The sequence below is a fragment of the Herbaspirillum sp. ST 5-3 genome (assembly GCF_004804275.1).
Lineage (GTDB): Bacteria > Pseudomonadota > Gammaproteobacteria > Burkholderiales > Burkholderiaceae_D > Noviherbaspirillum.
In genome coordinates this window covers 1-56,836 of record NZ_STGI01000010.1, presented here as the reverse complement: position 1 = coordinate 56,836, position 56,836 = coordinate 1, and the positions used below count along the sequence as shown (strand labels likewise).

Annotated in this window: 52 protein-coding genes and 3 pseudogenes (1 of these 55 cut by a window edge); 13 read left to right on the top strand and 42 right to left on the bottom strand. The window is 58.8% G+C overall.

Going from position 1 to position 56,836, the window contains the following annotated elements; all coding sequences use genetic code 11:
- From E6W33_RS18540 to ruvA, 3 genes are all read right to left on the bottom strand, one after another.
- Window positions 1-689: the 5' portion of a fumarylacetoacetate hydrolase family protein gene (locus tag E6W33_RS18540; RefSeq protein WP_211097380.1), read on the bottom strand. The gene continues 142 nt to the left of window position 1, outside the view; the window shows 689 of its 831 coding nt (coding positions 1-689); it begins with the start codon at window positions 687-689; the stop codon falls past the left edge of the window.
- Window positions 690-1,001: 312 nt separating this feature from the next.
- Entirely contained in the window at window positions 1,002-2,057 is a 1,056-nt protein-coding gene (gene ruvB / locus E6W33_RS18535; RefSeq protein WP_136418808.1) for a Holliday junction branch migration DNA helicase RuvB, read from the bottom strand.
- 15 nt (window positions 2,058-2,072) lie between these two features.
- Window positions 2,073-2,651 carry a Holliday junction branch migration protein RuvA gene (gene ruvA, locus E6W33_RS18530; RefSeq protein WP_136418807.1) on the bottom strand — a complete coding sequence of 193 codons (579 nt, stop codon included), beginning with the start codon at window positions 2,649-2,651 and terminating at the stop codon, window positions 2,073-2,075.
- 198 nt (window positions 2,652-2,849) lie between these two features.
- Between ruvA and E6W33_RS18525 the strand changes: the two genes are divergently transcribed.
- Window positions 2,850-3,416 carry a hypothetical protein gene (locus E6W33_RS18525; RefSeq protein WP_136418806.1) on the top strand — a complete coding sequence of 189 codons (567 nt, stop codon included), beginning with the start codon at window positions 2,850-2,852 and terminating at the stop codon, window positions 3,414-3,416.
- On the opposite strand, the gene ruvC is transcribed toward E6W33_RS18525, so the two are convergent.
- From ruvC to tyrS, 8 genes are all read right to left on the bottom strand, one after another.
- Window positions 3,413-3,955 (bottom strand): crossover junction endodeoxyribonuclease RuvC, encoded by a 543-nt coding sequence (gene ruvC, locus E6W33_RS18520; RefSeq protein WP_136418805.1) that lies wholly within the window; start codon window positions 3,953-3,955, stop codon window positions 3,413-3,415. The genes E6W33_RS18525 and ruvC overlap by 4 nt on opposite strands.
- Window positions 3,956-3,998: 43 nt before the next feature.
- Complete coding sequence (gene purH / locus E6W33_RS18515; RefSeq protein WP_136418804.1) at window positions 3,999-5,576, bottom strand: bifunctional phosphoribosylaminoimidazolecarboxamide formyltransferase/IMP cyclohydrolase; 1,578 nt, start codon at window positions 5,574-5,576, stop codon at window positions 3,999-4,001.
- A 79-nt stretch (window positions 5,577-5,655) separates the two neighbouring features.
- Window positions 5,656-5,889 (bottom strand): Fis family transcriptional regulator, encoded by a 234-nt coding sequence (locus E6W33_RS18510; protein ID WP_119740369.1) that lies wholly within the window; start codon window positions 5,887-5,889, stop codon window positions 5,656-5,658.
- Window positions 5,890-5,918: 29 nt separating this feature from the next.
- Complete coding sequence (gene dusB, locus E6W33_RS18505; RefSeq protein ID WP_136418803.1) at window positions 5,919-6,935, bottom strand: tRNA dihydrouridine synthase DusB; 1,017 nt, start codon at window positions 6,933-6,935, stop codon at window positions 5,919-5,921.
- A 123-nt stretch (window positions 6,936-7,058) separates the two neighbouring features.
- Entirely contained in the window at window positions 7,059-7,709 is a 651-nt protein-coding gene (locus E6W33_RS18500; protein WP_136418802.1) for a histidine phosphatase family protein, read from the bottom strand.
- A 26-nt stretch (window positions 7,710-7,735) separates the two neighbouring features.
- On the bottom strand, window positions 7,736-8,377 hold the full coding sequence (locus tag E6W33_RS18495) for a YbhB/YbcL family Raf kinase inhibitor-like protein (protein ID WP_136418801.1): 642 nt from the start codon (window positions 8,375-8,377) through the stop codon (window positions 7,736-7,738).
- 84 nt (window positions 8,378-8,461) lie between these two features.
- Window positions 8,462-8,917, bottom strand: coding sequence for a D-aminoacyl-tRNA deacylase (gene dtd, locus E6W33_RS18490; RefSeq protein WP_136418800.1), 456 nt, complete (start codon window positions 8,915-8,917; stop codon window positions 8,462-8,464).
- 6 nt (window positions 8,918-8,923) lie between these two features.
- The gene (tyrS, locus tag E6W33_RS18485; protein WP_136418799.1) at window positions 8,924-10,180 is read right to left on the bottom strand and encodes a tyrosine--tRNA ligase; all 1,257 of its coding nucleotides are present in this window, start codon (window positions 10,178-10,180) and stop codon (window positions 8,924-8,926) included.
- A gap of 271 nt (window positions 10,181-10,451) precedes the next feature.
- Here tyrS and E6W33_RS18480 point away from each other — a divergent pair, with 271 nt between their 5' ends.
- Together E6W33_RS18480 and E6W33_RS18475 are read left to right on the top strand one after the other, a co-directional pair.
- Window positions 10,452-11,819, top strand: coding sequence for a peptidoglycan DD-metalloendopeptidase family protein (locus tag E6W33_RS18480; RefSeq protein ID WP_136418798.1), 1,368 nt, complete (start codon window positions 10,452-10,454; stop codon window positions 11,817-11,819).
- A gap of 60 nt (window positions 11,820-11,879) precedes the next feature.
- Entirely contained in the window at window positions 11,880-13,013 is a 1,134-nt protein-coding gene (locus tag E6W33_RS18475; RefSeq protein WP_136418932.1) for an anhydro-N-acetylmuramic acid kinase, read from the top strand.
- 69 nt (window positions 13,014-13,082) lie between these two features.
- Here the strand turns inward: E6W33_RS18475 and erpA are convergent, their stop codons facing one another.
- From erpA to rplM, 6 genes are all read right to left on the bottom strand, one after another.
- Complete coding sequence (gene erpA, locus E6W33_RS18470; RefSeq protein ID WP_136418797.1) at window positions 13,083-13,430, bottom strand: iron-sulfur cluster insertion protein ErpA; 348 nt, start codon at window positions 13,428-13,430, stop codon at window positions 13,083-13,085.
- Window positions 13,431-13,480: 50 nt separating this feature from the next.
- Entirely contained in the window at window positions 13,481-13,870 is a 390-nt protein-coding gene (locus E6W33_RS18465; protein WP_136418796.1) for a polymer-forming cytoskeletal protein, read from the bottom strand.
- Between the two features lie 12 nt (window positions 13,871-13,882).
- Window positions 13,883-14,641 (bottom strand): DUF6776 family protein, encoded by a 759-nt coding sequence (locus E6W33_RS18460; protein WP_247869691.1) that lies wholly within the window; start codon window positions 14,639-14,641, stop codon window positions 13,883-13,885.
- Window positions 14,642-14,658: 17 nt separating this feature from the next.
- On the bottom strand, window positions 14,659-15,702 hold the full coding sequence (gene argC, locus E6W33_RS18455) for an N-acetyl-gamma-glutamyl-phosphate reductase (protein ID WP_136418795.1): 1,044 nt from the start codon (window positions 15,700-15,702) through the stop codon (window positions 14,659-14,661).
- A gap of 162 nt (window positions 15,703-15,864) precedes the next feature.
- Entirely contained in the window at window positions 15,865-16,257 is a 393-nt protein-coding gene (gene rpsI / locus E6W33_RS18450; protein ID WP_136418794.1) for a 30S ribosomal protein S9, read from the bottom strand.
- 9 nt (window positions 16,258-16,266) lie between these two features.
- Window positions 16,267-16,695 carry a 50S ribosomal protein L13 gene (gene rplM / locus E6W33_RS18445; RefSeq protein ID WP_136418793.1) on the bottom strand — a complete coding sequence of 143 codons (429 nt, stop codon included), beginning with the start codon at window positions 16,693-16,695 and terminating at the stop codon, window positions 16,267-16,269.
- A gap of 666 nt (window positions 16,696-17,361) precedes the next feature.
- Between rplM and E6W33_RS18440 the strand changes: the two genes are divergently transcribed.
- A complete protein-coding gene (locus tag E6W33_RS18440) occupies window positions 17,362-17,811 on the top strand; it encodes an OsmC family protein (protein WP_136418930.1) in 450 nt (149 codons plus the stop codon).
- A gap of 48 nt (window positions 17,812-17,859) precedes the next feature.
- Here the strand turns inward: E6W33_RS18440 and coq7 are convergent, their stop codons facing one another.
- Window positions 17,860-18,486, bottom strand: coding sequence for a 2-polyprenyl-3-methyl-6-methoxy-1,4-benzoquinone monooxygenase (gene coq7, locus E6W33_RS18435; protein WP_136418792.1), 627 nt, complete (start codon window positions 18,484-18,486; stop codon window positions 17,860-17,862).
- A gap of 432 nt (window positions 18,487-18,918) precedes the next feature.
- Between coq7 and E6W33_RS18430 the strand changes: the two genes are divergently transcribed.
- The gene (locus E6W33_RS18430) at window positions 18,919-19,926 is read left to right on the top strand and encodes a porin (RefSeq protein WP_168798690.1); all 1,008 of its coding nucleotides are present in this window, start codon (window positions 18,919-18,921) and stop codon (window positions 19,924-19,926) included.
- 405 nt (window positions 19,927-20,331) lie between these two features.
- Complete coding sequence (locus E6W33_RS18425) at window positions 20,332-21,348, top strand: porin (RefSeq protein WP_136418790.1); 1,017 nt, start codon at window positions 20,332-20,334, stop codon at window positions 21,346-21,348.
- 121 nt (window positions 21,349-21,469) lie between these two features.
- Here E6W33_RS18425 and E6W33_RS18420 read toward each other — a convergent pair whose 3' ends face one another.
- From E6W33_RS18420 to E6W33_RS18375, 10 genes are all read right to left on the bottom strand, one after another.
- Window positions 21,470-22,201: a DUF3025 domain-containing protein gene (locus E6W33_RS18420; RefSeq protein WP_348983169.1), complete on the bottom strand. Its 732-nt coding sequence runs from the start codon at window positions 22,199-22,201 to the stop codon at window positions 21,470-21,472.
- A 137-nt stretch (window positions 22,202-22,338) separates the two neighbouring features.
- Window positions 22,339-23,397 carry a dihydroorotase gene (gene pyrC / locus E6W33_RS18415; RefSeq protein ID WP_136418788.1) on the bottom strand — a complete coding sequence of 353 codons (1,059 nt, stop codon included), beginning with the start codon at window positions 23,395-23,397 and terminating at the stop codon, window positions 22,339-22,341.
- Between the two features lie 126 nt (window positions 23,398-23,523).
- A complete protein-coding gene (locus tag E6W33_RS18410; protein ID WP_136418787.1) occupies window positions 23,524-24,249 on the bottom strand; it encodes an amino acid ABC transporter ATP-binding protein in 726 nt (241 codons plus the stop codon).
- A 10-nt stretch (window positions 24,250-24,259) separates the two neighbouring features.
- Window positions 24,260-24,946: an ABC transporter permease subunit gene (locus tag E6W33_RS18405; RefSeq protein WP_136418786.1), complete on the bottom strand. Its 687-nt coding sequence runs from the start codon at window positions 24,944-24,946 to the stop codon at window positions 24,260-24,262.
- Window positions 24,946-25,671 carry an amino acid ABC transporter permease gene (locus tag E6W33_RS18400; RefSeq protein WP_136418785.1) on the bottom strand — a complete coding sequence of 242 codons (726 nt, stop codon included), beginning with the start codon at window positions 25,669-25,671 and terminating at the stop codon, window positions 24,946-24,948. Before E6W33_RS18400 ends, E6W33_RS18405 begins: the two co-directional genes overlap by 1 nt.
- A 135-nt stretch (window positions 25,672-25,806) precedes the next feature.
- The gene (locus tag E6W33_RS18395) at window positions 25,807-26,700 is read right to left on the bottom strand and encodes a transporter substrate-binding domain-containing protein (protein ID WP_136418784.1); all 894 of its coding nucleotides are present in this window, start codon (window positions 26,698-26,700) and stop codon (window positions 25,807-25,809) included.
- Between the two features lie 162 nt (window positions 26,701-26,862).
- Window positions 26,863-27,762, bottom strand: coding sequence for an amino acid ABC transporter substrate-binding protein (locus tag E6W33_RS18390; RefSeq protein ID WP_136418929.1), 900 nt, complete (start codon window positions 27,760-27,762; stop codon window positions 26,863-26,865).
- A 164-nt stretch (window positions 27,763-27,926) separates the two neighbouring features.
- Window positions 27,927-29,213 (bottom strand): Glu/Leu/Phe/Val dehydrogenase, encoded by a 1,287-nt coding sequence (locus tag E6W33_RS18385; RefSeq protein ID WP_136418783.1) that lies wholly within the window; start codon window positions 29,211-29,213, stop codon window positions 27,927-27,929.
- A gap of 148 nt (window positions 29,214-29,361) precedes the next feature.
- On the bottom strand, window positions 29,362-30,339 hold the full coding sequence (locus E6W33_RS18380; protein ID WP_136418782.1) for a LysR family transcriptional regulator: 978 nt from the start codon (window positions 30,337-30,339) through the stop codon (window positions 29,362-29,364).
- A 54-nt stretch (window positions 30,340-30,393) separates the two neighbouring features.
- Entirely contained in the window at window positions 30,394-32,253 is a 1,860-nt protein-coding gene (locus tag E6W33_RS18375; protein WP_136418781.1) for an ABC transporter ATP-binding protein/permease, read from the bottom strand.
- Window positions 32,254-32,348: 95 nt separating this feature from the next.
- On the opposite strand from E6W33_RS18375, the gene E6W33_RS18370 reads away from it, so the two are divergent.
- Both E6W33_RS18370 and E6W33_RS18365 read left to right on the top strand, forming a co-directional pair.
- A complete protein-coding gene (locus E6W33_RS18370) occupies window positions 32,349-32,756 on the top strand; it encodes an acyl-CoA thioesterase (protein WP_136418780.1) in 408 nt (135 codons plus the stop codon).
- A 106-nt stretch (window positions 32,757-32,862) separates the two neighbouring features.
- Complete coding sequence (locus tag E6W33_RS18365) at window positions 32,863-34,449, top strand: alkaline phosphatase D family protein (RefSeq protein ID WP_136418779.1); 1,587 nt, start codon at window positions 32,863-32,865, stop codon at window positions 34,447-34,449.
- A gap of 103 nt (window positions 34,450-34,552) precedes the next feature.
- Here E6W33_RS18365 and E6W33_RS18360 read toward each other — a convergent pair whose 3' ends face one another.
- The 3 genes from E6W33_RS18360 to E6W33_RS18350 form a co-directional block, all read right to left on the bottom strand.
- Entirely contained in the window at window positions 34,553-36,238 is a 1,686-nt protein-coding gene (locus E6W33_RS18360; RefSeq protein WP_136418778.1) for a long-chain fatty acid--CoA ligase, read from the bottom strand.
- 271 nt (window positions 36,239-36,509) lie between these two features.
- Complete coding sequence (locus E6W33_RS18355) at window positions 36,510-37,601, bottom strand: aminopeptidase (RefSeq protein WP_136418777.1); 1,092 nt, start codon at window positions 37,599-37,601, stop codon at window positions 36,510-36,512.
- 7 nt (window positions 37,602-37,608) lie between these two features.
- Window positions 37,609-39,681: a molybdopterin oxidoreductase family protein gene (locus E6W33_RS18350; protein WP_136418776.1), complete on the bottom strand. Its 2,073-nt coding sequence runs from the start codon at window positions 39,679-39,681 to the stop codon at window positions 37,609-37,611.
- Between the two features lie 162 nt (window positions 39,682-39,843).
- Here E6W33_RS18350 and E6W33_RS18345 point away from each other — a divergent pair, with 162 nt between their 5' ends.
- Window positions 39,844-41,037 (top strand): M20 aminoacylase family protein, encoded by a 1,194-nt coding sequence (locus E6W33_RS18345; RefSeq protein WP_136418775.1) that lies wholly within the window; start codon window positions 39,844-39,846, stop codon window positions 41,035-41,037.
- 28 nt (window positions 41,038-41,065) lie between these two features.
- Here E6W33_RS18345 and E6W33_RS18340 read toward each other — a convergent pair whose 3' ends face one another.
- The 3 genes from E6W33_RS18340 to E6W33_RS18330 form a co-directional block, all read right to left on the bottom strand.
- The gene (locus E6W33_RS18340; protein ID WP_136418774.1) at window positions 41,066-41,872 is read right to left on the bottom strand and encodes a DUF3047 domain-containing protein; all 807 of its coding nucleotides are present in this window, start codon (window positions 41,870-41,872) and stop codon (window positions 41,066-41,068) included.
- Between the two features lie 57 nt (window positions 41,873-41,929).
- Window positions 41,930-43,726, bottom strand: a complete 1,797-nt coding sequence (locus tag E6W33_RS18335; RefSeq protein WP_136418773.1) for an ABC transporter ATP-binding protein/permease — start codon at window positions 43,724-43,726, stop codon at window positions 41,930-41,932.
- 88 nt (window positions 43,727-43,814) lie between these two features.
- The gene (locus tag E6W33_RS18330; RefSeq protein WP_136418928.1) at window positions 43,815-44,720 is read right to left on the bottom strand and encodes an NAD(P)-dependent oxidoreductase; all 906 of its coding nucleotides are present in this window, start codon (window positions 44,718-44,720) and stop codon (window positions 43,815-43,817) included.
- A gap of 74 nt (window positions 44,721-44,794) precedes the next feature.
- Between E6W33_RS18330 and E6W33_RS18325 the strand changes: the two genes are divergently transcribed.
- Together E6W33_RS18325 and E6W33_RS18320 are read left to right on the top strand one after the other, a co-directional pair.
- Entirely contained in the window at window positions 44,795-45,685 is an 891-nt protein-coding gene (locus E6W33_RS18325; protein ID WP_136418772.1) for an SMP-30/gluconolactonase/LRE family protein, read from the top strand.
- A gap of 79 nt (window positions 45,686-45,764) precedes the next feature.
- A complete protein-coding gene (locus tag E6W33_RS18320) occupies window positions 45,765-46,316 on the top strand; it encodes an acyloxyacyl hydrolase (RefSeq protein WP_136418771.1) in 552 nt (183 codons plus the stop codon).
- A gap of 34 nt (window positions 46,317-46,350) precedes the next feature.
- On the opposite strand, the gene gabD is transcribed toward E6W33_RS18320, so the two are convergent.
- The 6 genes from gabD to E6W33_RS18290 form a co-directional block, all read right to left on the bottom strand.
- Window positions 46,351-47,805: an NADP-dependent succinate-semialdehyde dehydrogenase gene (gene gabD, locus E6W33_RS18315; protein ID WP_136418770.1), complete on the bottom strand. Its 1,455-nt coding sequence runs from the start codon at window positions 47,803-47,805 to the stop codon at window positions 46,351-46,353.
- A gap of 18 nt (window positions 47,806-47,823) precedes the next feature.
- Window positions 47,824-48,660 (bottom strand): ABC transporter permease, encoded by an 837-nt coding sequence (locus E6W33_RS18310; RefSeq protein ID WP_136418769.1) that lies wholly within the window; start codon window positions 48,658-48,660, stop codon window positions 47,824-47,826.
- A gap of 54 nt (window positions 48,661-48,714) precedes the next feature.
- Window positions 48,715-49,998: an ABC transporter permease gene (locus E6W33_RS18305; RefSeq protein ID WP_136418768.1), complete on the bottom strand. Its 1,284-nt coding sequence runs from the start codon at window positions 49,996-49,998 to the stop codon at window positions 48,715-48,717.
- Between the two features lie 125 nt (window positions 49,999-50,123).
- Entirely contained in the window at window positions 50,124-51,155 is a 1,032-nt protein-coding gene (locus E6W33_RS18300; protein WP_136418767.1) for an ABC transporter substrate-binding protein, read from the bottom strand.
- 114 nt (window positions 51,156-51,269) lie between these two features.
- On the bottom strand, window positions 51,270-52,373 hold the full coding sequence (locus E6W33_RS18295; RefSeq protein WP_211097379.1) for an ABC transporter ATP-binding protein: 1,104 nt from the start codon (window positions 52,371-52,373) through the stop codon (window positions 51,270-51,272).
- Window positions 52,374-52,434: 61 nt separating this feature from the next.
- A complete protein-coding gene (locus E6W33_RS18290) occupies window positions 52,435-53,703 on the bottom strand; it encodes a 4-aminobutyrate--2-oxoglutarate transaminase (protein ID WP_136418765.1) in 1,269 nt (422 codons plus the stop codon).
- Window positions 53,704-53,799: 96 nt separating this feature from the next.
- On the opposite strand from E6W33_RS18290, the gene E6W33_RS18285 reads away from it, so the two are divergent.
- Entirely contained in the window at window positions 53,800-55,287 is a 1,488-nt protein-coding gene (locus tag E6W33_RS18285) for a PLP-dependent aminotransferase family protein (protein ID WP_136418764.1), read from the top strand.
- Between the two features lie 53 nt (window positions 55,288-55,340).
- A pseudogene (locus tag E6W33_RS18280) lies at window positions 55,341-55,598 on the top strand (transposase); the annotation flags it as partial.
- Window positions 55,599-55,650: 52 nt separating this feature from the next.
- On the opposite strand, the pseudogene E6W33_RS18275 reads toward E6W33_RS18280, so the two are convergent.
- A pseudogene (locus E6W33_RS18275) lies at window positions 55,651-56,073 on the bottom strand (integrase core domain-containing protein); the annotation flags it as partial.
- Window positions 56,074-56,162: 89 nt separating this feature from the next.
- Window positions 56,163-56,759: pseudogene (gene istB / locus E6W33_RS18270) on the bottom strand (IS21-like element helper ATPase IstB); the annotation flags it as partial.
- Window positions 56,760-56,836 lie beyond the last annotated feature (77 nt).

Genomic DNA, 56,836 nt, shown 5'->3' with positions numbered 1-56,836 from the left:
TGCGTCTTGAGCACCTCATGCAAATGCCACAAGGCGTGCAGCGGACTGCCGAGCACATCGCTGCCGAATCCGGCCGAACGCAGCTCGTCACCACATGACAGCGACAGGCTGGCATGCGCGAGGACATTGCCGAGGTTGCGCCGGCTGGCGGCGGACAAGACCTTCGGCTCGCCGATGATCAGGGATCCGTGCAGGCCGAATGCGGCGATCGAATCCACCATTTCAAACTTCCAGCCAGGGAACGGACACACCACGATTTCGAAGGCATGCGCCATCCATTCGATGCATTCCGCCAATTCCTCGATGGTTGCTTCGGCTGCCGGCGTTTTCCCGAGCCGGAAAACCAGCTCCGGACCGATGCGCGGCTGCAAGGCGCCCTGCAAGCTCTGGATGCCGCGGTTGTCTTCGGTGTAGCGCACCGTCGAATCGAACACCGGAGTCCAGATCGGCGTGCTGATAGGTGCGTTGACGCCGTACCTTGACCAGATCTTGCGATTGGTAAAACCGATCTTGCGTCCGATCATGGTCTCGCCCTGAGCGGTACGGATATCGGTCAGGCTCTTGACGATATCGTAGCTATCGTCCAGCGACAGCGTCGCAGTAGTCGACAGCGGCGGAATCAGCTGTGCCTTGGCACGCGCGTCGAGCAATTGGTGCGCAAAGCGGTTTGCTTGGGTGGACATCAGCATGGCGGGACTCGATTGGAAATGAAGTGTGCGCAGGGGATCACTTGCTCTGCGGTGTCAGCGCTGCCCCGGACACTTTACGCGGGTACCATACCGCAGGATTGCGTTTGGTCAAGCAAAAAAAGTGCGCCCGTACGAAAACAAACATTATAGGGGCATCTTTGCAGTTTTTTAAGAAGTTGGAATGACTACCGTATTTCTACGGATGTCAGGCAGACAACTCAGGGAAAAGGTTCCCGCACAATGCCCTGCCGGGCGATGCCTGTCCAGCGGCGGATTGCAGGAAAGCAAACCCGTTTCCGACCCGGACGGAACCTAATGCTGCTCCCACAAATCGCCGTTCTGGGCACGCGGCGCGGTTACGCCGAAGTGGGTATACGCCGTCGGCGTTGCGATTCTGCCGCGCGGAGTGCGTTGCAAATAGCCTTGCTGAATCAGGTAGGGTTCCAGCACATCCTCGATGGTGTCGCGCTCTTCGCCGATCGCGGCCGCGAGATTGTCGAGCCCGACCGGGCCGCCATTGAACTTGAACAACACCGCTTCCAGCAGCTTGCGGTCCATCACGTCGAATCCGACCGGATCGACGTCCAGCATTTTCAGTGCCGCATCCGCCATCATCTTGGTAATCTCGCCATTGCCCTTCACCTCCGCGTAGTCGCGCACGCGGCGCAGCAAGCGGTTGGCAATACGCGGTGTGCCGCGGCTGCGCTTGGCGATTTCCAATGCGCCCTCATCCACGATCACCGCGTTGAGCAGGGACGCGCTGCGCGTCACGATCCTGGCAAGTTCTGCGGGAGTATAGAACTCCAGCCGTGCGACGATGCCGAAGCGGTCACGCAAAGGGTTGGTCAGCATGCCGGCACGCGTGGTCGCGCCCACCAGCGTGAAGGGCTGCAAGTCCAGGCGCACCGAACGTGCCGCCGGCCCCTCGCCGATCATGATATCGATCTGATAATCTTCCAGCGCCGGATACAGGATTTCCTCGACCACCGGCGAAAGACGATGAATCTCATCGATGAACAACACATCGTTCGGCTCGAGGTTGGTCAGCAAGGCAGCCAGGTCGCCGGCACGTTCCAGTACCGGGCCGGAAGTCTGGCGCAGATTGACGCCCATCTCGCGCGCGATGATGTGCGCCAGCGTGGTCTTGCCGAGCCCGGGAGGACCGAACAGCAAGGTATGGTCCAGCGCTTCCCGGCGCTGCCGCGCTGCGGTGATGAAAATCTCCAGTTGCGCATGAATCTTTTCCTGCCCCACATACTCGTCCAGCTGTTTCGGGCGCAACGCACGCTCGATCGCCTCCTCGTTGGTCGAGGCCGGCGTGGCGGAGATGATCCGCTGTTCGGTGAAATTGTCAGTCTGGATACTCATAAAACCATTCCTTCATCATGCCTTGGACAGTGCCTTCAGCGCGAGCTTGATGCCCTCCGAAACGCCGGTTCCCGCCGGAACCTGCTTCAAGGCCAGCATCGCTTCCTTGTCCGAATAGCCAAGCGCGATCAATGCATTGAGGACATCGGAGGTCGCGTCGTGTTGCATGGCGCCGCTCACTGCCCCCAGGTCGGCGCCGAGCTTGCCCTTGAGCTCCAGCAGCAGACGCTCGGCGGTCTTCTTGCCGATGCCCGGAATCCTGGTCAGCCGCCCGGCCTCCTGCAGCGTGATCGCCTGCGACAGATCCGCGACCGACATGCCTGACAGGATCGACAAGGCTGTACGCGCGCCCACGCCGGAAATCTTGATCAATTGCTTGAACACGTTGCGCTCTTCCGCGGTGCCGAAACCGTACAGCAGATGCGCATCCTCGCGCACCGCCATATGCGTCAGCAACACCACCTTTTCACCCATCGCCGGCAAGTTGTAAAAGGTGCTCATCGGCACATCGATTTCATAGCCGACGCCACCGCAATCAACCAGCAATTGGGGCGGATTTTTCTCAAGCAGAGTTCCGGAAATGCGACCTATCATGGCAAATAGCGTATTGAAAAGTTGGCAGCTTGTAGGCAATTGCGGGGGGAGCCGAGCGCCTCGCCGCGGCACATCGCAGCCGAGAGTTTCTTCAACACCCTGTCAGATGAATCATACAGGACATTGATCGCTGCCCACATCGCCCATTGTGTATTTCCCGATTAACCGGGACTATTCGGCAGGCAAGGATTTTTTTCCATGGAAAAGGCTCCAACCGACAATGCAGAATCCACGGCCTCGTCCTTCGTCTTCAAGCGCAGGGCGGCGGTCTCGGGTGATTTGAGGCGATTCTTGAAACGACAGATGCGCTTGCGGCTACAACGCCTACTTCGCAGTAATCAGCTCAGGCTTTCGCTGTACTGGGCAGGTACGGTGCTCGGCATGATCTGGGCAGCACCGCTGACCTTGTTCGGGCTGCTGCTCGGCCTGCCGGTGGCTTTGTTTCGCGGTCATCTGCAACTGGTGCGCGGCCATACCATCGCGCTGCTGGCGCGCGGCCCGATCGCGGACTGGATTCTCAACCGCCATCCATTCGGCCCCATGAACGCGATGGCGCTCGGCCACGTCGTGATCGCGGAACGCCAGGGCTTGTCGTCGCGCGTACTCGTCCACGAACTCGCGCATGTCCGGCAAGCCTCGCGCTGGGGCCCGGTTTTTCCGTTTGCCTATCTGGCGTCCAGCTTCTGGGCATTCATGCGCGGACGCGATGCATACTGGCATAACCGGTTTGAAATCGCCGCGCGCAAAGCCGAGAAACACTTTTAACCGATAAGCCGCCCGCGCCGCACGCGCAATCCCTTCTTCGCGAGCGCCGGTGCCAGGCCGCCAAGCGTGGACAATGCCTCGCCGCTATGCGCGTGGCAGATGGCCACACCCAATGCGTCCGCCGCGTCGGTGCTTGGCATGCCGGACAACATCAGCAGACGTTGCACCATATCCTGCACCTGCTGCTTCTGCGCCTTGCCATGACCGACGACCGCCTGCTTGATTTGCAAAGCGGTGTATTCCGCTACCGCCAGGTCCGCACTCACCAACGCACAAATCGCCGCGCCGCGAGCCTGGCCGAGCAATAGCGTCGATTGCGGATTGACGTTGACGAACACCTTTTCAATCGCCGCACAATCGGGCGTATAGGTGCGAATGATTTCCGAAACGCCGCTGAGGATGGTCTTCAGTCGCTGCGGCAGGTCCGCATCGAGCGTCTTGATGGTGCCGGAAGCAATATAGCTGAGCTTGCTGCCCTGCTTGCTGATTACGCCGAAACCGGTGGTACGCAGGCCGGGGTCGATGCCGAGGATTTTCATGCATTAGCCATTCCCGCTTGCGCGGGAACGGCTCTCAAAGAGTTCAATGACGGAAATGACGCGTCCCCGTAAACAGCATCACCACGCCGCGCTCGTCGGCCGCGTCGATCACTTCCTGATCGCGCATCGAACCACCCGGATGAATCACGCTGGTTGCGCCGGCGTCGACCACCACGTCGAGACCGTCGCGGAACGGGAAGAAGGCATCCGAAGCCACGGCAGAACCGCTCAAGGACAAGCCGGCGTTCTGCGCCTTGATCGACGCAATGCGCGCCGAATCAACGCGGCTCATCTGGCCTGCGCCAACGCCCAGCGTCATGCCATTACCGCAGAATACGATGGCATTCGACTTCACGAACTTGGCAACACGCCACGCGAACATCAGGTCCTGCATCTGCTGCGGCGTCGGCTGCTTCTTGGTCACCACTTTCAACTCGGCGACGACAACGTTCTTTGCATCGGGCGACTGGATCAGCAAGCCGCCGCCGACGCGCTTGCAGTCGTAGGCATTGATGACACGGGCCAGCGGGATTTCAAGCAAGCGCACATTCTGACGTGCCGCGAAAACCTGCCTCGCTTCCGCGCTGAACGACGGCGCAATCAGCACTTCGACAAACTGCTTGGAGACTGCTTCTGCGGCCTTTCCGTCGAGTTCACGATTGAAGGCGATGATGCCACCGAAGGCCGAAGTCGGATCGGTCTGAAATGCCTTGGAATAGGCTTCCAGCGGATCGGCACCGATCGCGACGCCGCAAGGGTTGGCATGCTTGATGATCACGCAGGCCGCGCTGTTGTCAGATGCATCAAACGTCTTCACGCACTCCCACGCGGCGTCGGCATCAGCGATGTTGTTGTACGACAGTTCCTTGCCCTGCAATTGCTTGTAATTCGCGAGCGATCCGGCCACCGGCGCAAGGTCGCGGTAGAACGCCGCGGACTGATGCGGGTTTTCGCCGTAGCGCATCTCCTGCACTTTTTCAAAATGCAGGTTGAGCGTTTGCGGATAAGCGCTGCGCGTCGCGTGCTGCTTGTCTTCGCCCAACGCAGTCAGGTAATTGGTAATCGCACCATCGTACTGCGCGGTGTGCGCGAACACTTTTTTCGCCAATGCGAATTTGGTGTCGTAACCGACTTCGCCCTTGTTCGCCTTCATCTCGTCCAGCACGCGACCGTAGTCGGCCGGATCGCAAACCACCACGACGTCCTTGTGATTCTTGGCCGACGAGCGCAGCATGGTCGGGCCGCCGATATCGATGTTTTCAATGGCGTCTTCCAGCGTGCACTGATCCTTGGCGACCGTTTGCTGAAACGGATACAGGTTCACTACCACCATGTCGATGGTCGGGATGCCATGCTTCTGCAACGCCGCCACATGCTCCGGCAGATCGCGGCGCGCCAGGATGCCGCCATGCACTTTGGGATGCAGCGTCTTCACGCGACCATCGAGCATTTCGGGAAAGCCGGTGTAATCCGCAACCTCGGTCACCTTCACGCCGTTATCGGCCAGCAGTTTCGCCGTGCCGCCGGTGGACAGGATATTCACGCCCATGGCAGACAATGCCTTCGCAAAGTCCAGGACGCCGGTCTTGTCGGAGACCGAAATAAGAGCTTGTTTGATCATGATGAACGTGCAGGAAGTGATTGATAACGTAAAAACGGTGCCGCCGGCCTGCGCCGACTGACTGCCTTTACGTTATGGATCACAGCAATCCGTGTTGCTGCAGTTTCTTTCGCAATGTATTGCGATTAATGCCCAGCATTTCGGCGGCCAGCGACTGATTGCCATCAGCACGCTCCATCACCGCTTCGAGAATCGGTTTTTCCACGGTAAAGACCACCATTTCATAGACATTCGACGGCTGCTGTTCGCCCAGATCCTTGAAGTATTTCTCAAGACTTTTCTTGACGACGTCCTGGATGTTGTCTTTGCTCATGGAAGTAATGTATTGTAATTTTTATATTTTTACGCGGCCAGCTTTTGCTCGGCAAGGCCGTATTGTAACCGGTCGCCGAAGGTCGCCTGAGATTCGAAAAATGCATCAACGGCTGCGAGTTGTTCTTCACAGCTTTCGAGCCGGTTCATCTGCTGCCGGAACGCTTCGCCGCCTGACAAATCGCGCACATACCAACCGATATGTTTGCGAGCCGTGCGCAAGCCCATGTACTCGCCGTAAAACGCGTAATGCGCCTGCAGATGCTCGTTCATCAATGCGCGCACTTCCGCAACCAGCGGAGGCGGCAGGTATTGTCCGGTACGCAGGAAGTGATCGATCTCGCGGAAAATCCATGGCCTCCCTTGCGCAGCGCGGCCGATCATCACCGCATCGGCTCCAGTCACATCCAGCACATGCCTAGCTTTCTCCGGCGAGGTGATATCACCATTGGCCACCACCGGAATCGACACCGTGGCCTTTACCGCCGCGATCGTTTCATACTCCGCCTCGCCACCATAACCGTCAGCGCGTGTCCGGCCGTGCAAGGTCAGCATCGCGATGCCGCTTTCCTGCGCCATGCGCGCGATGGTCAACGCATTCTTGTTCTGGCGATTCCATCCGGTGCGAAATTTCAGCGTGACAGGTACATCGACGGCCGTCACCACCGCATCGAGAATCTCGCCGACCAGCTTCTCGTTCTGCAGCAGGGCCGATCCGCACCAGCTGCTGCAGACCTTCTTGACCGGGCAACCCATGTTGATATCGATGATCTGCGCACCGCGATCGACATTGAACTTGGCGCATGTCGCGAGTACGGACGGATCGGCACCTGCGATCTGCACCGCCTTCGGCTCCATCTCGCCATCGTGATTCGTGCGGCGCGCCGTCTTCTCGCTGTCCCACAGGCGCGGGTCCGACGCCGCCATTTCCGATACCGCATAGCCGGCGCCTAGCTGCTTGCACAGCTGACGGAAAGGCCGATCCGTCACTCCGGCCATGGGAGCGACGAAAACATTGTTTCGGAGGAAGTGAGGACCGATATTCACGGAATTGAGAGGTGGGCGCGGATACAAGCCGCTATTTTAGCCGCTCCGGGGCATCCATCAAATTGGCAATACCAATGATTGGACGCAACATATAGGCGAGAGCGACGCCGTCGCTCGAATTGCTTATTCCCGATCAATTTCATCAAGCGACTGTTGCGTCTCGAGATGACTCACATCGCCCCAGTGCAGAAGTTGCAGCTCTTTCCCGTTCCAAACGAAACGATTGATACTCGCATTGAAGATATCGAAGTCGCGTGCATGCTCGAATCCCACGTCCTGGGCGGCGCGATACGCGCATTCGAGCACGCCGCCGTGCGCAACCAGCGCAATCCTGCGATACTGGCCCTGAGACGCAATGCGGATGATGGTGCTGACCGCGCGCTGCGAAAACTCGCGCAAGGTCTCCGCTTCATGCACACCTTTCGGAAAGCGTGCGTCGATGTCGCGCGACTGCCAGGCAGCATACGCTTCCGGATAGCGCTGTTCGATTTCGGCGTACAACATGCCTTCGAACGCACCGTAGCATCGCTCGCGCAAACCGGGATCAAGCCCGACCGTCATGCCGCGCGGCGCAGCAATCGCTGTTGCAGTCTGCCGTGCCCGTTGCAAGTCGCTGGAGAAGATGGCATCCAGCGGCTCGCCCATCAGCGCATAGCCAAGCGCTGCCGCCTGCAGTTCACCTTCCGCATTGAGCGGAATATCGAGATGCCCCTGCAGGCGTTTCCTGGCGTTCCACGCAGTTTCACCGTGGCGTATCAACAAGATTTCTGTCACAAAAACTCCGGATTCCTCTACTGAACCTAACCAGCCTTTGCCAGTTTCGGGTTGAGCGTATAAGTGCCCGCTATTTTAGCTTCACCAAGAATATGGCCGCGCATCGCGTCGCGCACCTGCTGGCCGCTGAACTTGCCCTCGACCGGCAAGCGCTCGACGTCCAGCGCATACAAGGTGAAGACGTAGTGATGCATGATCGAGTCGTTCCATGGCGGGCAAGGGCCGTCATAACCGAAATAATCGCCAGCCATATCCTTGTCGCCGGCAAACCAGCCGGTGTAATCGTTGATGCCGTGACGACCGGGACGCCCGCCACCAATCTCCGGCCCGGGCTTCCCGCGCGGCGTCACTTCATTGCTGTACTGCCCCGCCGAGATGGACGACACGCTCGCCGGCAGATCGATCAAGACCCAATGAAAAAAATCGACACGCGGCAGATCAGCCGGCACCGTCTTGCCTTCCTGATTCACATCGTCGCCGCGCGACGGAACGTCATAGTCGTGACAGATCAGCGCCAGCGATTTGGTGCCTGCCGGCAGATCGCTCCAGGCCAAGTGAGGATTCCTGTTGGCCGACAGGGTCACATGCGTTGCCGGATCAATGACGCCAAAGGCGAATTCGCCGGGAATAGCGGTGCCATCCTTGAATGATTCGCTCCAGAGTTTCATCTTGACCTCCTGTGATTATTGGTTGACGGATAGTGTGTGATGCTGCTGGAACTCATCGATGAGATGAGTTTTTCCTATTGTGCTTTATGACACGGCCGGCGGTTTGATCTGCAACCAGAATGTCACCGGACCATCGTTGGTCAATGACACCTGCATGTGCGCACCGAACCGGCCTGTTTCGACGCATGAATGCTTCGCACGCGCCCGTCCTGCAAAAAAATCGAACAGGCGTCGGCCTTCATCGGGCGCCGCCGCCGGTGTGAATGAGGGTCGCGTTCCCGATTGCGTGTCGGCCGCCAGCGTGAATTGCGGCACCAGCAGCAATCCGCCTTGCGTGTCCACCACGCTGCGATTCATCTTGCCGGCATCGTCCGCAAATACCCGGTAAGACAGCAGCTTGACCAGCAAGGCATCGGCTTCCCTTTCGCTGTCGTTGCGCTCGGCGCAGACCAGCACCATCAAGCCCTTGCCGATCGCGCCGACGGTCTCGCCTTCCACCGTGACTTTTGCTTCGAGAACCCGCTGCAGCAGTGCGATCATGCCGACCTACGCCAGCGTGACGCGAGCAAACTTGCGCTTCCCGACCTGAAGTACAAAGGTGCCCGCTTCGACCTTCAATCCCTTGTCGCTGATCGTCGCGCCGTCTATGCGCACGCCGCCCTGCTCTACCATGCGCAAGGCCTCCGAGGCGGACGGGCAGAGATTGGCCTGCTTCAGCAACTGCCCGATGCCAAGCGGCGCTCCCGACAAGCTGACTTCGGGAATGTCATCGGGAATGCCGCCGCGAGCGCGGTTGTTGAAGTCCGCCAACGCATCTTCCGCTGCCTTCCCGGAATGAAAGCGCGCAACGATTTCCTGGGCGAACAAGACCTTGAGATCGCGGGGATTGCGGCCGCCTTCGACTTCCTTCTTGAACTGTTCGATTTCCGCAGTCGAGCGGAAAGACAGCAACTCGTAATACCGCCACATCATCGTGTCCGAAATGCTCATCAGCTTGCCGAACATCGTATTCGCCGGTTCGGTAATGCCGACGTAGTTGCCTTTCGACTTCGACATTTTCTCGACACCATCGAGGCCTTCGAGCAAGGGCATGGTCAGGATGCATTGCGGCTCCTGCCCGTAATGCTTTTGCAGTTCGCGGCCAACCAACAAATTGAATTTCTGATCCGTACCGCCGAGTTCCAGATCGGATTTGAGCGCCACTGAGTCGTAGCCTTGCATCAACGGGTACAGCAGTTCGTGCACTGAAATCGGCGTGCCGGCTTTGAAACGCTTTGTAAAATCTTCGCGTTCGAGAATACGCGCCACGGTATATTTTGCAGCGAGCTGAATCATGCCGCGCGCGCCAAGCGGATCCGACCACTCGGAGTTGTAGCGAATCTCGGTGCGTGCCGGATCAAGAACCAGGCTCGCCTGAGCGAAGTAGGTTTTGGCGTTTTCTTCAATCTGCTCGCGGGTCAGCGGCGGACGTGTGACATTGCGGCCGGACGGGTCGCCGATCATCGACGTGAAATCGCCGATAAGAAAAATCACCGTATGGCCCAGGTTTTGCAATTGCCGCATCTTGTTGAGCACGACCGTATGTCCGAGATGCAAATCGGGCGCGGTCGGATCGAGACCGAGCTTGATGCGCAAAGGCGTTCCGGTCTTTTCGGAGCGCGCAAGCTTTTGCGCAAATTCGGTTTCGATCAACAATTCATCGACACCGCGCTTGGCGACGGCCAAGGCTTCCTGAACGGAATCCGACATTGGCAGTGCGTCAGGCGCGGCATTGTTGTTTTGCAAGTTCTGGGAGACGTCCATGAGCTGAGAAAAATTAAAAATCCATCGTGAAAAATCCATACCATGGCTTGGTATAATCGCTGCTTATTTTCAACCTTGCAATGCAACAACAAAAGCAGCAGGATGAAAATCGAGGCTTGTGAAGCGCACAGGTGAAGCACTGTCTCACTCTCGGTGACGGAACACAGGTGCAGCGAGGCGATTGCCTCAGCATGCGCGCCCTTCCGGAACTATCCGCGCCGCTGCTTCACTCACAAGCACTTCAGTAAAACAGCAAATTCTAACTTATTGCATGCTCCCTACAGACAAATTCCTGAAACTGGGCTCGAGCAGCAAGCTTTTTTTCGGCTCATCACGCAAGACGCGCATCATATCCGCGTCCGCCTTGTTCCTCGCCGCATGTGCGTTCGGTGCCGCCGGTGTCGCGCCGATGGCGCCAGATGCCGCTGATCTGCCGGTCAAGTCGATTACCGAAGAGCTTGCCATTCCCAGTTTGTCCGAGCAGATCGCGAAGCTGCAATCGGACGATCAGTTGTATATTCGCGAAGAAAGAGTCCGCTCCGGTGACAACCTGGCAAGCTTGCTGAACCGCCTGGGTGTGCATGACGATGCTGCCGCCGCCTTCATCAAGGCGGACCACGTCGCGCACAGCGTGCTGAACCTCAAGGCCGGGCGACGCGTGCAGGCGCAAACCAACAAGGATGGCCAGCTGCTGCGGCTGATGGCGACGCTGTCCGAAGGCAGCAATCAGCCGATCCGCAACATCGTGATTTCGCGCGACGGCAATCAGTTTACAGCCTCCGAATCGGCTGCGGCGATGGAGCGGCGCATTGAAATGCACACGGCCGAAATCAAGTCGTCCCTATTCGCCGCCACTGACACAGCCCAGATCCCCGATAGCATTGCGACACAAATCGTCGACATGTTTTCGACCAATATCGACTTCGCATCCGATCTGCGCCGAGGCGACCGTTTCAATGTCGTCTACGAAACCTTCTGGCAGAACGGCGAGTATGTACGCTCCGGCCGCGTACTGGCGGCCGAGTTCAACAACGCCGGCAACAAGTATCAGTCGGTCTGGTTCGACGAGCCGGGCAGCAAGCAAGGCGGTGGCTATTACACCTTCGACGGCAAGGCGCTCAAGAAAGCATTCCTGAAGTCTCCGCTGGAGTTCAGCCGCGTATCCTCCGGCTTCTCGATGCGCGTCCATCCGATTTTCGGTCAGTGGAAGCGGCACAAGGGCGTCGACTTCGCCGCGCCATCCGGAACACCTATTCGTGCCGCCGGCGATGGCACGGTGGACTTTGTCGGCACCCAGGGCGGTTATGGCAACGTGGTCGTCCTCAAGCACTGGAATAGTTATTCAACGGCATACGCTCACATGAGCCGTTTTGCAGGCGGCCTCAAACGTGGCATGAAAGTGAGCCAAGGCGAGGTGATCGGCTACGTGGGTTCCACCGGCTGGGCTACCGGCCCTCATCTGCACTACGAGTTCCGCATCAACAACCAGCCACGCGACCCCTTGTCAGTGGACATCCCCAATGCGCAACCACTGGCTGGCGCCGAGCTGCAGCGCTTCCGCAGCGTTGCCGGCGAAATGCGCCACCGCTTCGCATTGCTCAATCCGCAAGACGAAAACGTCAAACTGGCAGCCAGGTAATTTGACACGAACAAAACCGTTCAAGCGCCTGTAAAATCAGGACACTTGAACGGTTTTTTTATGCCCGGCACACCATCCCATCTATTTATCGGCCTGATGTCCGGCACCAGTCTTGACGGTGTCGATGGCGTCCTCGCCGCATTTCCCGCCGATGACGCGGCCCATCGGATCGACACGCTGTCCACAGCCCACCTTCCCTTTCCCGCGGCGCTGCGCGAAGAGTTGATGGCGTTGCAGGCACCCTGCGAAAATGAACTGCATCGGGAAGCATTGGCGGCCAATGGCTTGGCCGGAGTGTATGCGGAATGCGTTGCACAATTGCTCGCCGCCGCAGGCAAGCATGCCAGCCATGTCACGGCGATCGGTGCGCATGGCCAGACGATTCGCCATCGACCGGAGCTCGGCTTTACCCGCCAGACCAACAACCCCGCGTTGCTGGCGGAGCTGACCGGCATAGACGTCATTGCCGATTTTCGCAGCCGGGACATTGCAGCGGGTGGCCAGGGCGCGCCACTGGTGCCGGCATTCCATCAAGCGATCTTTGGCAGCGGTGACGAGATCCGCGTAGTCGCCAATATCGGTGGCATCAGCAACATCAGCGTTCTGGAACCTGGCGAGAAAGTAATCGGCTTCGATACCGGGCCCGGGAATGTCTTGATGGATACCTGGATTTCCCGCCATCAAGGCAGGAGCTACGACGCTGACGGTGCTTGGGCTGCGACCGGGCATGTCATGCAAGACTTGCTGGATATCCTGCTCGCCGAACCCTACCTCGCATTACCACCGCCGAAGAGCACCGGTCGCGACTTGTTCCACAGCGAATGGCTCGAAAACCAGATGAAAGGGTTCGGCAACGCGAATCCGGCCGATGTGCAGGCAACTTTGACCGCATTCACGGCGTCCACCCTCGCTGATGCCATTGCCACGCATGCCCGCAAGGCGAAAGCAGTCTACGTGTGCGGAGGTGGGGCGTACAACGTACATTTGATGCGAACTTTGCAACACATGCTCGATGATCGTCGGCTTGCAGCACGCGTGTCCTCGACAGAAACCTTGGGAGTGTCACCGAATCACGTGGAAGCATTGGCATTCGCCTGGCTCGCCCAACGCCATGTTGAGGGCATGGCCGGAAACCTGCCGACGGTGACTGGCGCGCAAGGATTTCGCATTCTCGGGGCGCGTTATCCGAGGTGAAACGCCTGCGACAAGCGTAAAAAAAAAGCGCAGGGCTTGCCTGCGCTTTTCTGGAAATGCCGACCGGAATTACGAGAACGACGATCCGCAACCGCAAGTAGTGGTTGCGTTCGGATTCTTGATCACAAACTGCGCGCCATCCAGGTCGTCCTTGTAGTCGATCTCAGCACCGACCAGATACTGGTAGCTCATCGAGTCAATCAACAGGTGCACACCGTTCTTGGTCATCGTGGTGTCGTCTTCATTGACGATTTCATCAAAAGTGAAGCCGTACTGGAAGCCCGAGCAGCCCCCTCCCTGTACGAAAACACGCAACTTCAGGTCGGGATTGCCCTCTTCCTCGATCAATTGTGCAACTTTTGCGGCTGCACTGTCGGAAAAGATGATCGGTTCGGGCATTTCGGTAACTGCATTCATTTCAGGCTCCTGCAAATATCAATGGATTCATTATAGACGCTTGGCGATTTTCAGGTATTCGATAGCGCCAGCTTCAGAACCGGCTCGCCGACCTGGTCATGGGTGAGCTTGCCGGAGACCAGCGCGCCGCCATGCATTTCCAGCGCCTTGTAGTACACATCTCCAGTTATGCGGGCTCTTGGCTGTAATTCAAGCAGTTCGGAGGAATGTACCGGCCCGAGAATCTCGCCATTGACAACCAGATGTGCGACGCGCACTTCGCCCTCGACCCGCGCGTGCTCGGAAATCACGAGCATGCTTGGATCGTCGCCGGTCGCGATGACGTTTCCCTTTACCTGCCCGTCGATACGCAAACCGCCCTGGAAATGGACATTACCCTCGATCTTGGTCGAAATGCCAATCAGGCTGTCAATTGTGCCCTTGTTTTTGCGGCCTAACATGATGGCTCTCCTTTACAAATTCGCGGATACTTGCGCCCGAATCTGGCCTCGTTCGAGCACGCGTGCCTGGACCAATTTGGTCGACGCGCCTTCCGGCAGGGTGAGCACCCCTTCAACACGCTGGTAATGTTTGAAGCCGAGTTTGAATTTTTCCTGCTCGGCAGAGTTAGCACCAGGAAAGATCATCATAGCATTTTTGCCGCCCTGGAGAGTGCTCACCGCGAGTTGCAGATTACCAACAAACTGTTGATCTCCCTTGCCGCCTTGCATGATTAACAAACGATACCGGATTTGATTCGGGCCAACCTGATCTATCTTAAGGCGACGAATGCTAACGCCCTGCGGACCGGTAGCATTCGGCAATAAACTTTCAAAGAAAGCAAGATCCTCCTTCAGGCGGATGTTATCCGCCTCCAGCGTCTTGGCCTGCACTGCAAGTTGTTTTTGTGCCGCGCGCTCCATGTTGAGCTGGCTTTCGGCGGCGTTGGCGGTTGTCGAGAGCTTGTCGCGCTCGGCGGTCATCTGCTCAAGCCGTTCTTTATAGCTGGCGAGCTGCTCGCGAGTGTTGTCCGCATGACCATCAGGATTGAGGCGCCCGGTATCATAGGACCACATCAGGATGGCCCCGAGCCCGCCGCTGAGGATAAAGAAAAGAATCCGCATCGGCCATGGCAACTGCGACCTGATGGTCATCTTCGGCGACGACACGGACATGCGCCGCCGCCAAAGCCTGAACTTCATCGAACTGAAGGGAGAACCGGGATTTGCCATGCGATGAGATTGTATGCCTACGGCAATACTGGAATGTGCATCAATCCCGCGGTTTCATCAAGGCCGAACATCAGGTTCATGCATTGCACGCCCTGCCCTGCAGCCCCCTTCACCAGGTTGTCCTCCACCACGAGGATGACCAGCAGATCCCCACCGCCCGGGCGATGCACCGCGATGCGCAGCTTGTTCGAAGCGCGTACCGAGCGCGTTTCCGGATGGCTTCCGGCGGGCATCACATCGACGAATTTCTCGCCTTCGAAGTGGCGCCCATACAACGCCTGAAAATCAGTGTCGCGCGCGTCGGGCAGGATGTTTGCATACAAGGTGGAGTGAATACCGCGAATCATTGGGACCAGATGCGGCACGAAGGTCAGTCCGATCTTGCGGCCGGCAATCGCCTGCAGCCCTTGCACCGTCTCCGGCAGATGACGATGCCCCTTTACGCCATAGGCTTTGAAGTTGTCGGACGCTTCCGCCAGCAGCGTGTGCACCTCAGCCTTGCGTCCGGCGCCCGATACGCCTGATTTGCAATCGGCAATCAGCATCGACTCATTCACGAGCTGCTTGCCCTGCGCGAGCAAGGGAGCGAAGCCGAGCTGCATCGAGGTCGGATAACAACCGGGCAAGCCGATCAAGCGGGCTTTTGCAATCGCTTCGCGGTTAACCTCGGGGAGTCCGTACACCGCTTCCGCCAGCAAGTCCGGGCATGAATGGGGCATGCCGTACCATTTTTCAAATTCCGCAGTGTCCTGCAGTCGGAAATCAGCGGCAAGATCAATGATCTTGACTCCGGCGGCCAACAGTTCGCGTGCCTGCGCCATCGCCACGCCATGAGGCGTTGCAAAGAACACCACGTCGCATTCGGTCAGCTTCGCTTTTTCCGGGCTGGAGAAAGCGAGAGCCACATGACCGCGCAGCGAGGGAAACATGTCGGCGACCGGCATCCCATCTTCCTTGCGCGACGTAATTGAAGTCAACTGCACACCCGGGTGCGCCGCCAGAAGGCGCAGCAGTTCCACGCCCGTATATCCTGTGCCGCCTACGATACCGACTTTGATCATCTCATTTCCTTGCTGAAGACGTTGACACTCACATTCTTGAATTTTAGCTTGCCGTCCTGAGCCTATCGGCTCAGCGATGCGCGTTTCCATTCGACCGGCCGCAAAAAGCAAAAAGCCGCCAGGCACCAACCCAGCGGCTTTTCGATGTTCTGAAAACGCAGATTAGCGCTTGGAGAACTGCTTTGCGCGGCGTGCTTTGCGCAGACCGACTTTCTTACGTTCGACTTCACGTGCATCGCGCGTGACGAAGCCGGCTTTCGATAGCTCGGGCTTCAAGCCTGCGTCGTAGTCGATCAGTGCACGGGTAATGCCGTGACGCACCGCGCCGGCCTGGCCGGACTCGCCACCACCATGCACGTTGACGAGGATGTCAAAGCGTTCGAGGTTGCCGGTCAATTCCAGCGGCTGACGGATTACCATCAGACCGGTTTCGCGGGAAAAATATTCCGCTGCCGGCTTGCCATTGACAACAATGTTGCCGCTGCCGGATTTGATGAAAACGCGAGCCACTGCACTCTTGCGGCGGCCGGTTCCGTAATTGTAGTTACCGATCATGTCCGCTCCTTAGATTTCGAGTACTTTGGGTTGCTGAGCGGAGTGCGGATGGGTGCCATCGGCATACACTTTCAGCTTCTTGATCATTGCGTAGCCAAGCGGGCCCTTGGGAAGCATGCCCTTGACCGCTTTTTCCAGCGCGCGACCCGGAAAACGCTGTTGCATTTTCAGGAAATTCGTTTCATAGATGCCGCCCGGATAGGTCGAGTGACGGTAGTAGGTCTTGTCCAGCGCCTTGTTGCCGGTCACGCGCAGTTTGCCTGCGTTGATGACGACGATGAAGTCGCCCGTGTCGACGTGCGGGGTGAACTCGGGTTTGTGCTTGCCGCGCAGTCGGAGTGCCACTTCGCTGGCGACACGTCCGAGGACTTTGTCCGTTGCGTCAATCACGAACCACTCACGCTGAACCTCATGGGTTTTCGCGGAAAAGGTCTTCATGATGATGTCCTAAATAAATAAACGCTCAAATTGGCGGTCCCGCTCCCTGAAAACCGGCGGGCTCTTCCTTGTTATCTTTTCCTGAGCGAACGGAAAGCCTGAAAGTATAACCTTTTCAAGGACTTGGCGTCAAACTTAATTGGAAGAATGGACTTGCGTGAAAACACCGCGTGCTGTTCAGCAAAACTCGCCGGCCTGACGATGCCCTTCAGGGCGCTTGAATAAAAAAAACCCGAAGCGGTAAGGCTTCGGGTTTAAATCCACACCAAAGGAGGAGGGTGGAGGAGACAATCGGTTGGCTGAAGCGATCAAATCCGCATTAACAACCAGCAATCAAATTCTACCGAAATTTATTGTGCAATGCAAGAAAAAAGCATGATTTCCCGCCCATTTCTCTGAATATTTCTCTTTTTATTATTTAAATTCATGCACTTACACAACTTACCACAATGTGGTTTTTTCACCCACTTTGTGAATTTATTGCAATTATAGCATTTTTCCAGATTGTTTCCTGGCTGATTTGTTATAAGAAGTATATTCATCAGCCCTTCGGGCGCCTGTCGCCTATGGCGTGAAAAATAACACCCTCTTTCCGGCTTGCGGCTTGCCGATGTACCAACTCCAAACCCGCTACAATTACCCCCTCGGGAATCAAGAGAGGCAATGATGGAATGCACCGTACGCTGGACAGGATTGTCCGGAATGACTTTTTTGGCAGAAACCGGATCCGGCCATGTCGTCGCCATGGACGGAGCACCGGAAGGTGGTGGACGTAACCTGGCACCGCGTCCGATGGAATTAGTGTTGGCGGGGACCGGTGGCTGTACCGCTTACGATGTTGTCCTGATCCTGCGAAAAAGTCATCAGGATATACGTGGTTGCGACGTCACCTTGCAATCCGAGCGCGCGGAAAAAGAGCCCAAGGTATTTACCAAGATCCACTTCCATTTCACGGTGCGCGGTCGAAATCTGAAACAGAATCTGGTCGAGCGCGCCATCAAGCTATCGCACGAAAAGTATTGTTCCGCCTCGATCATGCTGGAAAAAACCGCCGAGATCACGCATTCCTTCGAGATCGTGGACGACCTCGCGGAAGCAACGGACGCCCCGGCCTGACCCCAACGGATCGGGCCGGCGCTCCGGCTCATCCGGCCCAGTGCCAAGCTATATATAGTAAGCGGTTGCCGTCATTACCTTAGCCATCGCGCGCATCACGCCGCGAATCGGCAACGGAAGCTCGGCGGCACCAAGCGACTGCGCGCTCGCGCCATGCGCGATCTCATCGACGCGCATCTGTTCGACAATTGCACGCGATTTTTCGTCGTGCTGCGGCAGACGATTCAGATGGCTGGCCAAATGCGCCTCGACCTGACGCTCCGTCTCGACAACAAAGCCCAGGCTGTTGGCATCTCCCATTCGCGCGGCCACGGTACCGATTGCGTACGCCCCCGCATACCACAACGGGTTGAGCAAACTGGTATGCGAACCGAGCTCCTGCAAACGCTGCGACGTCCAGGCGAGATGGTCTTCTTCTTCGCGTCCAGCCTGCGCAAATTGCTGTCTCAGCGACACATTGCCCGAAAATCGGCCCTGCGACTCATAGAGCGCCTGTGCGCATACCTCTCCGACGTGATTCACGCGCATCAAGCCCGCGCTATGGCGGCGCTCCCTGTCATCCATTGTCGACTCCACCACTTTGGCGGCAGGGTTCGGGCGCGATGCAGTTACTACGCCAGACACTGCGCGCAGCACTTTATCGAGTCCGGTAATCAGCTCATCGACGTTTCGCATTCTCAAGGGACTCCTACTGAAACATGAATGGGGTCGCGGTTTGCATTAATGAATTCGCACATTTTCCCGCAAATGCACTGAATCTTATTTTGGCAAGGACAAGAAATCCTCGCATTTAATTCAGCTTCAATCCGAAAACCCGCCGAAACGATATAAAAACAACAACAAACTCCGGCGACACCAAGCTGATTTATTGCTGGAAAGGCATTTATAACAACATTGCTGTTGTTAAGAAGCCACATAAATGCCGGCCCGTTGCCCGGAAAACCAAATTCTCTTTGCCCAAACCGGCCATATTTGATGAAATCACCATTAGCTTCTTGATCACCGATCAGAAGTGTCCGGCAGGGACGTTACCACTAGTGGCCTTACTGGATGAAATTCAAGGCAATTCAAAAAAATTTTAGCACGCCAACCCTTGGAGATTTATTAATGAAAAAATCGCTTCTCGCACTGGCAGTTCTGGGTGCCTTTGCAGGTGCTGCTCAAGCACAATCCGCTGTGACTATTTATGGCTCTTTTGACGCAGGCGTTCGCAATCTGACCAATGTCAACGCTGCTGGCGACAATCGCCTGACCATGGGCTCGAACGGCCAATACAACTCCAACCGCATCGGCTTCAAAGGCGTTGAAGATCTCGGCGGCGGTCTGAATGCCCACTTCGTCCTGGAAACCGGCTTCAACACCGGCACCGGCGCATTGGACAATGCGACCAACCGCCTGTTCAATCGTTCCGCATACGTCGGTCTGGGTGGCGCTTGGGGCTCCGTCGACCTCGGTCGTCAGTACTCCGTGAACTTCAAGACGATCGGCCTGTACGATCCGTTCAACTACAAATACACCGCCATCGTCCCGTTGGCAGCACAAGGTGGCCTGACCCGTCTGGACAATGACATCCAGTACACTGGCGCCTTCGGTCCGGTTTCCGTACGTGCTGAATACGCCCTGGGCGAGCAAGCTGGCAGCACCAGCAACGGCGCATCGCAAGCAATCGGCGCAAGCTATGCTGGCGGTCCGGTAACCGTTGGTGGCGCCTACACCAAGCGCAAGAACGCTGTTGGCACCGCATTCATGGACTTCGACAACTGGACTGTTGGCGCAGCTTATGCGACAGGTCCGTTCCGCGTTGCGACCGGCTATGCCAAGGCAACTCAAGACACGAGCGCGACGACCGAGACCGAAGTGAAAGATATCTGGCTCGGCGGCAGCTACAACGTGACTCCGGCAGCTCAATTGAGCCTGGCTTACTATCGCACCACGACCGACACCGCGACCACCACCGGTCGTCGTAATCTGGTCATCCTGGGCGGCACCTACGCCCTGTCCAAGCGTACGAACTTCTACGCCGACATCGACAACTCCAAGCTGAGCGGCACTGCTGTTACCGTTGGTCAGACCCGTCAAACCGGTCTGTCGGTTGGTATCAACCACCTGTTCTAAGCCTCTTCATGGTGGTGTAACTACCACCATCTAGAAGCGATTTAAGAGCGGACTCATCTCCGGATGAGTTCGCTTTTTTGTCGGCTCAGCAAGCCGACTCCGCATTGAAGACTACTGACGGCAAAACCTTTCTTTCAAAAAAATTGCACACATTTGGTGCACTTTATTGTCAAAGACCCAATCTTCTGCTCGATCCTCGTTGCAAAAGCACCACAAACTCCCCCTGAGAATCCCGCAAAAGCCAAAATCCCTTTGTCCTGCGACCGGATATTTGATGAAATATCACGGACTTCTCGATTTACTGATTACGAAGTCAGTTTCTGGCAGGGGCGTTTCCACTAGTGGCCTTGCCGGAGACGAAGCACTACAAAAAATTCAGCTCGATAACCTTTTGGGGATTCATCAATGAAAAAATCGCTTCTCGCCCTCGCCGTATTCGGCGCATTTGCAGGCGTTGCTTCTGCACAAACGAACGTGACCGTCTACGGCCTGGTCGACGCAGGTATCGCTCGTGAAAACGGCGCAGCAGGTTCCGTCTGGAAGCTGGCAACCGGTGTACAGTCGGGCAACCGTCTGGGCTTCAAGGGCTCCGAAGACCTGGGTGGCGGTCTGAAGGCAAACTTCCAACTGGAAAACGGCTTCAACCTGGACACCGGTACGCAACGCCAAGGCGCGCTGTTCGGTCGCCAGGCATGGGTTGGCCTGAGCGGCGGCTTCGGCTCGGTCAGCTTCGGTCGCCAATATGACCCGCTGTTTATCGCCCTCGACTCCATCGATCCGTTCGGCACCGGCCTGTCCGGCGCAACGACCAATCTGATGGCCTCCGGCGCATCCGGTGACGTCCGCGTCAACAACTCCATCAACTACACCACGAACAACTTCAGCGGCTTCAGCGCAAGCGGTCTGTATGGTTTGGGTGAAGTTGCCGGCGACACGTCCAAGAGCCGCACCTACGCTCTGTCCGGTTCGTATGCCAACGGCCCGGTCGCCGCAGTGCTGGCCTACAGCAACAACAACAACGCTACCAACACCAACACCACCAAGCTGTGGCTGGTTGGCGGCACCTACAACTTCGGCGTTGCAACTGCTCACCTCGGCTATGAAAGCGAAAAGAACGACGCTGGCGCTGACTACCGTGACTGGATGGTTGGCGTTTCCGCTCCGATCGGTGCTGGTACCGTTCTGGCTTCCTTCATCAACAAGGATGATCGCTCCACCGCCAACAACGCTGGCGCCAAGCAATACGCCCTCGGCTACACCTACGCCCTGTCGAAGCGCACCAACATCTACACGTCGTATGCCCACATCAAGAATGATTCCGGCGCAGCCTTCGTGGTTGGCGACGCATCGAGCGGTGGTAACGCAGTTGCCGCTGGCAACAACTCCAACGCATTTGCCGTTGGCATTCGCCACAAGTTCTAATCGTTTGCAGGCGTAAGCCTGTAGTGATTTGAATGCAGTATTGAAAAGGCACCTTCGGGTGCCTTTTCTTTTTTCGATGACTGGAATCGACCGCGTGGAGAACGTTATCCCGACGAGCGAATCAGACTGATTCCCGGCCCTCCCGGCCTACTCGCCCAGGTCTGAACACTGTAGAGTCCGCATAGAACGCCTCCCCTTGGTCCTCGCACCACCCGGGAATACCCAGAACCGGCAAGGGTGTAAAGTCGGCGGTCGTCAGCTTATGGGACAATTTCCGGGATATCGTTTGATCCAGCCATGCATGCTTGTCTGACAACGGCATCGCGAAATACCTCGACTCCACAATGACCGGGTATGCGTGGGCAGTGATGGCCTTGTATGGGTGCATGAGCTTCTCCATCAACGCATGACCGAACAAGCAGACTTCACAGTCGCCGCCGAATGCATTGCGCCTGGACATGAACAGCTCTTGCCAGCGGTGAGCGCGCAGATCCTCCAGCAGCAACACATCGTGCGTTACCAGTAGCGCCACATTTTCGTCAAAAATGGTTGCCGCATCGCGAAGTTTGCCGCGAATCGGCCCCACACCGTCCATGTCGGCGATTCCCGCGGCTTGCAACGCGTTGAGCCGGACTTTGATTTGCGGGAAGCTGAGCCAGACCAAGGCATTGAAAAAATCGTGGAGATTGTCGCGAGTCGGTACGCAGCCGGTCTGGCTGATGAATGCTTCGTAGGCGGTATCCGGTGGCAAATCGGCCTGAGGAACGAGCCGGACGCGTAAGCCACGGTGATTGCGCAAATCCTTTGCCTCCGCCAAGGCATTCAACTCGGCGCGCCAATCAGTCGCACGCACCAGCAAGTCGCCAGTCGCGGCCAGCGGCGCCAGCCATGGTCGCGTCCAATCGATCTCGCGAAGGAATTCACCACTCATCATTGACTCAAGAATCGGCGGTGGCTACACGTCGTCCGGAGGCGCGCGCAGAAACAGTCTCAGGCGAGCTGCCAGCCAATCGTTTCGCCGCCGTTCAACGGCACCACTGTCGTATCACCCATCGGCAGCTCTGCCGGGAGTTGCCAGTTTTCGCGCCGCAGTGTAATTGTGCCGGTGTTGCGCGGCAGTCCATAGAACCCCGGGCCGTTAAAACTGGCAAATGCTTCGAGCTTGTCCAGTGCGCCTGCCTGATCAAAGGCCTGGGTGTACAACTCCATGGCATGCAGTGCGGTGTAGCAGCCGGCGCAGCCGCAGGCATGCTCCTTCAGCCCCTTCGGATGCGGTGCGGAGTCGGTGCCGAGGAAGAATTTGGTGCTGCCGGAGGTGGCGGCACGCAACAGCGCCAGCCGGTGTTCTTCACGTTTTAGCACGGGCAGGCAGTAGTAATGCGGCCGAATGCCGCCCTTGAAGATTTCATTGCGGTTGTAAAGCAGGTGGTGGGCAGTAATCGTCGCTGCAATCCTGTCGTCGGCTTCGTTGACGAATTGCGCCGCATCTTTGGTCGTGATGTGCTCGAACACGACTTTCAATGCGGGCAAGTCGCGCCGCAACGGTTGCAGCACGCGGTCGATGAAGACGGCTTCGCGGTCGAAGATATCAACCGCGGGATCCGTGACTTCGCCGTGGACCAGCAAGGGCATGCCAACTTCCTGCATCGCTTCCAGCGTCTTGTAGCACTTTGACAAGGCCGTCACGCCCGCGTCGGAATTGGTCGTTGCGCCCGCCGGGTACAGTTTGACCGCATGCACAAAACCGCTGTCTCTGGCGCGACGGATTTCGTCAGCGGGCATATTGTCGGTCAGGTAAAGCGTCATCAGGGGCTCGAAATTCATGCCCTGCGGCAGCGCGGCGAGAATGCGCTCGCGATAGGCAATCGCCTGCGCTGTCGTGGTGACCGGCGGCTTCAGGTTGGGCATGACGATCGCGCGGCGGAACTGCCGCGCGGTGTGCGGCAATACACTGGCAAGGGTTGCGCCGTCGCGCAGGTGCAGGTGCCAATCGTCGGGGCGGGTGATGGTAATGCTGCTGGAATTCGAGGAAGCTGCTGAGCGGGACATGGCGACTCTTTCTTTGAAGTGTCGCTATTTTACCCGTTTGGAAGTGGCGATACCGGGTGTGCCGGGTCATAAAAAAACCGCTTCAGGCGCTGCGCTGAAGCGGTTCGAATCGGAAAAAATACCGTGTCAGTGAATGATTTTTGCGAGGAAATCGCGCGCCCGGTCGGAACGCGGCGAGCCGAAGAATTCTTCCTTGGTGCAATCTTCGACAATGCAGCCTTTGTCCATGAAGACGACGCGATTCGCCACTTTTTTCGCGAAGCCCATTTCGTGGGTCACGACCATCATGGTCATGCCTTCCTGCGCCAGTCCGACCATGACGTCCAGCACTTCATTGATCATTTCCGGATCGAGTGCGGAGGTCGGTTCGTCGAACAGCATCGCGATGGGATCCATCGACAAGGCGCGCGCGATGGCGACGCGTTGCTGCTGGCCGCCTGATAACTGCCCGGGGAACTTGTCCTTTTGCGAAAGCAGACCCACGCGGTCGAGATACTTCAAGCCGCGCTCCATCGCTTCCTCTTCGCTGCGGCCGAGCACCTTGACCTGGCCGAGCGTCAGGTTCTGGCGAATCGACAGATGGGGGAACAATTCAAAGTTCTGGAACACCATGCCGATGTGTGCGCGCAGCTTGGACAGGTTTGTCTTGGGGTCGCCGACCGACACGCCGTTGACCAGGATCTCGCCTTTCTGGAACGGCTCCAGGCCGTTGACGGTCTTGATCAAGGTCGACTTGCCCGAACCGGACGGACCGCAGACGACCATCACGTCGCCCTTGCTGACATGGGTTGTGCAATCGGTCAGCACCTGGAAGCTGCCGTACCATTTGCTCACGTTTTTAATTTCGATCATTTCCTAATCCTCAGCGAATGATGGCAATGCGTTTCTGCAGTCGCTTGACCATGAATGACAGCGCGAAGCAGAGCGCGAAATAGACGACGGCGACAAACAGGTACATCTCGACAATGCGGCTGTCGCGCTGTGCGATCTTGCCGGCGGCGCCGACGAAGTCGGTCACGTTGAGCAAGGACACCAGCGAAACGTCCTGGAACAGCACGATGGTCTGCGTCAGGAGGATAGGCAGCATGTTGCGGAATGCCTGCGGCAGGATCACCAGTTGCATCGCCTGCCTGTAGGTCAGCCCGAGTGCGTACGCAGCGCCGACCTGCCCCTTGGAGATACTCTGGATGCCTGCCCGCATGATCTCGCAGAAGTACGCCGCCTCGAACATGATGAAGGTGATGTAGGCCGAGCGGTCGGCACCGAGCTGGATGGGTCGCTCTGACCCGGTAATCGCCTGCAGCACCACCGGCACGAGGAAGTAAAACCAGAAGATCACGAGCAACAGCGGGATGGAGCGCATCAGGTTGACATAGCCTGCCGCGCCCATTGCCAGCGGCTTGAAATGCGACAGTCGCGCCATCGCAAGCAAGGTGCCGAAGATCGTTCCGCCGACGGCGGCAATCACGGTCAGTTGCAGCGTGTACTGCAGGCCGCCCAGCAGGTAGGGCCAAGTGCGAACAACGACGTCAAAATCAATATCGCCCATTATTTGCCTCCCGCGATATAGCCGGGAACCGCAACCCGGCGTTCGATGAAGGCCATGACCCGGTTGGCGGTCATCGCGATCACGACATAGATCAGCGTCGCAGCGGCGAATGCCTCGAAATAGCGGAAGGTCATTTCACCCATCTCGCGCGTGCGGAAAAAGAGTTCCACCAGGCCGATCGAATAGGCGACGGCGGTGTTCTTGATCAGGTTCATCACTTCCGAGGTCAACGGCGGAATGATGATCCGGTACGCCATCGGCAGCAGCACGTAGCGATAGGTCTGGATCTGCGTGAGGCCAAGCGCATAGCCGGCGTTGCGCTGACCGCGCGGCAAGGACTGGATGCCCGAACGCACCTGCTCGGCGATGCGCGAGGAGGTGAAAAAGCCGAGGCAGACCACCGCCGTCACGAACTGATGGTTGGTCGGATCGAGGGTTGTCACCCATGCCTTGACTGAAGGAATCAGTCCCGGCACGACAAAGTACCAGACGAAAAACTGCACAATCAACGGTATGTTGCGGAACAGCTCCACGTAGGCGTTACCCAACCTGACCATCCAGTGCTTTTCGGTGGTGCGCGCCACCCCGATGATCGAGCCCAGCACGAACGCCATGATCCAGGCGAGCGTCGCCGTTCCGAGCGTCCATCCGAGGCCGGAAAGGAGCATGTCAGCCCATGTTCCGTCACCGTCGGGGACCTGCTCGAAAAAAATTCCCAAATTCATTTTTGTCTCCCAGCTTGCTCAGGCATGTGACAGAGCCGGCCCGCATAGGCAGGACCCGTCACCAAAATATCTGTTTGCCTGAAAAAAAGCCGGATGGCGCGGACGCCTTCCGGCTCTTCATTTCATGCAACGCGCTTAAACGCCCTTGTCGTTCGGGTTCTTGAACGCTTCGCGGATAGCCGGGGTCATCGGGAAGTTGATGTTGATGCCCTTCGGCGGGATCGGACTTTGGAACCACTTGAAGTAGATCTTCTCGATCTCGCCCGACTTCATGACGCCACTGATGGTCTTGTCGACCAGCGCCTTGAATTGCGGGTCGTCCTTGCGCAGCATCATGCTGTACGGCTCCTGACGCAGCGACTCGGGGATGATCTTGAAGTCTTTCGGGCTGCGCGAATTGGCGATCTGGCCGGCCAGCAGAATGTCGTCCATGACGAAGGCAGCCGCACGGTCATCGGCCATCAGCAGGAAGGATTCGGCGTGGTCCTTGCCGTAGATTTCCTTGACTTCCGCGTGCTTGGTCTTCTCATAGGACTTGAGCAGCGGCACCGAGGTGGTGCCGGAAGTCGTGGAGACGGTCTTGCCGGCGAGGTCGGCGAGGGAGTTGATGTTGGAAGTCTTCTTGACCGCGGCCGTCACGTTGATGACGAAATAGGTCGGGCCGAACGAGACTTGCTGCTGGCGGGCCACGGAGTTGGTGGTCGAGCCGCATTCCAGATCGATGGTGCCGTTTTGCAGCAAGGGAATGCGATTGCTGGAGGTAACCGGCTGCAGATTCACTTTCAGGTTGGGCATCTTGAGCTCGGTCTTCGCCGCATCCACGATCTTCATGCACAGGTCCATCGCATAACCGATGGGCTGCTGCTTGTCGTCGAGGTAGGAAAACGGTACGGAAGACTCGCGATAGCCAACGGTAATGGCGCCCGTGTCCTTGATCTTCTTCAGCGTACCGGTCAGGTCTTGCGCTTGTGCCGTGCCGACGATTGCGCCGGTGGCGATAAGGATGGAGATGAGCTTCGATAATTTCATATTGCCTCCTGTAAAAATTGTGTGCCCTAGTGTATCAAAAGGGTTAATTCAAAAGCTGACTTTATCGCGTGTTTCAAGCTAGCTTTTGAACCCGGCCCTCCCTGCAAAGAAACGTGCCGAAGTTTTGGCCCGTTGACTCTGTATTCCGTGTGGTTCCGGCGGCTAATCTCCGACTTTATCAGTCGGGAAACGCAGTGTGTCGCGCAGCAAATGGCCGATCGGCATGTTCATGTTGATCCCCTTCGGTGGGATCGGGCTCTTGAACCATTTATCGTACAGCTTGTAGATCTCCCCGTCCTGGATGATACGACCCATTTCACGATCGACCAAGGCCTTGAACGGGGCATCGTCCTTGCGCAGCATGATGGCATACGGTTCGGCGGAAAGCGCGTCTCCCACCACGATGAAGCGGCCGGGGTCCGGCGAACTGGCGCGCAAGCCGAACAATAATACGTCATCCATCGGAAAAGCTTCAGCCTCGCCTTTCTCGACCATGTTGAACGACTCCGCATGGTCGCGGCCTTCGACCAGCTTCAGGCCCAGTGAGCGCACCTTGTCGCGCTCTGTCAGGAGTTTCACGCTGGTCGTGCCCTTGGTAGTAACTACCCGTTTGTCGCGCAGATCGGCCCAGTTCCTGATGCCGGAGTCGGCGCGGACCACCATGCGCGCCGCCGCGACGAAATGCGGAATGGTAAATGCGACTTGCTTGCGCCGCTCTGCGTTATTGGTCGTCGATCCGCATTCGAGGTCGGCCCTGCCCTCGACGATGGCGGGAATACGCGTGGAAGGGGTGACCGGCAGGTAGGCGATGTCGAGACGGCTTAGCTTGAGTTCGCGTCGCACCGCATCGGCGATCTTGAGACACAAATCGACGGCGTAACCGATCGGCTTCTTGTGCGCGTCGAGGTAGGAAAACGGCAGCGATGCTTCGCGATAAGCAATGGTGATGGTTTGGGTTTCGCGGATTTTCGACAAGGTGTCGGTAGCGTGGGCCGCAGCAGCAACGAAACAAAGCAGTGCTGCTGCACCTGCCCGTGCAATGGCATTATTGTTGGCTTGCATCATGTCTCCATATCGTGCCGGTTCATTCTGACGGACCGGTCTCGTACAGCAATAACCGCCCGGCGTGCTTTTTCATTCGCATACAGCCGCCGGGCTGGTCAAAGCCGAATGCGGCCGGCACATTGCCAGCCGCATTCGGACTGTTCAGCTAGATCGTGGGTGAATCAGGGGTACAAGCCACGCATTTCACGGGCCTGCAAGACGCGCGTACAGGCCACGATAAATGCCGCCGTGCGCAATGAGACTTGCTTCTCCTGTGCCAATTGCCAGACTGCCGCAAAGGCTTCACGCATGATGCGGGTGAGGCGTTGATTGATTTCGTCCTCGGTCCAGAAGAAGCTGGAGAAATCCTGCACCCATTCAAAGTAGCTGACGGTCACGCCGCCGGCATTGGCGATCACATCCGGCACCACCAGCACGCCCTTGTCCGTCAAGATGTCGTCTGCGGCGGGTGTTGTGGGGCCATTCGCGCCTTCGAGAATGATCTTGGCGCGGATCTTGTTTGCATTGGCTTCGGTGATCTGCTGCTCAAGCGCCGCGGGAATCAGGATGTCGCAATCGACGTCCCAGAACTGGCTACGGTCACGCACCACTTCGGCGCCAGTGAAACCGGCCACGCTACCATGCTCGTTGACATGCTTTTGCAGCGCCGCCACGTCGATGCCGGTGTCGCGCATCACGGTCGCGACATGGTCCTGGACCGCGACCACCTTGGCGCCTGCTTCGGAGAACAAGCGCGCAGCGACGCCGCCGACATTGCCGAAACCCTGCACTGCGACGCGCGCACCCTTGATGTCCATGCCGCGCTTGGCCGCCGCTTCGCAACCGACGACGTAGACGCCTCGGCCGGTCGCTTCCTGGCGTCCGAGGCTGCCGCCGAGCGAAATCGGCTTGCCTGTGACAACGCCGGAGGCGGTGCTGCCCTGGTTCATGGAATAGGTGTCCATCATCCACGCCATGATCTTCTCATTGGTGTTGACGTCGGGCGCGGGGATGTCCTTGTTGGGGCCGATGATGATGTTGATTTCGCTCGTGTAGCGACGCGTCATGCGTTGCAGTTCGCCCTGCGACAGCGTCTTCGGATCGACCCGGATGCCGCCCTTGGCGCCGCCGTACGGCACGTTGACAGCGGCGTTCTTGACCGTCATCCAGGCCGAGAGCGCCATCACTTCCGACAAGGTGACATCCTGGTGGAAGCGCACGCCGCCCTTGCCCGGTCCGCGTGAGGTATTGTGCTGCACGCGATAGCCTTCGAAGTGGGAAATGGTTCCGTCGTCACGCTCGATCGGCACGTCGACGATCAGGATGCGCTTCGGGCGCTTCAGTGTTTCAACCCAGCGGGCCAGCGAACCGAGATAGGGAGTGACGCGATCGATCTGTTCCAGGTAGACGCCCCAGGGGCCGATTTCGTGCGGGGTAAGATAAGAGGGAATTTCGTGGTGGTTCGACATATTGCTGCTCCTTGTGGGTTCAGGTTCGCCGCCGTCTTGTAGACGGCGGATCACATGACTGAATCGTAGAGCAACGCAGTGCAGCAAAGCTAATGCTTTGTTCGCATGCAAGTATGCAAAAAATGCATAATCTATTATGCGGCGCGGATCAGCCGGTTTTCTTGCCGGCCTTCATCTGCTTGCGCGCCTGCGCCTTGGCCTGCGCTTCGCTGCGTCGGACCAGATAATCCCACAGGCGCGACACGATCGGCTTGCCCGGCCGCTGCACGGACGGACGCTCGCGGTACAAGCGGATCTCCATGTTGACCTCCCACTCGGCATTCCCGCCGTCGGCGCGCGCCAGCTGCTTCTGCTTCACTTCGCGGGTCACGGCAGATTCGGGCAGGAACGCGAGGCCGTGCCCTTCCAGCGCCATCATCTTCAGGCCTTCGGCCATATCGGTTTCGTAGCGCTTTTCCAGGTACAGAGGACGCTTGGCGTCAGACAGGATCAGATCGACCATGCGTCCCAGGTAAGCATTACTGGTGTAGGACAGAAACGGTAGCGGCGACCTGGCGCTGCCGGGCAGCGGGAATTCGGGCGTTCCGGACTTGTCGCAGCGCGAGTAGGCACGCAGCGCTTCACTGCCGAGCGTGAGCATGTCGTAATGGCTGGCATCAAGCTGCACCGGCTGGCGCGGATGGTGATAGCACAGCAGCAGATCGCAGCCGCCCTCGACCATGCTCATCACGGCGTCATGCACGTTCAGCGCGATGAGACGCGTGTGCAGCGTGCCGAAGCCGGCATCCAGCTCGGTGATCAGTTCCGGCATGTAGGTCAGCGACAGCGTATGCGGCACGGCGAAATCGACGGTCGTATGCGCGGTGGGCCGCTTGCCGCGCATCAGGGCGCGCGCGTTGTTGATCTGGCCCAGCATTTCCAGCGCCTGCTCGTAGAACACTTCGCCGGCCGGCGTCAGCCGGGTCGGGTAAGAAGTGCGGTCGATCAGGTCGGCGCCAAGCCAGGCTTCGAGCGATTGAATGCGGCGCGAAAATGCCGGTTGCGTCACATGGCGCAATTCGGCGGAGCGACTGAAGCTATGCGTCTCGGCCAGGGAGATGAAATCTTCCAACCATTTGGTTTCCATGGCGCTATGGTAGTGCTGTTCGCCGGACAGCGCAAAGCATTGCCGCGCAGCGCCTTACGCAGCTTCCGATTCCGGCCCGACTTCTTCGGACGAGGGCGCCGCAGCTTCGATCCCCTGCCGCGCCTGCTGACGTGCCCACATTTGCGCGTAGGCGCCGTCTTTCGCCAGCAGCTGCGCGTGGGTGCCGCGCTCGAGGATGCGGCCATGGTCGAGCACCAGGATCTGCGCGGCATCCGCAATGGTGGACAAGCGATGCGCGATGACCAGCGTGGTGCGGTCCTTCGCGATTTCCTTCAATTGCGACTGAATGGCCTGCTCCGCTTTCGAATCGAGCGCCGAGGTCGCTTCGTCGAAGATCAGGATCGCGGGATTTTTCAGGAGCGTGCGCGCGATCGCGACGCGCTGCTTTTCGCCGCCTGACAGTTTCAGTCCGCGCTCGCCGACCATGGTGGCGTAGCCATCCGGCAGGCTCTCGATGAAGTCGTGGATGTAGGCCGCCTTGGCAGCGGCGATGATCTCGTCCTTGCTCGCATCCGGCCTGCCATAGGCAATGTTGTATTCAATCGTATCGTTGAACAGAACCGTATCCTGCGGCACGATGCCGATCGCCTTGCGCAGCGAAATCTGCGTCACATCGCGCAGGTCCTGGCCATCGATCGTAATGTTGCCGGAATTGACGTCGTAAAAGCGAAACAACAGCCGCGACAGGGTCGATTTGCCCGAGCCGCTGTGACCGACCACGGCGGTGGTGCTGCCGGCAGGGATGGTGAAATCGACATCGAACAGAATCTGCCGCTTGCTTTCGTAGCTGAAATTGACATGCGAGAACCTGACTTCGGCGCCACCGATCGCAAGCGGCTTGGCATGCGGCGCGTCGGCAACTTCGCGATGCTGATCGAGCAGCGTGAACAGGCGCTCCATGTCGGCCAGGCTCTGCTTGATTTCGCGATAGATCACGCCCAGGAAATTGAGCGGAATGTAGAGCTGGATCATGAACGCATTCACCAGCACCAGATCGCCCAGCGTCATCTTGCCGTCGATCACACCCTGAGTGGCCCGCCACAGGATGAGTGTGACCGCAACTGCAATGATCAAGGACTGGCCGGTGTTGAGGATAGACAGCGAGGTTTGCGATTTGATCGCGGCTGTTTCCCACTTGTGCATGCTCTTGTCGTAGCGGCGCGCTTCATAATCCTCGTTGCCGAAATACTTCACTGTTTCATAGTTGATCAGCGAATCGATGGCGCGCGTGTTGGCTTTCGAATCCAGCTCGTTCATGGTGCGCCGGAAGTTGGTGCGCCACTCGGTAACGGCAACGGTATAGCCGATATAGATGGTGAGTGCGGTCAGGGCAATCACCGCGAACCAGACGTCGTAGTGCAGGACCAGGTAGCCGATCACGAGGGCAATTTCCACCAGCGTCGGCAAGATGCTGTAGAGGGTATACGACACCAATGAAGAAATGCCGCGTGTGCCGCGTTCGATATCGCGCGTCATGCCGCCTGTTTGCCGATTCAAATGGAATCGCAGGGACAGCGCATGCAGATGGCGAAATACCTTCAATGCAATGGTGCGGACCGCGCTTTGCGTGACCTTGGCGAACACGAATTCGCGCAACTCGGTAAACATGGTCGTGCACAGACGCAAGGCACCGTACGCAACCAATATGCCGACCGGCAATACAAGCAGGGCCTGCGGCTTGCCGGGCGTGATGGTCATGTGGTCGATCAAGGCTTTCAGAACGAGCGGCACACCAACGTTGGCGAGCTTGGCGGCGACCAGGAAGGTAAATGCCAGCAGTACGCGCCATTTGTAGGCCCACAAGTAGGGGAGCAAGGTCTTGAGCGTTGCCCAATCATTGCGAGTGCATTGATTGGCAGGGGGCTCGGGATAGGAAACGGAATGGCGGCGCATGAAAATTGCAGTCAGAATAGTTTATGCTTCGTGTCAGAACGATTGTAACGTAGGGCCCGGAATTCATCAGACACGCAAAACGAGGGAGAAGGACAATGCAAAACAGCCACCATACCAAGCTGCCCGAAGGAAAAATACCGCAGTTGCGCGTCATGCCCATGCCAGCCGACGCAAATGTGCATGGCGACGTATTTGGCGGCTGGATCATGGCGCAGGTCGATATTGCCGGCGCCTTGCCAGCAGTGCGACGCGCCAATGGGCGTGTTGCCACGGTCGCGGTAAATTCCTTTCTTTTCAAGCACCCGGTATTTGTCGGCGACTTGCTGTCGTTCTATGCCGATATCGTCAAGGTGGGCAACACGTCCATTACGGTCAATGTCGAAGTCTACGCGGAACGCAACCGCCTGCAGGTGGAGACGGTCAAGGTGACCGAAGCAACACTGACTTATGTCGCGACCGGCGATGACCGCAAGCCACGCCAGGTGCCGCCGCTGGCGGAATAACAAGACTTCCGACGGCCGCATTGTTTCCTGCAAGTTGTTAACGTATCGATGCTCCGCGCGGGATAATGCCCGATCCGCGGCGCACTTCGATGCTGATCACTGTCTTATGTCACTCCACCGCAGATTCTTCCTTCTCCAGTCGGCTCGGCTGTTATCGCTGGCGGCACTGTCCTCCGCTTTTCCCGGCATCGCCATCGCGCGCACAAACGCTTATCCATTCAGTTTGGGCATTGCGTCCGGCTCGCCGCGCGCCGACAGCGTCGTGCTCTGGACGCGCATCCTGCCCGATCCCTTGAACACGCTGTCGGCGGGAACGCAGGCGTTCACCGTGCAATGGGAGATGGCGGAGGATGAAGCATTCCGGCGCATTGTCGCCAAAGGCAGTACGACAGCATTGCCGGAACTGGCGCACAGCGTGCATATCGATGTCACCGGCCTGCGTCCCGACCGGTGGTACTGGTATCGCTTCATGCTCGGCGATGCGGTCAGCCCTGTCGGGCGCACGCGCACCGCTCCGGCGGCGGAAAGCATGCCGGGGGCCTTGCGCTTTGCCTTTGCCTCGTGTCAGCACTGGGAGTACGGTGAATATGCCGCGCATCGCCACATCGCTGCGGAAGCGCCGGATCTGGTTGCGTTCCTGGGCGACTATATTTACGAATGGGGGCCATACGACCTGACGCATCCCCCTGCCCCGCGTCGCAGGATCGACGAATGCTTGAGCCTGGCGGACTATCGTGCCCGCTATGCGCAATACAAATCCGATCCGCATCTGCAGGCGTCGCATCTGGTGGCGCCATGGATTGTCACCTGGGACGACCATGAGGTCGCCAACGACTATGGTGCGGACCGGGATGAACGGCTGGACCCGAATTTCCTCGCGCGCCGCGCCGGAGCCTACCAGGCGTTTTACGAACACATGCCGGTGCGCCTGCCTGCGCTGCCGAGTGACCCGACGCGTTTTGCCCGGATGCGGATTTTCGATCGTTATGACTGGGGTCGACTGGCGCGGTTTCATGTGCTCGACGATCGGCAATACCGCAGTTACCATGCCTGCCCCCATCCCGGGCGCGGAGGATCGGCATCGGTGACCGCGAGTTGCACGGAGCGAATGGATCCGGCGCGCACGCTGCTCGGCCTTGAACAAGAAACCTGGCTGACGGAAGGCTTTGCGGAGTCGCGCGCCAAATGGAATTTCATTGCACAACAAACGCTGATGGCACAGGCCTCGCAGGTCCCGATTGCGAAGGAAGGCGATGGGCGCTTCTGGACGGATGGATGGGACGGCTATCCCGCCGCGCGCCAGCGTCTGTTTGACAGCATGCTCAAGCATCGTCCGGCCAATCCGGTCGTACTGTCGGGGGATGTGCACGCGTTTTACGCATCCGACCTGAAGCCGGATTTCAACCGTCCCGATTCAGCCGACAACCCGGTGATTGCCGCGGAGTTCTGCGGCACATCCGTGACATCGAGTTCTCGCCCGCAATCGCGCACCGATCAGTATGTTGCGCAGAATCCGCACATGAAATATGGGCGCAGCGATCGCCGCGGGTTTGTGATGATGGAGGTCACGCCCGCGCGCACGCAGGTGCGCTTTCAGGGATTGGATGACGTGCGGAATGCCGATTCCGGGATCAGTACGATTGCACGCTTTGTGGTGGAGGATGGGCGCCCGGGCGTGATCAAGGCCGGCTGAGTCGTTCGCGCGTCTGCAATTCCGGTAGCACACATAAAAAAACCGCCTGCATTGCAGGCGGTTTTCACTTATCGTCCCAGGCTTGTCGCAATCCGTGTGCGGACTATGCGGCCTTTTTCTTTTCGTCACGCAGTTCGCGACGCAAAATCTTGCCGACGTTCGTCTTCGGCAGGTCGTCGCGGAATTCGATGTACTTCGGCTTCTTGTAGCCGGTGAGCTGTTCCTTGCAGTAGTTCATCAGCTCATCGACTGTCAATGACGGATCCTTGCGCACCACGAACAGCTTCACCGCTTCGCCGGAGTTCGAATCGGGGACGCCGATGCAGGCGCATTCCAGCACACCGGGATGCGCGGCGACGACGCCTTCGACTTCATTCGGATAGACGTTGAAACCGGACACCAGGATCATGTCCTTCTTGCGATCGACGATCGTGACGAAGCCACGCGGGTCCATCACGCCGATGTCGCCGGACTTGAAGAAGCCGTCCGGGGTCATGACCTTGGCGGTCTCGTCCGGACGATTCCAGTAGCCGCTCATCACTTGCGGACCGCGAATGGCGATCTCGCCTGGCTGCCCTTGCGGCACCGGCTTGCCATCGTCATCCAGGATCGCGATTTCAGTGGAAGGAATCGGCAAACCGATGGCGCCGGAAAACTCGGTCGAGTCGGCCGGGTTGATGGTGGCCGACGGCGAGGTCTCGGACAAGCCGTAACCTTCGATGATCGGACAGCCGGTGATCTTCAGCCATTTGTCGTTGACCGCCTTCTGCACGGCCATGCCGCCGCCGTTGCAAATCTTGAGGCCGGAGAAATCCAGCTTGGCGAAATCGGGATTGTTGAGCAAGCCGTTGTACAGCGTGTTCACGGCGGGCAGCAGGTTGAACTTGTACTTCGACAGCTCCTTCACGAAGCCGGGGATATCGCGCGGATTCGGGATCAGGATGTTCATCGCGCCCCAGCGGGTCCCCATCAGACAGCAGGCCGTGAGTGCAAAGATGTGATACAGCGGCAATGCGCAGACGATCGTCAGCGGATCGATCCTCGGTTCCTGCTGCAGCGCCGGCTGCGCCCATGCGTCGTTCTGCAGCACATTGGCGATGACGTTGCGATGCACCAGCGTCGCCCCCTTCGACACGCCGGTGGTGCCGCCGGTGTACTGCAGGAAGGCGACGTCGTCATGCGTGAGATCGACCGGCTTGAGCGTCAGGCGCGCGCCCTGGGCCAGCGCCTGCTTGAAGCGGGTAGCGTTCGGCAAGGAGAATGCCGGCACCATCTTCTTCACATTGCGGACCACGAAGTTGACGATCGCGCCCTTGAGTCCGCCCAGCATTTCACCCATGCTGCCGACCACCACATGCTTGACCTTGGTCTTGCCGATGATCTGTTCGAGCGTGGTGGCGAAGTTTTCGAGGATGATGATGGCTTCGGCGCCGGAGTCGTTGAGCTGATGCTCCAACTCGCGCGGCGTGTACAGCGGATTGACGTTGACGACCGTATAACCCGCGCGCAGGATGCCGGCAATGGCGATCGGATACTGCAGCACGTTGGGCATCATGATGGCGACACGCGCCCCCTTCTGCAATCCGCGGCTTTGCAGCCATGCCCCGAGCTGCTTGGACATCTGGTCGACTTCCGCATAGGTGAGGAACTTGTCCATGCAGACGTACGCTTTGCGCGACGCGAACTTGCGGAAGGACTCCTCGAGGAGGTGAACCAATGATCGGTACTGGGAGCAATCGATGTCCGTCGGAACGCCCTTGGGATACGACTTCAGCCAAATTTTATCCATGTCTGCCTCTGATCTTATTTTGGGGTGGAAGGTACGGTTTTGCGAAATAATCGAACGACCGGTTCTTTTTTATAGCATAGATGCTATCGGCGGCAGGCTTGGCGCGCAAGTCTTTTCAAGGGTTTAAAGATGGATAAGAAGGTTTCTTCTAGTCCCGGCAAATTATTGCGCTGCAACAATACTTTGCGCGCGCTCCGGATACGACAAAGCGACCACGCGGGTCGCTTTGTTCTTTTGGCGGGTAGCGCCGTCAGGCACGGTCTGATGATGTTTAATGATCAACAGCGGCGTGCAGGTTGCCGGCCGTGAGCGAGGGGCTGTTGCCGAGGCTGGCGAGCTGGCGATGCCGCTCTTCCTCGTCCAGCGTCGACAGCGCGCGCACGGCCGCATAGAACTTCGGCATGCTCTTGGTCTGCGTCATCAGGGCGCGGAAACCCGGCACGAAATCGTGATAGGTCGCGATGGCGGACAAGTGGGCGTTCGACAGCGGTTCGGCGAACCAGCGGTCGTAGCCGGCGTAGCCGCCCCAGCTTGCTTTCAGCACCTGGTATTCATCCTTCAGGGCCTGGAAGATTGCCGCCTTCTCTTTCCTCTTTTCGCCGTCGCTCACGTCGCGATCGTAGTTTGCCTTCAGCGTCTTGCGGTACTTGAGCAGCATGGCCAGGAAATCCTGCTTGCGCGCTTCATACGCCGCATAGTCCTTGCGCATCTTGTCGTTGCCGTACTTTTCGAGCCAGCGCTCGACGCCGGCCTCCTCCACCGATACGGCGAAGGACTCGTTGAAGCGCGAATCGCCGGGCACGTAGACAACCTGGTGCGCCAGCTCATGAAAAACCATGCGCGCCACTTCGCCGTCAGGGTAGCGGATGAAGGTCGACAGCACCGGATCCTTGAACCAGCCTAGCGTGGAATAAGCCGGCACGCCGGACACCTCGACGTCGTACTTCTCGGCGCGCAGCTCGGCGGCATACGCCTGCGCATCTTCCTTGCTGTAGTAGCCGCGATAGTTCACGCAGCCAGCCACCGGAAAGCACCATTCCAGGGGCTTCAGCGACAATTCCGGCGTCGCCACGACATTCCACATGACGAAGGGGCGCTTGAGATCGGCATAGGTGGTGAAGGTGTCATTGTCCGGCAAGCCAAGATCGGTGGCGGCGAATGACCGGATTTCCTTGACGCGGGTGAGCTTGACCTTGAGCGTGTCGCCGATGCCCGGCGTGGACAGCCAGTCATCAATCGGCCGCGCTTCGGACAGCAGGGAAAACTGTCCCTGCGCGGCCTGCACGAAATAACCGATCTGCGCGCAGCCGCCGACCAGCGCCGCCACACCGCAAAAAATCAAAGTCCGCCACTTCATTTTCATATCCTGCCTACACCTTTTCCACCTGCACCAGCACGTCGTAGAACGTTGGTCCATTGCCCATGTCGGTCGTGCGCTGGCTGGTGACTTCGTTGGCATTCTTGCCATCGGCGGTCAACTTCTTCCACCAGATCGACAAGCCGACCACGAGGCCCTGCCGCGCCTTCTCGGTCACGCGCGCTTTCGCAACGAATGAGCCGCGCGCATTGAAGATGCGCACCGGATTGCCGTCTTCGATGCCGCGATGTGCAGCGTCGAGCGGGTGGATATCCAGATGCGGTTCGCCTTCCGTATTGCGCAGGCTCTCCACATTGACGAAGGTGCTGTTAAGAAAGTTCCTGGCCGGCGGAGAAATCATCGCGAGCGGATAGTCTTTTCCCAACTCGGGGCTGCTTGCAAGCGATTCATGGGGCGGCACATACGCTGGCAAAGGATCAAGCCCGGCGGCTTTCATGCGCTCGCAATAGAACTCGCATTTGCCCGAGGGCGTGGGGAAGCCTCCGTCAGCGAACGGTGCCTCCGGCATGTTGAGTTTCTGCCAGCCTTTTTGCTTGAGCGAATCCCAATTGAAATGGATAGCGCGCACGTCGTTCTTGTTGAAGGCTTGGGCGGCGATGTCGTCGTCGCTCTCCTTGAAGCAAGGATCATCGAAACCCATGCGCGCGGCGAGCAGCCGGAAAACTTCGGTATTCGGCTTGGCCTCGCCGAGCGGAGCGATTGCGGCATTGTTGGCCATCATGTACATGTGGCCATAGGTCGTATGGATATCGACATGTTCGAGCTGCGTGGTGGCCGGCAGCAGGATGTCCGCATGGTCGGCGGTGTCGGTTTGAAAATGTTCGAGCACAACCGTGAACAAGTCCTCGCGCGCGAATCCTTGCGCCACCTTCGGCGACTCCGGAGCGACGGCAACCGGGTTGGAATTGTAGACAACGAGCGCTTCGATTTTCGGGCCGAATTCCGGCGAAGCTTCGTGCAGCAAGGCATTGCCGATCTCGATCATGTTGATCGTGCGCGACTGCCCTTGCAGGAGATCGGGGCGCTGCAGAGCTTGGTTGTTTTTCGGGAAGGCGTCCGATGTGGACAACTGCACGCCGCCCGCTGCGTGACGCCATGCGCCGACCAGCGCCGGCAGGCAGGCGATATTGCGCACCGCCATGCCGCCGCCGTGGGTGCGTTGCACGCCGTAGTTGACGCGGATCGCAACCGGCTCGCCGCGCCTGGCGGTCGCTCCGTATTCGCGTGCGAGTTGTTCGACTTCTTCTACCGTGATGCCGCAGGTCTGCGCGGTGCGCTGCGGCGTCCATTCCCGAACGCGCTCCCGGAGCTGGTCGAAGCCGAGGGTATGCCGTGCGATGTAGTCTTCATCGAGCAGGTTTTCGGCGATCAAGACATGCATCATGCCGAGCGCGAGCGCCGCATCGGTGCCGGGTAGCGGCGCGATGTGTTGATGACATTTCTCCGCTGTCAATGAGCGGTAGGGATCGATCGCAATCAGTTTCGCGCCGCGGCGCTTGGCTTCCTGCGCGCGCATCCAGAAATGCAGGTTGGAGGCAATCGGATTGCCTCCCCAGATCAGGATCAGCTTCGCGTTCTGGAATTGCTCGACATCGGTGCCGATGCGCGCGCCGATGCTGTACTTGTATCCGACGCCGCCGGCAGCGGAGCAAATGGTCCGGTCCAGCAGAGACGCGCCGAGCTTGTGGAAAAACCGCGCTGCCATTGATTCGCCCTGCACCAGCCCCATCGTTCCGCAATAGCTGTACGGCAGGATGGCTTGCGGACTGCGCGCCGCAATCTCCTTCAGACGGGCCGCAATAGTGTCGAGCGCCTCGTCCCAGCTGATGCGTTCGAACTTTCCTTCCCCTTTCCTGCCGATGCGTTTCATCGGATACAAGAGACGATCCTTGTGATACGTGCGTTCGGTGTAGCGCGATACCTTGGTGCACAGCACGCCCGCCGTGGTGGGATGGTCGGGATCGCCGCGCACTTCGGTGGCAACGCCGTCCTTCACGGTGACGAGCAGTGCGCAGGTGTCTGGGCAATCATGCGGGCAGGTTGCGCGAACAATGGAGGTGGTCATAAAACATTCCGAGATAAGCCGGCGCTCCCTGAAGGGACATCCGCCGGGCGTTGGGAGTAGCTAAAATATGCTATACCGGTCTGGGCGTAATATACCGATATTGCGCAAGGCGCGCATGCTTCCGAGCAACAAGACGCGCCTGGCAGTGAAATGGAGACAACAATGAAGTTGCTTGACCCGATTACCGAATTCCGTTCCCAATTGCAGCAAATCCGCCGCGAGATCCACACCTATCCGGAACTGTGCTTTGAAGAGCAGCGCACGTCCGATGTCATTGCGCAGAAACTGACCGAATGGGGCATCCCCATCCTGCGCGGCATGGGCGTAACCGGCGTGGTGGGTGTGATCAAGAATGGCTCCAGCACGCGTGCCATCGGCCTGCGCGCCGACATGGACGCATTGCCGGTGCAGGAAATCAATACCTTCCCGCATGCGTCGAAAAATGCGGGAAAGATGCATGCCTGCGGTCATGACGGGCATGTTGCGATGCTGCTCGGCGCGGCGCATTATCTTTCACAACATCGCAATTTCGACGGCACCGTTTATCTGATTTTCCAGCCCGCAGAAGAAGGCGGCGGCGGCGCGAAAAAAATGATGGACGACGGCTTGTTCTCGCAGTGTCCGATGGACGCTGTATTCGGCATGCATAACTGGCCCGGCCTTGCCGCCGGCAGCTTCAGCACCACGGTGGGGCCGATGATGGCCTCGTCCAACGAGTTTGAAGTGGTCGTTCGGGGCAAAGGTTCGCATGCCGCGCAGCCGCACAAGGGCGTGGACCCGATCATGGTGGCCATCCAGATTGCGCAGAGCTGGCAAACCATCGTGACGCGCAACAAGAGCCCGATCGATGCCGCAGTCTTGTCGATCACGCAAATCCACGCCGGCACAGCGACCAATATCATTCCCGACGAGGCCACCCTGATCGGCACGGTACGTACCTTCACGACCGAGGTGCTGGACCTGGTTGAACAGCGCATGCAGACCATTGCCGAGCATACCGCGACCGCATTCGATGCCGAGGTCGATTTCCGCTTCAAGCGCAATTACCCGCCCCTGATCAATCACGCGAAGGAAACCGCATTCGCGATCGAGGTGATGAAATCAGTGGCCGGCGCGGACATGGTGAACGCGGCAACCGAACCGACCATGGGCGCGGAAGATTTCGCGTTCATGCTGCAGGAAAAACCGGGTTGTTATGTTTTCATCGGCAACGGAGAAGGCGACCACCGCGATGGCGGACATGGACTCGGCCCCTGCAACCTGCACAATCCCAGTTACGATTTCAATGATCGCTTGCTGCCGATCGGCGCGACCTTCTGGGTGCGGCTGGCGGAATCCTATCTGCGCAACACCTGAGGCGCGCTTGCGCCATTGCACCGTGGCGCTACTGCACTTGTGGCAGGGTCAGGGAGGTATTCACCGGCAGTACGGCTTCGCGCAGAAGCCGGATATCGCCGTACCACGCCTCGGTGGATTCGCCGGTATTGTCGGTATCGGTCAGCACGCCGATGCCGATCAGCCGGCCCGGCTTTTCGCCAAAGGCCTTCTCGTAGTCCTCGACGATATTGCGGGTGAACGCGCGCCACTCGCCGATGCCTCCCGAGCCGCTCTCGGCCACCATCATCTTGATGCGACTGCTGTAGGTGCTGCGGATGATGGTGCCGACCGGCGCATTGTTTTCCCAGATGTACATCAGGGTGGCGTAGGGGAAATCATGGCCGGTCACGACCTTGGCGGTTTCGAACAGCACCTGATCCGTGAATGGGAGCTTTTCCTTGTCGCCATCGAATCCGAGAACGATGCGTACCGGTGAATCCTCGGTGGCGCGCTGCGTATTATCCGCAGCCTTGAGTAAAGCCGGAATCTTCCATTGCCATTGAAGCCACGGGCGGCCTGCCGGATCGACACTCAGCGTATGCATCAATGCGGATGATGCACTGTTGGCACGCGCATGCAGAACGGTCTTGCCTTCCTTGCGCACGAGTTGATATTCCGTCTGCTTCTTGTTGCGCAGGATGATCAGCGGCTTCCAGCCCTCCGGGATTCCGCCGGGAGGATTGGCGGAAAAGAGCGTGAGCCTGCCGTCAGCGTTCGCCGGTTTGGCGGACTGTTCGACCGGCGCGCCGCCGGGATCGAGGGCGCATCCGGTGATCACAAGCGGCAACAAGAGCGAAACGGCGAAATGCTTCATGACGGAACGTATCAAAGGCACACGCTCCGTATCGATGTCTGCGTACTCGCACTCAGACTAGAAATCGGTGAACAGCGGCGTTTGCGGCCTGACAATTTGGGATGAATGGATTGTATAGCGTAGCGAAGTCACTTCCGCCGCGATTTGACTTTCGTCGGTCTTTTCGTGAGCAAACTGCCAACGAAGCTGATGATATTTTGCAACAACATCGCGATGCGCGATACTGATCAGCCCGGCGTCTGGCAACTCTTGCAACACCAGTTCGTACAAATGCGCTTCGGTCTCGGGATCGAGCGCGCTCGTCGCCTCGTCCAGGAAAAGCATCTGCGGCCGCGTCAGCAATGCCCGCACAAAGGCCAGCCGCTGCTGCTCGCCCGGCGAGAGACGCTGGCTCCAGTTATCCATTTCGTCGAGCTTTTCCGCCAGGTGCGGCAGCTTGCACAGTTCGAGGAAATGCCGGATCGCGCGGTCCTTGTACGCTTCTTCGGCAGCCGGGTAGGCAATCGCTGCACGCAGCGTCCCGATCGGGAGATAGCTTTTTTGCGGCACGAAGAGCAGCTTCGCTTCGTTCGGTATTTCGATGCTGCCCGAACCATACGGCCAGATGCCCGCGATGGCACGGAACAAGGTCGACTTGCCGCAGCCGGACGGCCCTGTAATGAGGATGCGTTGACCGACATGAATGCTCGTCGACAACGGCCGAGTCAGCGTGTGCCCGCCAGGCAATCGCAGCTCCACATCGTCCAGCAGGATCGCGCCGACGTTGTTGCGCTCGACATTGATGCCTGCCTCTTGCGTACGGGCCGCAGTCACCGCCGCATGGAAACCTGCAAGCCGGTTGACGCTCGCCTTCCAGCTCGCAAGGGAACTGAAGGCATTGATAAACCATGACAAGGACTCTTGCACCTGACCGAAGGCCGAGCTGATCTGCATCAGTCCGCCGAGCGTGATGGCGCCGCTGAAGTAACGCGGCGCACCAACCAGGAATGGAAAGATGATGGCAAACTGCGCGTAAAAATTCGACGCGACATTCAATCGCTTGGTGGTGCGCATGATGGCCCACCAGTTCTGTCGGATCCATTCGAAGCGGCCCGCCAGTTGCGCGCGTTCCTGCGATTCGCCGCGATACAGCGCAACCGGCTCCGCGTGCTCGCGGATGCGCACCAGGCCGAAACGGAAATCCGCCTCGTAACGCTGCTGCAGGAAATTCTGCAGCACCAGCGGCTTGCCGATCCACCACACCAGCGCGGAACCGATGACGGCATAGGCCATCGCAAACCACACCATATAGCCGGGGATCGTGATGGATTGCGCGCCGAGCATGAACGACAGCGGACCGCTGACCGACCACAGGATGCCGATGAAGGAAAACAGCTTCACCACGCTCGACAACAAGCCGATCGACAGCGAGAGAGAGCCGCTGGTCAGGAAGCTCAAATCCTCGGCGATGCGCTGATCGGGGTTGTCGGCGGAACGGGTCTGTTCGATCCGGTAATAGGCCTGATTGCTCAGCCATTCATCCAGGTATTGTCGCGTCATCCAGGCGCGCCAGCGCATCTCCAGCGACTGGGTGAGGTAGACCTGATAGATGGCCACCGTGATATAGATGAACGCGAGATAGGAGAATCGCCAGAGCTGTTCCTTGAACGCGGGGAAGGCCTTGTTCTCCAATGCGTTGTAGAAGTCGCGATTCCATGCATTGAACTGCACATCGAGATAGACCATGCCGAGCGCCAGCGCAATCACCGCCGCCAGCAAGCCGCGCGCCTTCCAGCGCTCCTCGGAAATCCAGTAGGGCTTGACCAGATTCCATACCAGACGCCAATCGATGCGTTCCTGAAGCTTGACCGTCATAGAAAATTACAGGGAGTCGAAAATGAATGAGACACGGCAACCGCATCGCCAGAGACTGCCGCGGGCGCTCGCTTGTGCAAAGGTGTGTTCAAGGCAGTTTGTCGGCATCCTTGCCGAGGCGCTTGCCGGGGTTGAGGCGTTCCAGGGCAAGCAAGGCTGCAGATTGATCGGCATTCGGCACGGCGTCGGCGATGCTGCGATAGATATTGGTGACGAGTTCGGCCACCGGCAAATGCACCCCGGCCGCAGAAGCGGCAATCAGGACGTTTTCCAGATCCTTGGTCTGGCTTTTCACCTGACCGCCGGGCAGGAAGTTTCGCTCCAGCATGCGCTGGCCGTGCACGTCGAGGATGCGGCTCTCGGCGAATCCGCCGCGGATGGCGGCGCGCACGGCAGCAGGATCCGCCCCGCCCGCCTGCGCCAGCAGCAAGGCTTCGGCCACGATGTTCAGCGTACCGCCGACGATCAGCTGATTGCAGAGTTTTGCCACTTGGCCGCATCCCGCGGGCCCGACAAGGATCGCGCGGCCCATTACTTGCAGGATCGGCTCCGCCCTTGCGAAGTCGGCCGGACTCCCGCCCGCCATGATGGCGAGCGATCCGGCTTCCGCCCCCATGACGCCGCCGGACACCGGCGCATCGACGAATGCGACGCTGCACGCGGCCAGTCTGGCATGCATTTCCTGCGCCTCGGACTGGCGCGTCGAACTCATGTCGATCACCAGGGTTCCGGGACGCAGAGCGGACAAGGCCGCATCGATCACCTGCGCCACCACTGGCCCGGCTTCCAGCATCGTGATGACGATGTCGGCCTGCGCCACCGCTTCGCTCGGAGTATCCGCAACGGACGCGCCAAAAGGCGCGAGCGCATCCGCCTTGGCCCGTGTGCGATTCCACGCAGTCAATCGGTATCCCGCCTGAAGCAGTCGAGTCGCCATCGGCTTTCCCATCAGCCCGATGCCTAGAAATGCGATGGCTGGTAGCGGTGCGGAAATACTCAAGCTGCTCTCCTCGTAAAAATCGGATTCATTGCATAATGATGCATCATCATCTCAAAATAATAACTTCCATGTCGACGAGCAAGGTAGAAGTTCTGTTCGATACCCCAATGTTGCTGGGCGAATGCCCCGTGTGGCACCCTGAAGAATCGGCTCTGTACTGGATCGACATCGCGGGCACGGCGGTGCATCGATTCGTCCCCGGGACCGGCACGCACAATTCTTGGGCTTTGCCCTCCGAACCCGGCTGCATCGCGCGTTGCGCGAGCGGCGGACTGATCGTCGCCATGCGTTCCGGCCTGGCCATGCTGGACACGCGCAGCGGCGGCCTGCGCCATGTTGCCGATGCGCCTTACGACAGCACGCGCATCCGTTTCAACGACGGTCGTTGCGACGCCGCTGGGCGGCTGTGGACAGGCACATTGTACGACCCGCGCGACCAGCCCGGCGGATCACTTTACTGCATTGAACGCGGCACGATTCGCGACGCAGGCAAACCGGTGACCGTCTCCAACGGGGTGGCCTTCAGCATCGACAACCGCACGCTGTATCACACCGACACCACGGCGCACAGGATCATGGCCTATGATTTTGATCTCGCCACCGGCAGTGTGGCAAACGGGCGTGTGTTCAAGCAGTTCTCGACGGACAAATCGCACAATTACGGCGGCCGCCCCGACGGCGCCGCCGTCGACAGCGAAAACGCGTACTGGTGTGCCATGTACGAGGGTGGCCGCCTGCTGCGGCTGGCACCTTCGGGCGAGGTGCTGCAGGAAATCAGCCTGCCTGTACGCTGCCCTACCATGATCGCTTTCGGCGGCGATGACCTGCGCACGCTCTACATCACGACGGTGAGCAACAAGCGCCCTGCGGACGAACTGGCGGCACACCCCTTGTCCGGCTATGTGCTGAGCCTGCGGGTCGATGTGCCCGGCCGTATTGAAACGCCCTACGTCGCGTGAAACTTCTCGCCCCGCCGCCGGGGCCCGCTGTCATCGTTGGCGTGTATTTGTTTCCAGACGTTCTTATTCGAGGTTATCCATGCTCAAACAGATTCCAACGCTAACAAGAGCGCTTGCCGTTTGCTGTGCCCTTGCCGCATTTCCCCTGTCGAGTCATGCGATTGATTCGGCCTCACTTGAATACGGCGATGGCAACAAGACAAAGCTGGTGCGCCTCGGTGTCCAATGGAAATGGAACAAGCGGTGGTGGCAGTCGAACGGAACCCATATCGGCGGCTACTGGGATCTCAGCGTGGCGCGATGGCACGCCACGAATTTCAGGAACATCCCCGGCAACACGCAGAACATCGCGGTGCTCGGCCTCACCCCGGTGTTTCGCCTTCAGAGCGACAGCCTGACGGGTTTTTATCTGGAGGGAGGCATTGGCGCCAACCTGCTGTCCGAGGTTTACAACAGCAATCGCCGCCAACTCTCCACGAGTTTTCAGTTCGGCGATCAGATCGGCGTCGGCTACGTGTTTCCGAACAAGCTCGATATCGCGCTGAAAGCCGAGCACTTCTCGAATGGCGGCATCAAGGAACCCAATAGCGGCATCAATTTCGTGATGTTGCGGGCGAGCTACGGGTTCTAGTTTCAAATGTCATGGCGCGCGGCTCAGGCGTCCGTCAGATGCCGCCCACGCACAGGTACTTGATGACGAGATAGTCATCCATCCCGTATTTCGATCCTTCGCGGCCGAGGCCGGATTGCTTGACGCCGCCGAAGGGCGCGACCTCGTTGGAAATCAGCCCGGTGTTGATGCCGACCATGCCGCTTTCCAGTGCTTCCGCCACACGCCAGACGCGGCCGATATCGCGTGCATAGAAATAGCTGGCGAGACCGAACTCGGTATCGTTGGCCATCGCGATCGCATCGGCCTCATTCTTGAAGCGGAACAGCGGTGCCAGCGGGCCGAAGGTCTCTTCCTTCGCCACGCGCATGTCGGAGGTGACGTCGGCAATGACGGTCGGCTCGAAGAACGTGTGGCCGAGCGCATGCCGCTTGCCGCCCGTCAGCACGCGTCCGCCCTTGGCCAGCGCATCGGCGACATGCTGCTCGACTTTCGCGACTGCGTCGCCGTCGATCAGCGGCCCCTGCGTCACGCCCGGTTCAAGGCCGTTGCCGACTTTCAGCTTCTTCACTGCGGCGACCAGCTTGTCGGCGAAGGCGTCATACACCCCGTCCTGCACATACAGCCGGTTGGCGCACACGCAAGTCTGGCCGGCGTTGCGGTACTTGGAAACGATCGCGCCTTCGACCGCCGCATCGAGATCGGCATCGTCGAACACGATGAAGGGCGCATTGCCGCCGAGTTCGAGCGAAAGCTTCTTGATGGTCGCGGCCGACTGCTGCATCAGCAAACGGCCCACTTCGGTGGAACCGGTAAAGCTGAGCTTGCGCACCGTCGGGTTGGACGTCATCTCGCCGCCGATGGCGCGCGCATCGCCGGTAATGACGGAAAACACGCCGGCCGGCACGCCAGCGCGCTCCGCCAGCACCGCCATCGCAAGTGCCGAGAAGGGCGTGCCTTCCGCCGGCTTCACGATCATCGGACAACCGGCAGCCAGCGCCGGCCCGACCTTGCGCGTGATCATCGCTGCCGGAAAATTCCAGGGCGTGATCGCGGCGCATACGCCGATCGGTTCCTTCGTGACCACCAGCCTGCGATCGGCCCAGGGCGATTGCAAGGTATCGCCCGCCACGCGCTTGGCTTCCTCGGCAAACCATTCGATGAAGGAAGCAGCATAGGCAATTTCGCCGCGCGCTTCGGCCAGCGGCTTGCCCTGCTCCACTGTCATGATCAGCGCCAGGTCATCCACATTGGCCAGCATGAGGTCGTTCCATTTGCGAAGGATCGCACTGCGCTCTTTCGCAGTCTTCGCCCGCCAGCCGCGCCAGGCCTGATTGGCGGCGTCGATCGCGCGGCACGTCTCGGCAGCGCCCATGTTCGGCACGGTACCGATGGTTTCGCCGGTGGCGGGGTTGGTCACCGGGAAGCGTTCGCTATTGTCAGCGTCGCACCATTGACCGTTGAGGTAGGCTTGCTGACGCAGCAGCGATGGGTCTTTCAGTTGCAGCATGGGATGGCTCCGAAAAATTTAATATTTGGCAGCGGCCTTGTTGCGCCCGCGCAGCCATTCCAGCACCAGCAGCAGGCAGGTCGAGAACACGATCAGGATGGTCGCCAGCGCAGCGATGGCCGGGCTGATGTTCTCGCGGATGCCGGAGAACATCTGGCGCGGCAGCGTCGACTGGTCGGGGCCGGCGACGAACAGCGTGATGACAACTTCATCGAAGGATGTCGCAAACGCAAACAGCGCACCGGAGATCAGCCCCGGCGCAATGACCGGCAAGGTGATTTTGAAGAAGGTGCGCAAGGGGCTCGCGCCGAGGCTCAGGCTGGCGCGCACCAGGTTCTGGTTGAATCCTTGCAAGGTGGCCGACACGGTGGTGACGACAAACGGCGCACCCAGTGCGGCATGCGCAAGAATCAATCCGACATAGGTTTCGGACAAGCCGATCGCCGCAAAGAAGATGTAGATACCGACGCCCACCACCACTACCGGGACCACCATCGGGGAAATCAGCACAGCCATGACCAGCGCCTTGCCGCGGAAGTCCGCCTTGTTCAAGCCGACGGAAGCGAGCGTGCCGAGCACGGTGGCAAGCACCGTGGCGGCGGGCGCGACAATGAAGCTGTTCTGCGCCGCGCGTATCCATTCATCCGATTCAAACAGGCTCTGGTACCAGCGCAGCGAGAATCCCGGAATCGGATAGGACAGGAAAGTGCTGTCGGCAAACGATAGTGGAATGATCACCAGGATCGGCAGCATCAGGAACAGCAGTGTCAGCCCGTTCAATCCGCGCAGGATGAAAAACCAGGTGCGTTCGGCAAACGACTGGTAAGGAGCGAAGGTCGGCAAGAAGGTTTTCATGGCGTATCCGGTTTCAATATGATTGCAGCGGCATGCGAACGATGGACTGCGTCCTCATCCCATGCTCACCTCCATCCTGGCAAAGCGGCGGTACACGCCATACAGCAGCAAGGTCGCCGCCAGCAGCAATGCCCCCAGCGCGCATGCCATGCCCCAGTTGATCGTCACATTGATGAAGTAAGCGACGTAATAACTGACCATCTGTTCGTTGGTGCCGCCCAGCAGCGCCGGCGTGATGTAATAGCCGAGCGCAAGGATGAACACCAGCAGCGCGCCAGCGCCGACGCCCGGATAAGTCTGCGGCACATAGACACGCCAGAACGCGGCGAACGGATGGCTGCCGAGTGAAATCGCCGCGCGCATATAGGTAGGCGGAATCGATTTCATCACGCTGTACAAGGGCAGGATCATGAACGGCAGCAGAATGTGCGTCATGGAGATGTAGGTTCCGGTGCGATTGAAGATCAATTCGAGCGGGCCGTTGGTGACGTGCAGCGCCATTAGCGTCTTGTTGACCAGTCCTTCCGATTGCAGCAACACCATCCACGCCGCCACGCGCACCAGGATCGAGGTCCAGAACGGAATGAGGACCAGGATCATGAATAAATTCGCACGCCGTTCCGACATGGTGGAAAGCCAGTACGCCAGCGGATAGCCGAGCACCAGGCAGAACAGCGTGACACCGAGGCTGATGACGAACGTGCGGACGAAGATTTGCCTGTAGGCCGACTCGTCTTCAGGAATGCGCACGATCTTGCCGGTGCCATCCTGACGCAAATCGAGCGCCGCCAGCAGATAGTAGGGCGAGTAGCGGGAACCATTCTTGGCAATCACCTGCCAGTACTCCGGCTTGCCCCATTGTTCATCGATGTCGATCAGCGCCTGCTTGAATTCCGTTGCCGTCATCTTGCCGCCATCCGCCGCCTGCAAGGGCATGGCATGCGTGGTCTTCATGATCACGGAACGCGCACCCGGAAGTTCCGTGTTGATGCGACGAGCGACGCTGCCGGCTGCGTTCTGCTGTTGTGCTGCAGCCAGATCGGCGGCGAGCGCGGCATAGGCGGCATCCGGCGGAACACTGACGCGGTCCCATCCTTTCAACGCCGTTACCGTCTGCGGCAAGCCGTCGGCGATTTCCGGATTTTCGATGGCGCGCTTGAGGAGAATGGCGATCGGCGCGACAAACACAATCAGCAGGAAAATGACCAGCGGCGCGATGAGCGCGATGGCGGCCATGCGCTTGCGCAGCTGCGCCCGATGCAGCTCGCGCTTCAACTGCACTGTCGAAGGTTCCACGTAGGGCATATCGATGGCCGGAGCGATTGCGGAGGTAGTCATATCGCAATTTCAGTGAAGATGAAAAATGATGCCGCGCCACGCATGTCGCCCGAGCAGCATGAGCAGCACGGCATCAGGCCCGCCGTCACGGACTGGAGAACTCCATAACGACGGGGGAGACAGGCTTATCGCGCCGCCCAGGCGGTGAAGCGTTGTTCCAGCTCCTCGCCGTGATCGGTCCAGAACTTCATGTTCTGCTGCACCGAATCCTTGACGTTGGTCGTGGAGGTCGGCAACTGGGACAACATCTTGTAGTCCATGCGCTTGAAGGCATTGTTGTTGACCGGGCCGTAGGCAATCTTGCCGGCGTATTGATGCTGCGCTTCCGGCGTGCTGGAGAAGGCGATGAATTTTTCCGCGATTTCCTTGTTCTTCGCGCCCTTCGGAATCACCCAGTAGTCCAGGTCGTAAATGCCACCGGCCCAGGTAATCGCCAGGTTCTTGCCTTCGCGTTGCGCAGCATCGATGCGACCGTTATAGACCGTCGACATCACGACATCGCCGGCAACGAGGAATTGCGGCGGCTGCGCGCCGGCTTCCCACCACTGGATGTTGTTCTTCAGTTCATCCAGCTTCTTGAATGCGCGATCGACACCCGCCTTGGTGGCCAGCACGTTGTACACCTCCTTGGTGGGCACGCCGTCGGCCATCAGCGCGAACTCCAGGTTGTAGCGCGCGCCCTTGCGCATGCCGCGCTTGCCCGGGAATTTCTTGATGTCCCAGAAATCGGCCCAGCCTTTGGGTGCGGTCTTGAGCTTGTCGGCGTTATATCCGAGCACGGTCGACCAGACGAATGCGCCGAAGCCGCACTCATGGAAAGCGGCGGGAATGAAGTCCTCCTTCTTGCCGATCTTGGCGGCGTCGATTTTTTCCAGCAAACCTTCTTCACAGGCGCGACCGACTTCACCGGACTCGACTTCAACCAGGTCCCAGCTCACTTTTTTGGTTTCGACCATCGCCTTGAGCTTGGCCATTTCACCGTTGTACTCGACGACCGTCACCTTGTTGCCGGTCGCTTTCTGGAACGGCTCGACATAGGCAGCTTTTTGCGCGAGGCTGTTGGCGCCGCCGAAATTGACGACGGTCAGCTCGCCTGCATGGGCAAACCCGGCGGACAGGGCTGCGCTCAGCAGGATGGGTTTAAGGGTGCGTTTCATCTGTGCTCCTTCTCTCGTATTGTTGGATGTGATGGATAATCATGTCCCGCTAACCGGTCGGGATACATCTGGATGCGCCCCTTCTTGTGCGAGGGCGTCATCCGGAATGGGTGGCTAATTAAAGATGCGCAGGCGCTCTGGCTCGATGCCCAGCCGTACCGGCGCGTCGGTCGACAGATCGAGCGCCGCTGCGTCATGCAACGCAATCTTGACGAAGCAATCGTCCTGCTTGGGCAAGGCGCAGCGCACGCGCACATGGTCGCCGAAATAAATCAGATCAGACACGGTGGCACGCAGTGCATTCGGGATTTCAGCGTGCGCAGCATGAAGGCGGATACGTTCCGGTCGTACGCACGCCGTCACGTTCTGGCCGGGTTGTGCGGAATTGACATTCAGGCCGTTCAGGATGCTACCATCCGGCAGGCGCACGCCGCACTGCCCGCCCGATACGGACGACACAGTGCCGTTGATGCGATTGTTATCGCCGATAAAACCGGCGACGAATTGGTTCTGCGGGTATTCATACAGCTCGTCGACCACCGCGAGCTGCTGGATCACGCCCTGATCGAATACCGCGACGCGATCGGACATGGTGAGCGCTTCGCTCTGATCGTGCGTGACATACACGAAGGTCACGCCGAGACGCTGATGCAGCGCCTTCAACTCCAGTTGCATGTGTTCGCGCAATTGCTTGTCGAGCGCACCCAATGGTTCATCCATCAACACCAGCTTGGGTTCGAACACGAGGGCGCGCGCCAATGCAATGCGCTGCTGCTGCCCGCCGGACAACTGGGCTGAATAGCGGTCCGCGAATTTCCCCATCTGCACCATGTCGAGCGCTTGCTTCACCTTGGCCGCGCGCGTGCTGCTGTCCACACCGCGCACGGTCAATGGATAAGCAACGTTTTGCGCAACCGTCATGTGCGGGAACAGTGCGTAATTCTGGAACACCATGCCGATGTTGCGCTTGTGCGGCGGCACCTTGTTCAGCAGCTGGCCATCGAGCCGAATCTCGCCGCCCGTCGGAAACTCGAAACCGGCCAGCATCATCAGGCATGTCGTCTTGCCCGATCCGGAGGGACCGAGCAGCGTCAGGAATTCGCCTCGCTCGATGTTGAGGTCGAGATGTTTGACGACGAGGTGTTCGCCATCGTAGGTCTTCTTGACGCCCCGGAATTCAACCAGGGTGTCGCGCGTCGCATTGTCTTTGTGTATCACGGAATGTCCCCTTGTTATGGTGACCGGCGACGGTGCATTGCCGCGCCGGCTTTACAAGCTGTCAGGCTTCCAGCATTGCGGCTTCCAGTACAGTCAATGCCTCGTCCATCAAATCATCACTGATCGTGAGCGGAAACAGGAAGCGAATGACATTGCTGTATACGCCGCAGATCAATAGCAGTAAACCTCTTTCGAGCGCGCGTGTCTGTACCTTTTTTGCAAAATCCGCATCGGCTTCCGCGCTGCCGGGCTTGTTGAATTCCACGGCGACCATGGCACCCAGTCCGCGCACGTCGGCAATATGCGGAACGCGCTTGCGCAAGGAGTGAAGTTTTTCCTTGAGTTGCTGCCCGAGTTGCTCCGCGCGCGCCGTCAGATTCTCTTCCTTGATCACATCGAGAACGGCAAGTGCGGAAGCGACTGCCAGCGGGTTGCCCGCATAGGTACCGCCCAGTCCGCCCGGTGCCGGCGCGTCCATGATTTCCGCACGGCCGCAAACAGCGGACAGCGGCATGCCGCCGGCCAGGCTCTTGGCCATCGTCATCAAGTCGGGAATGACGCCGTAATGCTCCATCGCGAACAGCTTGCCGGTGCGCGCGAATCCCGTCTGCACCTCGTCGGCAATGAGCAGGATGCCGTGCTGATCGCACAGCTTGCGCAGTGCCTGCATGAATTCGACCGGAGCCGCATAGAATCCGCCCTCACCCTGCACCGGCTCAAGAATGATCGCCGCAACACGTTTCGGATCGACGTCGGATTTGAACAAGGTCTGCAAGGCGGCCAGCGAATCTTCCGTGCGCACGTCATGCGCAGGGATGGGAAACGGCGCGTGATACACCTCGCCGGGGAATGGCCCGAAACCGACTTTGTACGGCACGACTTTGCCTGTCAGTGCCATGCCCATCATGGTGCGGCCGTGGAAGCCTCCGCTGAACGCGATGACGGCTGAGCGGCCGGTAGCGGCGCGTGCGATCTTGATTGCGTTCTCGACGGCTTCGGCGCCAGTGGAAAAGAGTGCTGTCTTCTTTGCATGATCGCCCGGAGTGATCGCATTGATGCGTTCCGCCAGCTCGACATAACTTTCATAGGGAACAACCTGATACGCCGTATGCGTGAACTTCCCGAGCTGCTGCTCGATCGCATGCATGAGCCTGGGATGGCGGTGACCGGTGTTGAGCACGGCGATACCGGCGGCGAAATCGATGTAGCGGCGATTCTCCACATCCCAGATTTCCGCGTTCGATGCACGGTCGGCATAGAACTGGCACATGACGCCAACGCCACGGGGTGTGGCGATATCCTTGCGTCTCTGCAGATCAGCGTTCTTCATGTCTACTCCATCTGTTTATCTCTATCGTGGGAGAGATACTAAGGCCGCTTTGGCGCTACAATGTAGATCCACTTTGAATTATTCGATGGTGCCACTTTGCGGGTCGCAGCCCTTTCCGACTTTCTGCTACAGAGAATCGACCGCAGTTGCGGCAAGCCGGTCAACCGCCAGCTTTACCAGGTCATCCGTGAAGCCATCCTGTCGCGCGTCATGCCTGCAGGTCTGCAGCTCCCCTCCTCGCGTGACCTCGCACGCGAGCTGAAAATATCCCGCAACACCGTCACCTACGCCTATGAACAATTGATGGCCGAGGGCTATCTGGAAACGCGCACCGGTGCCGGCACCTTCGTCACCGACACCGTGCCGGACCAGATTCCGGAGGTCGACGATATCGATATCAAACGCCCCAGACAGGGAAGCAATCTCGGCTTGTCGGAGCGCGGCGCGCAACTGGTGAAGCACGCGGGAGCATACAAATTCCAATGGGGCGCATTCATGCCCGGCGTCCCGGACGTCACCGCGTTCCCGAGCAAGATATGGAGCCGGCTGCAGAACAAATACTGGCGCCGCTCACGTTCGGACATGCTGACCTACGGCCATGGCGGCGGCTATCTTCCCTTGCGCGAAGCGATCGCCGAATACCTTCGGGTCGCCCGATCGGTCAACTGCACCGCCGAGCAAATCATTGTCACGTCCGGCATTCACCAATCCATTGACCTTGCCTCCAAGTTGCTGGCCGATGTCAACGACCGCGCCTGGGTTGAGGATCCCTGCTATTGGGGCACGCGCAATGTGCTGACGTCGCTGAACCTGAAACCAACACCGATCGCAGTCGATGACGAAGGCATCAGCCCGGTCGCCGCAGACCTACGCCACCCTCCGCGATTCATCTTCGTCACACCTTCGCATCAGTACCCGCTCGGGCAGGTAATGAGCCTGTCGCGTCGACGCATGCTGCTCGAATATGCAGCGGTGCACAGTATCTGGATCATCGAGGATGATTACGACAGCGAATTCCGCTACGCCAGTCGACCGCTGGCTTCATTGCAAGGAATGGACACACACGACCGCGTGCTGTACATCGGCTCATTCAGCAAGACGCTGTTTCCCGGCTTGCGTACCGGCTTCATCGTCGTGCCGCCTGCGCTCGCGGACGCATTCGCAACCGGATTATCGGACCTCTACCGCGGCGGACAATTGTTTACCCAGGCAGTGCTCGCTGACTTCATGACGGAGGGGCATTTCGCTTCGCATATTCGCCGCATGCGCGTGTTGTACGCCGAGCGTCTCAATCTGCTCCGTGAAGCCATTACACGCAATTTTGGTGATGCATTGCCGATTTCCGGCGACGACGCCGGCCTGCATCTCGCGCTACTCCTGCCCGAGAACTGTGACGACGTAGCGCTCGGCCGCGCCGCGCAAGAACAGGGAATCATCGCAAGGCCGCTCTCAGGCTATTACATGAAGCCGTCGCGCGCAAAGAAGGGACTGATTCTAGGATATGCATGCGTTCCCAACGACCTCGTCGGGCCCACTTTCGACCGCCTCGCGGAACTCATACGCAAGCACACTGACCTGTCCTGAGATTTTCGGACCACAGGAAATTTGAGAAGATAGCTCCCAAACGAAAGGGAGCAATGAAGAAGAGCCGATACAGCGACGAACAAATCGACCGGATTTTGCGGGAGGCCGACAGGCCCCCGATAGCCGAAGTGGCCAAGCGCCACGGCGTTACCGAGCAAAGCATCTATGGCTGGCGCAAGCGATTTGGCGAGATGGCGGCCGATGAAGTCAGGAATCTCAAAGCCCTCGAACAGGAGAACGCCGGGCTCAAGAAGCTGCTGGCGGAACGAGATCTTGAGATCGAAGTGATGAAGGAGATTTCAAGAAAAAGATGGTACGCGCGCCAGTTCCACGAATCGCGGCGCTGTTGACCTGCTACCCAATTTAGTCCGAAATCGACACGACGTCTGCGGTTAAAAAACTCTGTGCAAACTGCTTCGGCGTCAGGTAGCCGAGCGAACTGTGTGGTCGTTCGCCATTGTATTCCTGACGCGATTCCTCGATCACTTGCCGTGCGTGGCGCATCGAGATGAACCAATGCTCGTTCAGGCATTCATCCCGGAACTTGCCATTGAAGCTCTCGATGTACGCGTTCTGCTGCGGCTTGCCAGCTTGGATGAAGTGCAGTTGCAATCCCCGACCATAGGCCCATACATCGAGTGCCTTCCCGGTAAATTCTGACCCCTTGTCTACCGTCACTGATCGTGGCAATCCACGCAGTTCTGCCAGCCGTTCCAACACGCCAACGACGCGACGTTCCGGCAATGAAGTATCGACTTCGATCGCCAGACACTCGTTGGTGTCAACGGCAATTGAATACTGATACAGTTTTTCCGGCATCGGCAATTCAATATTGATACACCAGTTTGTAGTGTCATCGATATTGCCGGTCTCGATCAGTCCGGCAAGACCTCCTTTCCTGTGGACGCTTTTTTCGCCATGACGCCAGCGCGGCGCTTCTCGCGCAACCGAAAGCTGTCGCCCTGGATGGGCACGACATGTGCGTGGTGCAGCAAGCGATCCAGCATGGCTGCCGTGAGCGTGGCGTCGTCGGCAAAGGTTTGATCCCATTGCCCGAACGGCAGATTGCTCGTCACGATCAGGCTGCCGCGCTCATAACGCTTGGCAATGACCTGGAAGAACAGGTTGGCTTGCTCCCGGCTCATCGGCAGATACCCGATTTCATCAATGATCAACAGTCGGTACGGATTGACGAATCGTTTCAGCGCGTCGGCCAACTGGTTCTGGCGATGCGCGGTGGTCAGGATCATCAGCAAGTCGGCCGCCGTGATGAAGCGCACCTTGATGCCGGCCTGCGTGGCGGCATAGCCCAATGCCACGGCGATGTGCGTCTTCCCGGTGCCGCTCGGCCCCAGCAGCACGACGTTCTCGCTGCGTTCGATGAAGGCCAGACTGGCCAGTTCCTGCACCTGCGCACGAGGCACGCCGCTGGCGGCGGCGAAGTCAAAGCTGTCGAGCGTCTTGATGGCCGGTGGTTTCGCCCCTGTATTCCCGTACCACCGGCATTAGTTATTTAAAGCCTGTTTCTCTCGAAACGTCCGTGGCGGCA

Excerpts from the sequence above, each read along its gene's own strand:
- ruvB (WP_136418808.1), bottom strand. The coding sequence starts at position 2,057 with ATGAGTATCCAGACTGACAATTTCACCGAACAGCGGATCATCTCCGCC.
- ruvA (WP_136418807.1), bottom strand. The coding sequence starts at position 2,651 with ATGATAGGTCGCATTTCCGGAACTCTGCTTGAGAAAAATCCGCCCCAA.
- E6W33_RS18525 (WP_136418806.1), top strand. The coding sequence starts at position 2,850 with ATGGAAAAGGCTCCAACCGACAATGCAGAATCCACGGCCTCGTCCTTC.
- ruvC (WP_136418805.1), bottom strand. The coding sequence starts at position 3,955 with ATGAAAATCCTCGGCATCGACCCCGGCCTGCGTACCACCGGTTTCGGC.
- purH (WP_136418804.1), bottom strand. The coding sequence starts at position 5,576 with ATGATCAAACAAGCTCTTATTTCGGTCTCCGACAAGACCGGCGTCCTG.
- E6W33_RS18510 (WP_119740369.1), bottom strand. The coding sequence starts at position 5,889 with ATGAGCAAAGACAACATCCAGGACGTCGTCAAGAAAAGTCTTGAGAAA.
- E6W33_RS18495 (WP_136418801.1), bottom strand. The coding sequence starts at position 8,377 with ATGAAACTCTGGAGCGAATCATTCAAGGATGGCACCGCTATTCCCGGC.
- dtd (WP_136418800.1), bottom strand. The coding sequence starts at position 8,917 with ATGATCGCACTGCTGCAGCGGGTTCTCGAAGCAAAAGTCACGGTGGAA.
- tyrS (WP_136418799.1), bottom strand. The coding sequence starts at position 10,180 with ATGGACGTCTCCCAGAACTTGCAAAACAACAATGCCGCGCCTGACGCA.
- E6W33_RS18480 (WP_136418798.1), top strand. The coding sequence starts at position 10,452 with ATGCTCCCTACAGACAAATTCCTGAAACTGGGCTCGAGCAGCAAGCTT.
- E6W33_RS18475 (WP_136418932.1), top strand. The coding sequence starts at position 11,880 with ATGCCCGGCACACCATCCCATCTATTTATCGGCCTGATGTCCGGCACC.
- erpA (WP_136418797.1), bottom strand. The coding sequence starts at position 13,430 with ATGAATGCAGTTACCGAAATGCCCGAACCGATCATCTTTTCCGACAGT.
- E6W33_RS18465 (WP_136418796.1), bottom strand. The coding sequence starts at position 13,870 with ATGTTAGGCCGCAAAAACAAGGGCACAATTGACAGCCTGATTGGCATT.
- E6W33_RS18460 (WP_247869691.1), bottom strand. The coding sequence starts at position 14,641 with ATGGCAAATCCCGGTTCTCCCTTCAGTTCGATGAAGTTCAGGCTTTGG.
- argC (WP_136418795.1), bottom strand. The coding sequence starts at position 15,702 with ATGATCAAAGTCGGTATCGTAGGCGGCACAGGATATACGGGCGTGGAA.
- rpsI (WP_136418794.1), bottom strand. The coding sequence starts at position 16,257 with ATGATCGGTAACTACAATTACGGAACCGGCCGCCGCAAGAGTGCAGTG.
- rplM (WP_136418793.1), bottom strand. The coding sequence starts at position 16,695 with ATGAAGACCTTTTCCGCGAAAACCCATGAGGTTCAGCGTGAGTGGTTC.
- E6W33_RS18440 (WP_136418930.1), top strand. The coding sequence starts at position 17,362 with ATGGAATGCACCGTACGCTGGACAGGATTGTCCGGAATGACTTTTTTG.
- coq7 (WP_136418792.1), bottom strand. The coding sequence starts at position 18,486 with ATGCGAAACGTCGATGAGCTGATTACCGGACTCGATAAAGTGCTGCGC.
- E6W33_RS18430 (WP_168798690.1), top strand. The coding sequence starts at position 18,919 with ATGAAAAAATCGCTTCTCGCACTGGCAGTTCTGGGTGCCTTTGCAGGT.
- E6W33_RS18425 (WP_136418790.1), top strand. The coding sequence starts at position 20,332 with ATGAAAAAATCGCTTCTCGCCCTCGCCGTATTCGGCGCATTTGCAGGC.
- pyrC (WP_136418788.1), bottom strand. The coding sequence starts at position 23,397 with ATGTCCCGCTCAGCAGCTTCCTCGAATTCCAGCAGCATTACCATCACC.
- E6W33_RS18410 (WP_136418787.1), bottom strand. The coding sequence starts at position 24,249 with ATGATCGAAATTAAAAACGTGAGCAAATGGTACGGCAGCTTCCAGGTG.
- E6W33_RS18405 (WP_136418786.1), bottom strand. The coding sequence starts at position 24,946 with ATGGGCGATATTGATTTTGACGTCGTTGTTCGCACTTGGCCCTACCTG.
- E6W33_RS18400 (WP_136418785.1), bottom strand. The coding sequence starts at position 25,671 with ATGAATTTGGGAATTTTTTTCGAGCAGGTCCCCGACGGTGACGGAACA.
- E6W33_RS18395 (WP_136418784.1), bottom strand. The coding sequence starts at position 26,700 with ATGAAATTATCGAAGCTCATCTCCATCCTTATCGCCACCGGCGCAATC.
- E6W33_RS18390 (WP_136418929.1), bottom strand. The coding sequence starts at position 27,762 with ATGCAAGCCAACAATAATGCCATTGCACGGGCAGGTGCAGCAGCACTG.
- E6W33_RS18385 (WP_136418783.1), bottom strand. The coding sequence starts at position 29,213 with ATGTCGAACCACCACGAAATTCCCTCTTATCTTACCCCGCACGAAATC.
- E6W33_RS18380 (WP_136418782.1), bottom strand. The coding sequence starts at position 30,339 with ATGGAAACCAAATGGTTGGAAGATTTCATCTCCCTGGCCGAGACGCAT.
- E6W33_RS18375 (WP_136418781.1), bottom strand. The coding sequence starts at position 32,253 with ATGCGCCGCCATTCCGTTTCCTATCCCGAGCCCCCTGCCAATCAATGC.
- E6W33_RS18370 (WP_136418780.1), top strand. The coding sequence starts at position 32,349 with ATGCAAAACAGCCACCATACCAAGCTGCCCGAAGGAAAAATACCGCAG.
- E6W33_RS18365 (WP_136418779.1), top strand. The coding sequence starts at position 32,863 with ATGTCACTCCACCGCAGATTCTTCCTTCTCCAGTCGGCTCGGCTGTTA.
- E6W33_RS18360 (WP_136418778.1), bottom strand. The coding sequence starts at position 36,238 with ATGGATAAAATTTGGCTGAAGTCGTATCCCAAGGGCGTTCCGACGGAC.
- E6W33_RS18355 (WP_136418777.1), bottom strand. The coding sequence starts at position 37,601 with ATGAAAATGAAGTGGCGGACTTTGATTTTTTGCGGTGTGGCGGCGCTG.
- E6W33_RS18350 (WP_136418776.1), bottom strand. The coding sequence starts at position 39,681 with ATGACCACCTCCATTGTTCGCGCAACCTGCCCGCATGATTGCCCAGAC.
- E6W33_RS18345 (WP_136418775.1), top strand. The coding sequence starts at position 39,844 with ATGAAGTTGCTTGACCCGATTACCGAATTCCGTTCCCAATTGCAGCAA.
- E6W33_RS18340 (WP_136418774.1), bottom strand. The coding sequence starts at position 41,872 with ATGAAGCATTTCGCCGTTTCGCTCTTGTTGCCGCTTGTGATCACCGGA.
- E6W33_RS18335 (WP_136418773.1), bottom strand. The coding sequence starts at position 43,726 with ATGACGGTCAAGCTTCAGGAACGCATCGATTGGCGTCTGGTATGGAAT.
- E6W33_RS18325 (WP_136418772.1), top strand. The coding sequence starts at position 44,795 with ATGTCGACGAGCAAGGTAGAAGTTCTGTTCGATACCCCAATGTTGCTG.
- E6W33_RS18320 (WP_136418771.1), top strand. The coding sequence starts at position 45,765 with ATGCTCAAACAGATTCCAACGCTAACAAGAGCGCTTGCCGTTTGCTGT.
- gabD (WP_136418770.1), bottom strand. The coding sequence starts at position 47,805 with ATGCTGCAACTGAAAGACCCATCGCTGCTGCGTCAGCAAGCCTACCTC.
- E6W33_RS18310 (WP_136418769.1), bottom strand. The coding sequence starts at position 48,660 with ATGAAAACCTTCTTGCCGACCTTCGCTCCTTACCAGTCGTTTGCCGAA.
- E6W33_RS18305 (WP_136418768.1), bottom strand. The coding sequence starts at position 49,998 with ATGACTACCTCCGCAATCGCTCCGGCCATCGATATGCCCTACGTGGAA.
- E6W33_RS18300 (WP_136418767.1), bottom strand. The coding sequence starts at position 51,155 with ATGAAACGCACCCTTAAACCCATCCTGCTGAGCGCAGCCCTGTCCGCC.
- E6W33_RS18290 (WP_136418765.1), bottom strand. The coding sequence starts at position 53,703 with ATGAAGAACGCTGATCTGCAGAGACGCAAGGATATCGCCACACCCCGT.